Raw genomic sequence first — 57,101 nt, forward strand, 5'->3', positions numbered from 1 at the left:
CCATCGCGGATCGAATAGGGTCGCGCGCATTGCTGCCTGGAGGAGGCAGCCGATTGGGAGGTCAACATGGAATTTCGGGACGACGATCTCGATCGATTCGAGGCGGAGGGGCCGACACCCTTACCGGACACTGAAACACAGGGCCATGCCGGTCATGACGGCGCCCGCATCTGGTATGCATCCTACGGCAACGGCGCTCCGGTGATCCTCCTGCATGGCGGCCTCGGCAACAGCGGCAACTGGGGCCACCAGGTGCCGGCACTGATCGACGCGGGCTATCGCGTCATCGTCATCGACAGCCGTGGCCATGGCCGCAGCACCCGCGACGAGCGGCCCTACACCTACGAACTGATGGCTTCCGATGTGCTCGAGGTCATGGACAGGCTTGGGATCGAGAAGGCTGCGGTTGCCGGGTGGAGCGACGGCGCATGCATCGGTATGGTCCTTGGACATACCCACCCGGAGCGGATTTCCGGCGTCTTCTTCTTCGCCTGCAACATGGATCCGAGCGGCACCAAGGAATTTGTGGCGACGCCGATCATCGAACGCTGCTTTTCCCGGCACGCGAAGGACTACGCCGCCTTGTCGGCCACCCCCGAAGTGTTCGACGCCTTCGTGGAGGCAGTCGGCCTGATGCAGCGAACGGAACCCAACTACGCCATCGCCGATCTCGCCGAGATCAAGGTGCCGGTCGCCATCGTGCATAGCGAGCACGACGAGTTCATCAAGCGCGAACATGCCGACTATCTCGTGCGGCATATTCCCGGCGCGGAAATGATCCTTCTGCCTGGCGTCAGCCACTTCGCACCCGTGCAGCGGCCGGCTCAATTCAACGCCGGTTTACTCGGCTTTCTCGCTAGGATCGCAACATAGTATCTGAAAAATGCTAAAACCCAATCTCATGTCCGCGATACCCAACGCTTTTAGCGAGCAACATTTATTTTTCAAAATAGCAATTTTCTCTAGATTCAAAACTACCCAGTTTTCGCCAGGTCTTATGGGGTTAGAAAGTTGCAAAATAACGATAAAATCAAAGGTAGCTTAATTAGTGTATTGTGGAATTTTGCGAAGCGCCAAGGGATAGCCTCAACGGCCATTCTAGGCGCTGGCGTCGTCATCATCGGCAACTTCTACAATCTACCTGGAATGACTGTGGTTGGCAGCCTCCTTTCCATGTTCGCCGCACTCGCGGCAGCAATACAACAAAATGAATTTCAAGAAAAAGTTGAAGAACAAAATCTCCATATTTCTTCATCGATAACGGGGGGCCTTTCTTTTTGTCATGGCTATCCCTTCCGTGAAAACGAAGCTCTCGACACATACGAATGGACGTTTATCCACGTTGGGAAATACCCGATCCACAACGTGAGCGTGAGGATAGTTCATATTGACGACTTAATTGAAAATGGCAATCTTATAAGTAAAAATTTACTTGGGAATAACTTTAATCTTGGAACAATACTCCCAGGAAAGTCTCACGACTTTGGCATAAACTCACGAAATCCAAATTTCATCGCTTGTAATCTGTTCTTCTCAGCTAGAAATGGTGACTGGGTACAAGAATTCCGGCGCATCCGGACCAGTGATGGCTTTGCTTATGTCAACAAAGTTGATCGATGGACCGACAACCCAAATGATCTGGTAGCTCTCTACGAGGAGAGCCCCAATTTCCCTCGGCTCGAAACAGGTGAGATTGATTGGAAGGGTTTGCCACCAATTGCAAGAAAGGAGGAAACATAAGTCGACAATTTGCTACACTTCGACCTGGCGAAAATGAAATCACCCGCATGATCTTGCGCACTCAACGCAAACGACATAGATGATGATCATCATGTTAATCTTGCCTGCATACGGTAGCAAATCATAGCAGCTACTATCGCCAGTGCCGATAGATGATAGGATATCCGATGTTGACTAATCTGTTTTCGCCGCTTGCTATCGGCCCCCATGAACTGGCGCATCGCGTCGTCATGGCACCGCTGACGCGCATGCGGGCAAGTCAGCCGGGCAATATCCCCTCGGCGCTGAATGCCGAATATTACGGGCAACGCGCGACCAAAGGCGGGCTCATCATTTCCGAGGGGTCGCCGGTTTCGCTTGTCGGGCAAGGCATGCCGGCAACGCCCGGCATCCACACGCCAGAGCAGATCGAGGGCTGGCAGGCGGTCACGGATGCGGTTCACAGCAAGGGTGGCAAGATCTTCCTGCAACTCTGGCATGTCGGCCGCATTTCCCATTCCTCGCATCAGCCGGACGGCGCTCTGCCCATCGCGCCCTCCGCCATTGCTGCTAGGGGACAGGCCTTCACGGCCTCGTTCGAGCGCGTACCGTTCGAGACCCCGCAGGCGATCGACATCGATCTGATATCGCTGCTCATCGACATCTATGCGCAGGCCGCCGCCAATGCGAAGCAAGCCGGCTTTGACGGTGTCGAGATCCACGGTGCAAACGGCTATCTGATCGAGCAATTCCTGCAGGCACGCACGAACCAGCGGACCGACCAATATGGCGGGTCGATCGAAAACCGCACGCGGCTTCTGCTCGAAGTGGTTGAGGCCGTTTCCAAGATCTGGGGGTCGGAGCGGGTCGGCGTTCGCCTCTCGCCGTTCGGCATCGCCAATGACAGCGGCGAGGACGATCCCTTGCGGCTCTACGGCCATGTCATTCGCGAGCTGAACCGGCTGCATCTTGGTTATCTGCACCTGATCGAGCCTCGCGCCAGCGGTGCGGGCCAGGCCGAGGTCGACCACAAGAACGTTCCCTCGGCCGCAGAACTCTTCAGGCCGGCATGGTCGGGCAAGCTGATCGTAGCCGGCAACTTCCGGCCCGATACCGCCGAGGCAGCGCTTGCGGCAGGCCATGCCGACGCGATCGCCTTCGGCCGGCTGTTCATCGCCAATCCCGATCTGCCGGAGCGCATCCGGCGCGGCGCGGCGCTCAACCCCTATCACCGCCCGACTTTCTACGGCGGCGGCGCCGAGGGCTATACCGATTATCCGTCACTCGATGATGCCATGGAGGCAGCAGAATGAGCACGCCAAGCGCCGTTATCGTCGGAGTGGGAGCAGAACAGGGCCTCGGTGCCGCGCTCTGTCGCCTGCTCGCGACCAAGGGCTATCATGTCTTCATCGCCGGCCGGACGCCGGCGAAAATCGACAAGGTCGCCGCGACCATCAAGGCATCTGGTGGCAGCGCCGAAGCCATCGAAACGGATGCTACGGATGAAGCCGCCGTCGTGCGCCTTTTCGAACATGCTTTCACAGCTCAAGATGACATCGCCGCGCCGGATTTCGTCGTTTTCAACGCTGGCATCAACCGCCCGATCGGTTTTCGCGACCTGACGGCTGCGCAATTCGAGGAGTTCTGGCGCATCTGCTGCTTCGGCGGTTTTCTCGTCGGGCGCGAGGCGGCGCGGCATCTGGTCCCACTCGGCCGCGGCACGGTGATCTTCACCGGCGCCTCGGCCAGCCTGCGCGGCAAGGCAGGCTATGCACAGTTTGCCGCCGCCAAAGCCGGGCTGCGCATGATCAGCCAGAGCATGGCGCGGGAATTCGGGCCGCTCGGCCTGCATGTCGCCCACACCATCATCGATGGTGGCATCGATGGTGAGCGGCTGCGTTCGAGGCGTCCCGATATGGATGCCGATGGCCTGCTCAATATCGACGCTATTGCCGAATCCTATTGGCATATCCATCGCCAGCATCCTTCGGCCTGGACGCAGGAACTCGATCTGCGGCCCTACAAGGAAAATTTCTGAAGCCGCAACGCGCAGCTCTTGGGCACCTCATGGGGCGGTCCTAGCAGTTTCGCGACAGGGCTTTAGCGATGGCAAGGAACTTCGGATCTTCGTGCCGGTTGCGATGTCGGCCATCCGTATTTTCTCGCTCGGCGACTTCACTCGGGATCGTGAAGGACCAGGCCGACGGCCGGCCTCGGAGATGAAGGAAGCGTGTGAGCCACCCAAGTGTGCCGCGCTTGCCCGCATTTCCCTCACCTTCACTCGGAGGTGGGCCAACTGCGTTCGGATTTGCGGGATCGCCCCAGCGATCATGATAGAGGTCCTTGAAAAGATAGTCGGTCGTCATTGTAATTCCTCATGAGTTGAATCGATTCAATTTCGATGTACGCCGGCCGATTGAATCGGTTCAATAATACGCCGCAGGAAACTATCGTCAAGCAGAATTGAACCGATACAACTTCGTTGCTAGGATGCATCTGAAACGCATGGAGAATTTCAATTGGCCAAGGGCACGATCAGGCTCGCGGACGTCGCCAAGGCGGCGGGCGTATCGCAGGGAACCGCCTCCAATGTTTTCAGCCGGCCCGATGTGGTGCGTGAGGAAGTGCGCGAACACGTTCTCGAAACGGCCAAGCGGCTCGGCTATGCCGGCCCGAGCCTGACAGGGCGCCTGCTGCGGGCAGGAAAGGTCAACGCGATCGGCGTCGCGGCCGTGGAGCCGCTCGCTTATTTCTTCGACGATCCCTGGGCAAGGGCGCTTCTGGCCGCTGTTTCCCAGGTTTGCGATGCCAGCGGCACGGGCCTTGCGCTCGTTTCGGCCAAGGACCGGCAGAAGCTGGATTGGAACATCAAAAGCGCATTGGTTGACGGCTTCATCCTGCTCTGCGTCGAAGGCGGCGAAAAGCTGGTCGAGCTGACGCGCGAGCGGCAGTTGCCCTTCGTGGCGCTGGCCCTGAACGACGACGATCCATCGATCGCCTCGATCAGCGTCGACAATCTGGGAGGTGCCGCCATGGCTGCCCGGCATCTGGCGGAACTGGGGCACAGACGTTTTGGCATGCTTGCGACCGAACTTTCAAACGACCATGTCGGACCGGTCGGCATCGCCGAGATCGAGCGGGCGATCTATTCCACCTCACGCGATCGAGCATTCGGCTACTGGCGGGCGCTCGAGACCTTCGGCATCGTGCGCGAAGATGTGCCGGTCTACGAGACAATCAACGACAAGCCGAGCGTCGAAGCCGGCCTTGACTTCCTGTTTTCGGCTCCTGAGCCGCCGACGGCGATCCTTGCCATGTCGGACAATATCGCTCTGCTGACAATCAATTGGCTGCGGGCACGCGGCCTTTCGGTTCCTCAGGATGTCTCCGTGATCGGCTTCGATGGCGTGCCCGAAGGCGGCATGGTGGAACCGGGCCTCACGACAATGGCGCAACCCTTTGCCGAAATCGCGCAACGCGCCGTCAGGGCGGTTCTCGAGGATGCCGTACCGGCAGAGCGTGAGATGATCGATGTCACGCTGGTGGTGCGCGGCAGCACGGCAGCGCCGAAACGCTGATTTCTCGCCAAAGGAAGTCGGCAAAGGCAGCCAGGAGCGGCATCGTCAACCCGCAGTCTGCTCGCCCTCGACGCCCGCCGCCCGCATCTGCATAAGCTGGCGGGCTGCCGCGGCGGTGGCATCCTTGTCGCTGGCGACCTGCACGGTCGGCAAGGCGAACTGGATGCCATTGTCATCGAAGGCCTGCTTGATGAGGGCCAGCGCGCTGCGGCGGATGACGGAGAGGTCGTTGGGCTTGGCGGTGATCGCCAGCCTGATCTCGATGGCAAAATCGCCGAACTGCTCGACGCCCTTCATCTTCAGCGTCTGAATGATGCTGGGCTTCAGGTCCTCATCTTCGAGCAATCGCTGGCCGATGTCCTTAATGATCTTCTTCAGCTTCACCAGATCGGTATCGTAGGTGACCTTGACGATGATCTTGTCGATGGCCCAATCGCGGTTCATGTTGTTGACCGCGCCGAGCGAGCCGAAGGGGATGGTCGCCAGTGGGCCGCGCTGGTGGCGCAGCTTCACCGAGCGCAGGCTGAAGGATTCCACTACGCCCTTGTAGCGGCCGCTTTCGATATACTCGCCAATGCGGAAGGCGTCGTCCCAAAGGTAGAATATGCCGCTGATCACGTCCTTGACGATTGTCTGGGCGCCGAAACCGACGGCAACGCCGACGACGCCGGCGCCAGCGATCAGCGGCCCGATCTGGACGCCTAGACCGGAGAGCACCATCATGATTGCGATGATGCCGATGACGACAGCGAGAATGTTGCGGAAGATCGGCAGCAGCGTCTGCAGGCGGGCGCGGCTCGCCCTCATCTCTTCGGAATCGCCGACGGCGGGGAGCGATTGCATCACCTTGCCGTCTATGTAGGTCTTTGCCAGCTGCCAGACGAGATCGGCTACCAGCAGGATGACGATGCCGCCGAGAATGCCGCGCGCAATTTTGCCGATGACCGATTCACTGCCGCTCATCATCGCATGCGCCTCGACACCAAGCACCTTTCCGAGCCAGAGTGCCGCAAAAGTAATGATCAGCGCACGCACACCGCGATCGAGAAGCACGGCCGCGAGCTTGCCGGCTCCGAAAATGCCATCGGCTGCGTCGTGCAGCGCCTCGATTGCCCGCGTGGACACAGAAAGAATGCGCGGCAGCAGGACTGCATAAATGCCGATCCATAAGAGGCCGTCGAAGCCGGCGACCCATAGGCTCCACAGTGCCGCGAAGAATATCGTCAGCAACCACGAAGCCGTCTTCGTCCCGCGCTTTTCCGATGAGACGGGCCTCGACCACACGGCGGAAACAGCAATCACATAGAGGCCAATGCCGAGCGCATAGCCGATGAGATCGCGCGCGCCGGCTGAAAAGCCAAGCGAGGTCACGGCCTCCATGATGGCCCAACCACAGGCGAAATAGGTGGTGAACACCATGCATCGCCGATACCAATATATCGCCACGCTGCGCCTTTCGGCGATGCGCGCGGTGCCGCCATCCTCGTCCAGAATATCGTTCGCCCGGCGCATGGCGATCAGCTCCATCAGCAGCTTGCCAATGGCGAATGCCAACCGGATGGAAACAAGTGCGATGACGCAGGCGATGGCAAAGCTCTCAATCACCGGCGGCCAATCGAAGGCCAGAAGCGGAACGAGGGTCGCCAGACCATGGACGATGGCTGGCACGACGCCACCTAGAAACTGAAACCGTGCAGCCTGCAGCTCGGTCTCTGTGCCGGCGGCGGCCGCTTCACGCTGCGCGCGCCTTGCATTAATGAAGCGCGCGACCGCGAGTTCCGCCACCAAACCCAGGAAAAAAAGTATCACGACCTGGATGATGATGCGCAAGACGCCGACCGTTCGGCCCTCGTCCTCCAGCTTTTCGGAAGCCGTCATCACCTCAAAGGGCAAGGTCATCGCTGCCCCAGAGACGATTTCGAAGTGGCGGCGCGTATGACCGAGCATGCCAGATAGTACGGACATCTGGTCGCCGTTCGCCGAAGCTGGATCGGGAACGACAGCGGGCTGATTGTTCAATTGCGATGCGAGCCATTGCCGGACATCCGGCTCGTTCATCAACTGGATGAGCTCGCGCACCTTGTCGGGTGCCGGCGTCGCCGGTTGCGCGGCGGCAGAGCTCTGGGCGAACGAAGAAACGGGAGCGAGCAACGCGAACAGACAAAAAAGCAGCGCCCCGACCGACCGCCTGCCACCCCCGACATTCCTCATGCGCGCCGCCCTTCCCACGATCGGTCCTCTTTCCCGCAGACTATACGCCTTTTTGCTGCGGGCAAGCAGGCACTTACCGCCATGCTCCCGCGTCGCCGCGTCGGCATTGCCGCAGGGCGGTTGCCGCGCTAGGTTCTGCGGCAGGTACCGTTTGATGCTTGGGGACGCGCGTGTTCAATTTCCTGAAAAAGCTCTTCGGTAGGGGCAAGCAGGTGGAACAGGGGCCGCCGGCTCCAGCGACACCGGACGTCGTCCCCATCAGGACGCTGGATCTCAACATCCCCGACGAAGCCTTGCAGGACGAAGCCCGTTTTGCGACCTATCTGCAGGAGCGGCTGCCGTTTTTCGGCGACCTGATCAGGATCGACTACGATGCCAACGTCGGAAGTCTGACGCTGCACAGCCGCAGCGGCGATACGATGACGAAGTTCCTCAGCAACGCGTTGCTGGCGCTCAGGGAAAAGCGCGGACCGGTTCGCGCCCATGCGCTGTTGAACTACCTCAACATGGCCGAAACCATGGAGGACAACAGCGAACTCGGCAGCGTCCTGCCGGTGTTAAAGGCGCGTGATTTCATTGACGTTGCACGGCAGCAGATGATGCACGCCTTCAAGGATGACCCGGATCCGCCGCAATTCGTCTATCTCGACGAGACGGAGGGCCTGATCAAGCTCTTCGTGGTCAACGGCGAGACCAACGTCAGCTACGTGATGTCGACGACCCTGGACGACTGGGGCATCGACGCAAGGGAACTTGCCGAACTGGCGCAAGGAAACCTGCAGAAATTCGTCGACAAGACCGGCCTGCAGATCGCCAAACGCAGCCGATTTCAATATATCGAGGTGGATGGCCAGTTCGAATCCAGCGTCGCCTTTCTGCCGAATTTCTGGGCGCAGATTCAAGAGCAGTCCAACGGTGCCGCGCCGATCGCCGCGTTCCTGTCCCGCGACAAAGTGTTCTTCACCCACGAAAAGGATGTCGAGGGATTACAGCTTCTGGAGCTGATCAGCGCCGATCTTAGCGACGTGCCCTACGTTATTTCGCCGGATCAATATCGATGGGAGAATGGCCGGTGGACGCTGTTCAGGCGCGTCGCCCGGATGGAAGCGGCGAGCCACCATTAAAGCAGCTCGCGACATCGCCCGAAAATCTTAGACGAACACTTCCTTATCGACTCGGTCTTCCGCACCGAAGAACTTCAGGTAGCGCTCGACCTCCAGAGGATCGCCGGTCGCCTTCTGGGGATTGTCAGAAAGCTTGACGGCCGGGCGGCCATTGGCTTCGATGACCTTACAGACGATGGAGATGGGATTCAAACCCTTGAGTTCGGTCGGCGCGCAGCCGGCGAAATCGTTGGTCAGGTTTGTGCCCCAGCCGAAGCTCATGCGAACGCGGCCGTCGAAATGCTTGTAGGTGTCGATGATGGCGTCGACGTCGAGGCCGTCGGAGAAGATCAGCAGCTTCTGGCGGGGATCGCGACCCATCTTCTTCCACCAGTCGATGATCTTCTCGCCACCTTCGATGGGCGGAGCGCTATCGGGGCGGAAACCGGTCCAGTCGGCGACCCATTCCGGCGCATTGCGCAGGAAAGAGGCCGTGCCGAAGGCATCGGGCAATACGACGAGAAGGTTGCCGCCATAAAGGCGGTTCCAGTCGCGCAGCACCTTGTAGGGCGCCTTGCCGAGCTCTTCGTCGTTCTGCGCCAGTGCGGCGGCGACCATCGGCAACTCATGCGCATTGGTGCCGACGGCTTCAAGGTCGGAATCCATAGCGAGCAGCACATTGCTCGTACCGGTGAAGGCATGCGGCACGCCTTCCTTCAGTGCTTCGACGCACCAGCGCTGCCAGAGGAAGCTGTGTCGGCGGCGAGTGCCGAAATCCGAGATGCGCAAGCCCGGCAGCTCCCGCAGCCGCTCAACCTTTTCCCACATCTTGGCCTTAGCGCGGGCGTAGAGCACATCGAGCGTGAAGGGGCCGAGTGTTCTTAGCGCCGAGCGCGAACGAAGTTCGTTGATGATCGCGAGTGCGGGGATTTCCCACATCGTCGTTTCCTTCCACGAACCGTGGAAGTCGAGAATATACTGACCGTCACGCTTCGAGAGCTCGTACTCCGGTAGCTGGAAATTCGACAGCCAGGCGAGGAATTCCGGCTCGAATATCTGGGCGCGGCCATAGAAACTGTTACCCGCCAGCCAGATCATCTCCTTCTTGGAAAGCCGCAGCGTGCGGGCATGATCGAGCTGCTCACGCAACTCCTTCTCGTCGATCACTTCGGCAAGACGGACGCTCTTGGTGCGATTGATGAGCGAGAAGGTGGCGTCGACATCAGGGTAAAGCTTCCAGATCATCTGGAGCATGAGAAGCTTATAGAAATCCGTATCGATCAGACTGCGGACGATCGGATCGAGCTTCCAGGTATGATTATAGACGCGGGTGGCAATATCCGTCTTGGTCATGTCGTTCCTGCCCCGCCTCCTGCCCTGCGGACGTCATGCTTTTCGCCAGCGGGCAAGCCGGCATGCGTTTGTAGCGCTCTGTTATCAAAAAATGTTGAGCGAATGTCCAGTCGCTGAAAGAAAATTGATACCAGAGCCAATTGAGCGATATCGCGGGCAACGATCGACACGAAAAGCTTTGATCGCCGCCTTCGCAAACAGACTTGGAGCATTTCCACTTTTCTTCGAGTCGCGAAAACGCTCCATGTGTTTGTTTTCACGCAATGCCGGACGGAAAACCGCTTCGCACTTTTCCTGCGATTGCTCTAGTAACCCAGGTTGCGATCCACCAGATGCTGCAGCGGTTCGCCGCGCTCGAAGCGCGCGATCTGTTCCTCTACATGGCGCATCAGCGCCCTTTCATCCGACACTGCGGAATCGTGCGGCGTGATGATGACATTGTCCAGGCCCCAAAGCGGATCGTCCGCCGCAAGGGGTTCGACGGCGAAAACATCGAGCGAGGCACCGCCGAGAGTGCCGGTCTCGATCGCCAGTACGATATCGGCCGCCACCTGGCTCTTGCCGCGGCCGGCATTGATGAAGACCGGCTTGCCCAGCGCACCATCGCGGCGAAGCCTCGAAAAGAGCGAGGCATTGTAGATACCCGTCGTCTCCGGCGTCAACGGCAACAGGCCGACAAGGATATCGGTGCGCGCCAGAAACGCATCGAGCCCGCCGGCATCGAAGGTTTCCGTGCCATCAATCTGCTTTCTGGTGCGGGACCAGCCGATGACGTTGAAACCCATGACCTTCAATTTCGCAAGGACATCGCAGCCGAGAACGCCAAGCCCCATGACGCCGACCGTAATGTCGGCTGCTTCTGGACCATGCTGCGGCGCCCATACACGCTGACGCTGGCTCCTGAAGTGGCCCTGAACATCGCGCAGGTGCATCAAGCATTGCATGACGACCCATTCGCTCATACGTGTCGTGAGGCTGCGATCGACGAAGCGGACGATCGGGACATCGGGCAGGCCGGCGATGGACATCATCGAATCGACACCGGCGCCGCCCGAAAAGATAACCTTCAGATTGGGTGCGCGCTGAAAGAGATCCGCATCCGGCTTCCACAGGAGCGCGTAGTCGGCCTGCGAGAGGTCGGCATCCTTATTGGCGGGATCGGCGAGATTGATGCTGCGGCGATCGGAAAAGGCCGTTTCGAGGATTTTGGCAATTGCCGCGGGATCGAATTTGAGGTCGATAACGATAGGGTTTTTGGCCGGCATGGTTGAAGTCTTCATTGTTTGATGGCGGCGGTCGGCACCGCCTCGATGTTGAATGCTGCGGCGAGAAGCGCTTTGGTATAATCCTGTTGCGGCGCGCGGAAGATATCGGCGGAAGCACCCTGCTCCACCACCTTGCCGAAGCGCATGACGATCAGCTCATTGGCAAGCGCCTTCACCACTTTCAGATCGTGGCTGATGAAGAGATAGGCGAGATCGTGCTTCTTCTGCAGGTCGCGCAGCAAATCGACCACCTGTGCCTGTACGCTCATGTCGAGCGCCGAGGTCGGCTCGTCCAGCATGACGAAACGCGGCTTCAGCACCATGGCGCGGGCGATGGCGATGCGCTGGCGCTGGCCGCCGGAGAATTCATGCGGGAAGCGCCAGCGAGTGGACGGGTCGAGGCCGACCTCCTCCAGTGCCCAGCAGACGCGCTTGTCGCGCTCGTCGGCCGAAAGCGACCGCTCATGAACCTTCAGCCCCTCGGCGATGATCTCGCCGACCGACATGCGCGGGCTGAGCGACCCGTAGGGATCCTGGAAGACTACCTGCAGCTGGTTGCGCAGCGGCCGCATCTCGCGGAATGAATAGCCGGCTATATCCTTCCCCACGAAGGCGATACGGCCCTTTGAGGAAATAAGCCGGGCGAGCGCAAGCCCGAGCGTCGTCTTGCCCGAGCCGGATTCGCCGACGACACCGAGCGTCTGGCCGGCCCTGAGCTTCAGATCGATGCCATCGACCGCCTTCACATGATCGACGACCTTGCGCATGAAGCCGGCCTTGATTGGGAACCAGACGCGTATGTCATTGCCTTCCATGACCACGGGCTTGCCGTTATCGCTGGCCGGCGGCTCGCCACGCGGCTCGGCTGCCAGCAGGTGGCGGGTGTACTCATGCTGCGGCCGGGTGAAGACGTCTTCCACCGTGCCGGTCTCGACGATGTGGCCCTTGGTCATCACGCAGACGCGATCGGCGAACTTGCGGACGATGCCGAGGTCGTGGGTGATGAACAGCATCGACATGCCGTGTGCGCCCTTGAGCTCGCGCAGCAGTTCGAGGATCTGCGCCTGCACCGTCACGTCGAGCGCCGTCGTCGGCTCGTCGGCGATCAGCAATTCCGGGCGGTTGGCGAGCGCCATGGCGATCATCACGCGCTGGCGCTGGCCGCCGGACAGCTCGTGCGGATAGGCCTTGAGACGCTTTTCCGGCTCACGGATACCGACCTGGTTCAAGAGCTCCAACGTGCGGTTGCGGGCAACATCGCCAACCATACCCTGATGCAGGGCCAGGATTTCGCTGATCTGCTTTTCGATCGAATGGAGCGGATTGAGCGAGGTCATCGGCTCCTGGAAGATCATCGTAATGTCGTTGCCGCGCACGGCACGCAGCTCGCTATCCGATGCCTTCAGCAGATCCTTGCCCTTGAACAGGATCTCGCCGGAGGGATGGCTTGCCGCCGGATAGGGCAGCAGCTTCAGGATCGAATTGGCCGAGACCGACTTGCCCGAACCGGATTCTCCAACCAGCGCCACGACCTCGCCGCGATGGATATCGAAGGAAATGCCGTCGACGGCAATCGAGGTGTGCCCGCCCTGATGGAAGGCGACCGACAGATTGCGAACGGACAGCAGCGGAGTGGAGTTTTCGCTCATTGGAACGTCTTCCTCGGATCGAAGGCGTCGCGCACAGCCTCACCGATGAAAATCAGCAGCGACAGCATGATCGACATGGTGAAGAAGGCAGAAAGCCCCAGCCAGGGAGCCTGCAGGTTGGATTTACCTTGGGCGATCATTTCCCCCAGCGACGGTGAGCCGGGCGGCATGCCGAAGCCTAAGAAATCCAACGAGGTGAGCGTAGAGATCGAACCCGACAGGATGAAGGGAACGAAAGTCAGCGTCGCCACCATCGCGTTCGGCAGCAGGTGGCGATACATGATGGTGCGGTTGTTGACGCCGAGCGCGCGAGCGGCACGCACATATTCGAAATTGCGCGCCCGCAGGAATTCGGCACGCACGACGCCGACAAGACCCACCCAGGAAAACAGCAGCAATATGCCGAGCAAGATGAAGAAGCCGGGCGGCAGCACCGAGGCGATGATCAGCAGAATGTAGAGCACCGGCATGGACGACCAGATTTCGATGAAGCGCTGCATCAGAAGATCCGTCCAGCCGCCAAAATAGCCCTGTATCGCACCGGCGCAGACGCCGACTACGGCCGAGCAGATGGTGAGCGCCAGGCCGAACAGCACCGAGATGCGGAAGCCGTAGATCAGGCGGGCGAGCACGTCTCGCGCCTGATCATCGGTACCGAGCAAGTTGAAATTGCTCCAGTTGCAGTTCGGGTCGGAGATGCCGCCGGCATAGCCCGAGCAGCGCTTTTCCTTGCTCATTGCCCAGAAGGGCGGGGTCGGCGCCGACATTCCAGTGGGCAGGTTGGAATTGGCGGTCTGATAGGAATAGTGGATCGGCGGCCAAATCATCCAGCCATTGGCATTGATCTCGTCCTGGATATCCTGGGCGCGATAATCCGTCTGCGCGAGGAAGCCGCCGAATTTCTCTTCCGGATAGTCGACGAAGATCGGCGCAAGGATCTCGCCCTTGTAGGACATAAGGATCGGCCGGTCGTTGACGATGAACTCGGCGCCAAGGCTGAGGACGAACAGGACAAGGAATATCCAGAGCGACCAGTAGCCCCGGCGGTTCGCCCTGAAATTCTCCCAGCGACGCAGGTTGGTCGGCGAGAACAGGCCCTTGCGCGGCGGCTTTTCGACCGGCGTGGAAGCCGGAGTGCTGGCTGCGTCCATCACACGTCCCTCCGCTCGAAGTCGATGCGCGGATCGATCCAGGTGTAGATCAGGTCGGAAACGAGGCTGACGACGAGGCCGAGCAGCGAGAAGATAAACAGCGTCGCAAAGACAACCGGATAGTCGCGCTGGACGACGGAGAGATAGCTGAGGCGGCCAAGGCCATCGAGCGAGAAGATGTTCTCGATCAATAGCGAACCGGTGAAGAAGGCGTGAATGAAAGCGCCGGGAAAGCCGGCGATGACGATGAGCATGGCGTTGCGGAAGACATGACCATAAAGCACGCGCCGTTCCGAAAGCCCCTTGGCGCGGGCGGTGATGACATATTGCTTCTTGATCTCTTCGATGAAGGAATTCTTGGTGAGCAGTGTCGTGGTGGCAAAAGCCGCGAGCGACAGCGAAATCAGCGGCAGCACCAGATGCCAGAAATAATCGAGGATCTTCTGCCACCAGTTGAGATCGGCGAAATTATCCGAGACAAGGCCGCGCAGCGGAAACCAGTCGAAAAAGGAGCCGCCGGCGAACAGCACGATCAGCATGATGCCGAAGAGGAAGCTCGGAACCGCATAGCCGATGATGATGATGCCCGACGTCCAGACATCGAAGGTCGATCCGTCCTGCACCGCCTTGCGAATGCCGAGCGGAATGGAGATCGTGTAGGAAAAGAGCAGAATCCAGACGCCGAGCGAGATCGACACGGGCAGCTTCTGGCCGATGAGATCGATGACCGTCGTGTTGCGGAAGAAGCTCTCGCCGAAATCGAAGCGGATATAGTTCCACATCATCTGACCGAAGCGCTCCAGCGGCGGTTTGTCGAAGCCGAACTGCTTGTCGAGCTTGGCGATCAGCTCGGGATCGAGCCCCTGTGCACCGCGATATTTCGAGCTGCTGTCGTTGAAAGCCTGCTGGGTCGCGGTGTCGGTGCCGCCCGACAGGCGGTTGCTGGCATTGTCGCCCTGCCCGGTCAGCTGCGCGATGACCTGCTCCACCGGCCCGCCCGGCGCGAACTGCACGATAGTGAAGGAAATGGCCATGATGCCGACGATGGTCGGGATCATCAGCAGCAGGCGTCGCAGAATATAGGCGCCCATCAGCCGGTCGCCTCCTCGAAGAGGAATATGTCCTGCCTCGCCTCAATCCATCTATCGATCAATTCACATTCCCTTCCGCCGGCCCTTCCGCCGAATTGAAACCGGCGCAGTCATATCAGCTTGAAATTATCCGAATCAGCCTCGAGCATTTGGAGGCAGCGAGCCTCTTATTGCAAGAGAGGCTCACTTTCCGGCGCTTTTCGACCACCAGACCTCGGGAAAGCCGATCGAGTAGTAGGGCAGCTCAGGCAGATGCTCGAACTTGTCCCAATAGGCGATCCGAGTTGTCGTCCCGTAGAAGGTGGGCACAACGTAATGGCGGGCAAGCAGTACGCGGTCGAGCGCCCTGGTGGTGGCTTCCTTCTCCGCGACGTCCTTGGCAAGGATCACCTTCTGAATGAGTTCGTCGACGCCGGGGTCGGCAATGCCGGCATAATTGCGGGATCCTTGACGATCGACAGAGGCTGAGCCCCAGAAATCGGCCTGCTCATTGCCAGGATTGAGCGTTTCAGCCCAGACATTCCAAATCATGTCATAGTCGAAACTGCGGATGCGGTTGACATATTGCGAAGGATCGACCGTCCTGACGCTGGCATCGATGCCGATGCGCTTTAGGTTCTGGATATAGGGCAGCACCGACCGTTCGTAAGAAGGATTGCTCAGCAACAGCTCCAGCGTGAACGGCTGACCGGTCTGCGCATTCACCATCTTGTTGTTCTTGAGGACCCAGCCCGCATCCTTGAACAGAGCGATTGCCTTGCGGAAATTGTCGCGCGCTTTCTGTGGGTCGCCGCCGACGGGATTGGCGTAGGGAGCTGTGAAGACCTCGGCCGGCACCTTGTCCTTGATGCTGTTCAGAACATCGAGCTCCTGGCCCTGCGGCAGACCGGAGGAAGCGAATTTGGTGCCGAAGAAGAAGCTGTCGACACGCGTCAGTTTCCCGAAGGAGAGGGTTCGGTTCAGCTCCTCGAAATCGTAGACATAGTTCAGCGCCTCGCGGATACGCTGATCCTTGAACCGTTCGCGCCGCATGTTGGGAACGAGCGCCTGCATGATGCCAACCGAGCGCAGCGTGTTGGGAAGTTCGTCGCGCCTGATACGGCCATCTTTGGCGGCCGGAAAATCGTAGCCTGTCACCCAATGGCTCGTCGAATTGTCCTGCCAGTAGTCGATGGCACCGGCGCGAAAGGCCTCGAACGCGACATCATAGTCGGAGAAATAGACATAGCTGATCGAGCCGAAATTGTTCTCGCCGACATTGACCGGCAGGTTCTTGCCCCAATAATCGTCGCGCAACTCGTAGCGGATTGAAGCACCCGGCTGCATGGATGCGATCTTGTACGGGCCGGATCCCAAGACTGGTTCCAGCGTCGTGCGCGAGATATCACGCGGCTTGCCATCGGGACCGTTTGCTTCCCACCAATGTTTCGGCACGATGGTAATCGTGCCGAGGATCGAGGGTAGTTCCCGGTTGTTTTTCTCATCGAAGCGGAAGGTGACGTCGCGCTCGCCGGTCTTTTCCGCGCTGACGACATGCGCGAAGTAGCTGGTCGCCATGGGATTGAGTTCTTTGGTCTTCTCGAAGCTGAAGATGACGTCCTCCGGCGTCACGGGCGTCCCATCGGCCCATTTCGCCTCGGTGCGCAACCGAAAGACCGCGCTCGAAACGTCATCGGGATAGGAAACGCCTTCGGCCAGCAGGCCATAAGAGGAATTGGCCTCGTCATCGGCCTTCTTTAGCAGCGTATCGTAGATCAGCTCCGTGCCACTTGCGACATTGCCCTTCAGTAGCACCGGATTAAGGGTATCGAAGGTGCCGCTGGCCGACAGCTTCACTTCACCGCCCTTGGGCGCATCCGGCTTGACATAGTCAAAATGCTTGAAGCCTGGCTGATATTTGAGATCGCCGAGAATGGCCGTGCCGATGCGGAATTGCGGTTCTTCGGCTTTCGAGGATACCGGCATTGCCAGCAGGCAAACAAGAGAAGCGACCAAGCCTGCTTTCAACCGTGACAATGCCATTCATGATCTCCCGATAATTGTGCGGGAATCAGCATAAGGCAAATGAGGGCAAAAAACAGGACGCAATTACTCATCTCATCGCCCCTGAACCGCTCGCCAACGGCGCACTCAGATCTGAGGAGCGGCGTCCTCCAGGCGGCGGCGCAGCATCAGGCGCAGCTCGCCGATAATCCGCCGGTCCTCCGCCGCATCCGGATCGCTGGCAACGACGGCGGCGATACGCAGCAGTTCGAGCACGATACCCGACATCAGGCCGATATCGGCGGAGATCGGCGGTTGCGCCCGGCGCAGGACACCGGCAATCAGCTCCTTCAACTCGGCACGTGAACGCGCCTTGCGCTCCTTTGGAATATCGCGCCGCCCGGCAAGCGCTGCAAATTCCGGATATGTCTCCATGAAGGCCGCGAGAGCGTCGAAGATCGCCTCGCCGCACTCGGCTGCGGAAAGGCCGGTGCTACCCTCCGCCATGTCGCGAAGTCCTGCCTTCAACCGATCCAGACGATCGACGTGCAGCGCCTCGGCCAGCAGGGGTTTGGTTGGAAAGAACTGATAGAGCGAGCCGATAGAGGAATGCGCTTCGGCAGCGATCTCCGTCATGGTCGCAGCATCATAGCCCCTTCGCGCAAAGACCTTGCCGGCGGCATCCAGCAGAATGACGACCCGCTCGTGGCCGCGCTGACGCTTCGGGATCCGGTTCTTCAATTCTTCACTTGATTTTTGTGAGGCCATCCTCATATTTCCATTGTGAGGACATCCTCATGTTTTCTGGAGCCCGCCCGATGTCACTTTTCGACCCAAAGACCACCGCCCTCGTTTCCATCGACCTGCAAGGCCTCGTGCTCAGCCGGCCGCTCGCGCCCTATTCTGCCCGACAGATCATCGCCAATACCGTCGCCATCGCAAACAAGCTGAAGGCCGATGGCGGCACCACCGTTTTCGTAACGGTCGGATTCTCTTCGGACTATGCCGACGCTGTCAATCAGCCGACCGACGAAACCTTGGTGCTTCCCCCAGGTGGTTTGCCCGCTGCCGCGCTGGAAGCCCCCGCCGAGATGGCGGCGCTGACGCCTGATGTCGCCATCGTCAAACGCCAATGGAGCGCCTTTTACGGGACGGAACTCGATCTTCAGCTTCGCCGCCGCGGTATCAACACCCTGATTCTGACAGGCGTCGCCACCAATTTCGGCGTGGAATCGACGGTACGCGATGCTTACGCGGCAAATTATGCCGTCATCGTTGCCGAAGATGCAGTATCGACCTTCTCTCAGGGCATGCAGGATTTTTCCTGTACCAAGGTCATGCCGCGGCTGTCGCGCATCCGCAAGACGGCGGAGATTTTGGCGAACTGATCCATCCTTAGAGATGGCCGAGAGCGGCAAAGGCGGGTGCGCTTTTCGGCCACCCGTGCTTGCTGCGGATTAACTTGAATCAGTTTTCAGGATAATCTCACCGCAAATCACTTCGGCCCGTCTCGGTCGTCTTCAAGGATATCAATGGTTTCCCTACTGGCTCGCACCCTTCAAACTATCGGCAAGGTCTCACTTGCAACCACGATCGGCATAGGCCTCTTGGCGGGCGATGTGCTGGCGCAGCAGGCGGCCCCGTCGCCGGGCAGCGCCAAGGCAGTTTTCGGAGCCGTGACGCTGCCGACCGCCGGACCGTCGCACTCGATCGGGTTCTATGCGAAGGGGTGCCTTGCCGGAGCCGTCGCCTTGCCGGCCGACGGACCGACATGGCAGGCCATGCGCCTTTCCCGCAACCGCCGCTGGGGCCGACCCGAAATGATCGGCCTTTTGGAGCGCCTGGCGCGCGACGCGGCGAAAAATGACGGCTGGCCGGGCCTGCTCGTCGGCGACATCTCGCAGCCCCGCGGCGGGCCGATGTTCAACGGCCATGCCTCGCACCAGATCGGCCTCGATGCCGACGTCTGGCTGACACCGATGCCTCGACACAAGCTCTCCACCGCCGATCGTGAGGCCCTGCCCTTCACCTCCATGCTGGCCAAGGACAAGTTCCTGACCATCAACGACAAGGTATGGACACCGGCGCATGCCCGCCTGCTGATGCGCGCGGCAAGCTATCCCGAAGTGGAGCGGATCTTCATCAATCCGGCGATCAAGAAGAAGATGTGCGACAGCTGGACCGGCGATCGCAGCAATCTCGGCAAGCTGCGGCCGGAATATGGGCACGACTCGCATTTCCATATCCGCCTGCGCTGCCCTCCCGGCTCTGAAGGTTGCACAGGACAGGCGCCAGTCGCCGCAGGCGACGGCTGTGACAAGACACTCGCCTGGTGGCTCGGCCCGGAGCCCTGGGCAAAGCCCAAGCCCAGCACGAAGCCGCCGGTAAAGCCGCGCGAAGTCATGGTTTCGGATCTGCCCAAGGCCTGCGGGGCGGTGCTGGCGGCACCGGCCGCCGCTTCCGCTCGCGCAGCCACATCCGCCGCCAAGCCTGCCGATGCAGCCCTGGAAACCGAAGCGATGCCCGTCTCGGGCAATACGCCACCCGGCAATATCCCGCAGCAGTGAGGCCCGAACCATCCTCGCGGGGCAGCCTTTCAAAACGCGCCCCCTTGGTATAGAAGGCGAATTAATCGATTGAAACCCGTTGCGGAGCGAAGACTTTATGGCCGGCAGCAAATGCATCGCGCTGATCGCGCATGATCAGAAAAAGGATGCGATGGCGGATTTTGCACGGCGGAACCAGGCGGCACTTGCCGATTGGCATATCGTCGCGACCGGTACGACCGGCGGCCGCGTGCTCGATGCCTGCCCCGACCTGAAAGTCACACGCCTGAAAAGCGGGCCGCTCGGCGGCGACCAGCAGATCGGCGCACTCATCGCCGCCAGCGAAATCGACATGCTCATCTTCTTCATCGATCCGCTCACCCCGATGCCGCACGACGTCGACGTCAAGGCATTGACGCGGCTTGCCGTTCTCTACGACATTCCGATGGCGCTCAACGAATCCACCGCTGAGCGGCTGATCAAAACACTGAACCATTAAATCCGCCTTGCCGGCGGCAGACCACGGACCTGGCCATGCCCGAGCTCAATCACAGCGACGCCCCTCTGCCTTTTCCCATCCTGATCGGCGATATAGGCGGCACGAACGCACGCTTCTCGATCCTTGCCGATGCCGAGGCCGAACAGGAACATTTTCCCGTCGTGCAGACGGCAAATTTCGAAACGATCGACGACGCGATCCGGCAAACTCTCGAGAAGAGCAAGGTACAGCCGCGTTCCGCGATCCTTGCCATGGCCGGCCCCGTGCAAGGCGACGAGATACCGCTCACCAATTGCGACTGGGTGATCCGTCCGAAGACGATGATCGCCAATCTCGGGATAGAGGATGTGCTCGTCATCAACGACTTCGAGGCGCAGGCGCTGGCAATTGCCGAGATTGCCGACGATCACCGCGAAACCATCGGCACGGCCTCTGAAAACAAGACCGCTTCGCGCGCCGTACTCGGGCCGGGCACCGGTCTCGGCGTGGCCGGCCTGGTCCACACCCAGCATCAGTGGATACCAGTGCCGGGCGAAGGTGGGCACATCGATCTCGGACCACGCACCGAGCGCGACCTGCAGATCTGGCCGCATCTGGAACCGATCGAGGGCCGCATCTCGGCCGAGCAGGTCATCTGCGGCCGCGGGCTTCAGAACCTCTATCATGCCGTCTGCGCAGCCGATGGCATCGAGCCGAGCCTCAAAGAACCAGCCGACATCACCAACCACGCCCTTGCCGGCACCAACACGCAGGCCGAGGAAACGCTGACGCTTTTCGCCACCTATCTCGGCCGCGTCGCCGGCGATATCGCCATGATCTTTATGGCGCGCGGCGGCGTCTACCTCTCCGGCGGCATCCCTCAAAAAATCCTGCCGGCGCTGCAGAAGCCGGAGTTCCGCGCCGCCTTCGAGGACAAGGCGCCGCATACCGAAATGATGAAGACCATCCCGACCCATGTGGTCACGCATCCGCTCGCCGCGCTGTCGGGACTTGCAAGCTATGCCCGCAGACCCACAAGTTTCGGCCTGGCGACCGAAGGTCGCCGCTGGCGGCGTTGATGCCTTCAAGCGGATATGCAGCTTCGCTTGAGCGGGCTGTCAATCTGCCGGCAGGGGCACTGCTGAGATCGGCTCGCGTGCCCAATGGCGGCAGCGGGAAGAGGCCGAACGTCTTTCCGATGAGGGCTCGTTCTCCTATAATGACGGGGGCTTCAGACATAGCTCTTAACCAGCGTGGCAAGCCGTCTCTAGCCAAAGCCGCCCTAAGTCTTTATAGAGCCGCGAAAGCATATGCCATGTGCGGCTCGCTTGGTTTGAGACAGGAAGCCGATTTTTGAAATCGCCCGATACCCAAAAAAACAACGTCGACAGCGAAGCCATCACCGGCATGCTGAAGCGCATCATCGCTGAAAACGGCCGTGATCATATTCGTGGCTACATCATTGCAATCAGCTGTTTGATCCTGGTGGCATTGTCGACCGGTTATATCGGCTACATCGTCCAATCCGTCATCGATAGCGCCTTCATCGCCCGCGATATCTGGCATGCCTGGACCATTTGCTTCAGTATTTTCGTCGTTTTCGTGGTGCGCGGATTTGCCGGATATTTCCAGTCGGTCATCTTGTCCAAAATCGGCAACAATATCATTGCCCGCTATCAGAGCCGCCTCTACACGCATCTCATGACGCTGTCGGTCGGGTTCTTCAGCGAGGCCCGCTCCGCCCAACTCGCCGCCCAGATCAGCCAGAACGTGTCCGGCATCCGCGATGTCATGAACCTGACGATCACCTCGACGGCGCGCGACCTGCTGACCTTCGTCGTCCTGCTCGGCGTCATGATTTTCCAGGATCCGGTGCTGAGCATAGCCTTCGCCGTCATCGCCCCGCCGCTGTTCCTGACGCTGCGCTACATCTCCAAAAGGCTGCGCTCCGCGACGCGCGAAGCAATCGTTCTCAACAGCCATGTGCTGGGCGCTATGCAGGAGACGATCCAGGGTATTTCCATCGTCAAGGCGTTCACGATGGAAAACGAGCTGGAGAACAAGATCGACAAGCTCATTACCGCGGCCGAACACCGGCAGAACCGTATCGCCCGGCTGTCGGAGCGCAACGGTCCGCTGATGGAAACCGTCGCCGGCTTCGCGATCGCCAGCCTTTTCGCCTATGCCGCCTACCGTTCGATCTACGACAACATATCCCCGGGCGTGTTCTTCTCCTTCGCCACCTCGTTGCTGCTCGCCTACGATCCGGCACGACGCCTCGCCAAGCTGCAGGTGCAGCTTGAACGCGCCGTGGTGAATGCGCGGATGATCTACGAGTTGCTCGACATGGAGCCTCGCCAGCGCGATCTGCCGGATGCTAAGCCGCTGGTCGTTACCGACGCCCGCATCGAGTTCCGCGACGTCGGCTTTGCCTATGGCGACGAAGCCGTTCTGTCCAGTGTGAGCTTCACGGCCGAGGGCGGTCAGACAACGGCGCTCGTCGGGCCTTCCGGCGCCGGCAAATCCACCGTCATCAATCTCATTCCACGTTTCTACGATCCGAAGGCCGGCTGCATCCTGATCGATGGTCAGGACATCGCGCATGTGACCAAGCAGTCGCTGCGGCATCAGCTCGCCTATGTCTCGCAGCAGCCCTATCTCTTCGAAGGCACGATCCGCGACAATATACGTTATGGCCGTCCCGATGCGACGAATGCCGAAATCGAGAACGCGGCCCGCCTCGCCTATGCCCATGACTTCATCACGGCGCAGCCGCTGGGCTATGATACGCCGGTCGGTGAAAACGGCGTGACGCTTTCCGGTGGCCAGCGGCAGCGCCTGTCGATCGCCCGCGCACTCGTCCGCAACGCGCCGATCCTGCTGCTCGACGAGGCAACCTCGGCGCTCGACACTGAGTCGGAAGCAGCCGTGCAGAAGGCGCTGGACGAAGCCATGAGCGGCCGCACCGTCGTCGTCATCGCCCATCGCCTGTCGACGGTCGTCCGGGCGGAAAAGATTGTCGTCATGCAGAACGGCCGCGTCGTGGAAGAGGGCAACCACGAGACGCTTGCAGAGGCCGACAATGGCCTCTACGCTCGCCTCAACAACCTTCAGCGGCCGGTCGCTTCCGGCAACTCCCGCAAATAGACGATAGAGACGATATGAGCGACGATGCGATGAAGCTGGTGGTGGTTGGCGCGGCGGGCCGCATGGGACAGGCTCTGATCCGGCTCATCCACGCCACCGATGGCGTAACCCTGCATGCTGCAGTCGCGCGTCCGGGCTCCGCCTTCATCGGCAAGGATGCCGGTGAGATCGCCGGGCTCGGCCCGATCGGCATTTCCGTGACCGACGATCCGCTCGCTGCGTTTCTCCATGCCGAAGGCGTCATCGACTTCACGACGCCGGCAACAAGCGTCACCTTTGCCGGCCTCGCCGCGCAGGCGCGCATCGTCCACATCATCGGCACGACCGGATGCTCGGACGAGGACGAAGCCAAGTTCAAGGCAGCCGCGCGCCATGCCCGCATCGTCAAATCGGGCAATATGGGCCTCGGCATCAATCTTTTGAGCGTGCTCGTCGAGCAGGCGGCCCGTGCATTGCCTTCAAACGACTGGGATATCGAAGTGCTGGAGATGCATCATCGCCACAAGGTCGATGCGCCCTCGGGCACGGCACTGCTGCTCGGCCAGGCTGCGGCCAAGGGCCGTGGCGTCGACCTCAACGACAATTCCGTACGGGTCCGCGATGGCCACACCGGCCCGCGCCCGGCCGGCACGATCGGCTTTGCAACCCTGCGCGGCGGCGGCGTGGTCGGTGATCACTCGGTGATCTTCGCCAGCGAGAGCGAGCGGCTGACATTGTCGCACAATGCCGGCGACCGGTCGCTGTTTGCGCGCGGCGCGCTGCAGGCAGCGCTCTGGGCGCGCGACAAGAAGCCCGGCTTCTATTCCATGCTCGACGTCCTCGGGCTCGCCACATGCTGATCCGACCCCGGAGCGGGCCGGCACGGAACTGCCGATCCGCCCAGCCTTTTATTGTCTCGCAGTTCCCGACGGAAAGCCGCTAGGCGCTTTTCCTGGAACTGCTCTATCAAGGAGAAATATTATGAGCGGTACTCTCGTTCTCGTTCGCCACGGGCAGAGCGACTGGAATTTGAAGAATCTCTTTACCGGCTGGAAGGACCCGGATCTGACCGCGCTTGGCGTCGAAGAAGCCAAGACCGGCGGCAAGGCTCTGGCCGACTACGGCATCAAATACGATATCGCTTTCACCTCGGATCTCACACGCGCCCAGCACACGCTGAAGATCATCCTTGATGAAATCGGCCAACCCGGCCTCGAAACCATCAAGGATCAGGCGCTGAACGAGCGCGACTACGGCGATCTCTCCGGTCTGAACAAGGACGACGCCCGCGCCAAGTGGGGCGAAGAGCAGGTTCACATCTGGCGCCGCTCCTACGACGTTCCGCCGCCCGGCGGCGAGAGCCTGCGCGACACCGGCGCGCGCGTCTGGCCCTACTACCTGACGGAAATCCTGCCCCGCGTGCTTGCCGGCCAGAACGTGCTGGTCGCCGCTCACGGTAACTCGCTGCGCTCGCTTGTCATGGTTCTCGACCGCCTCAGCAAGGCGCAGATCCTCGAGCTGAACCTCGCGACCGGCGTACCGATGGTCTACAAGCTCAAGGCCGATTCCACCGTCGCCTCGAAGGAAGTCCTCGGCGACATGTCCGGCGCGCATTGAGCGCAAGCATTCGGGCCTGAGGCCCCCTCAGCCTAGCCCTCTCCCCGCTTGACGGGGAAAGGGACGATCTTCCAGAGATTGCTTCGCAGCCTCAATTCTCGACCGTAAAGCGCACCCTGTCGGCGGCGAAGCGGGAAATCGAATATTGCACCGGGACATCGTCGAGATCCGCATTGAGCGCCTGGGCGACCAGAACGATGGCGCCCGGAGATAATTGCAGATCGCTCAGGTCGCTTTCGTCGGCATGAGTCGCCGTGATCTCGGTGACGACGCGCACATAGTCCGGCACGCCTAATTCCCGAAAAGCCTTAGTGATCGATCCGGTCGTCCGGTAGATCTCGGCGATATCGCCGAAACGGTCGGCCGGGAACCAGCTGGTGGCGCGCGATACCGGGCGATGATCCGCCTGGCCGAGCGTTTCCAAGCGCACAAGTTTTGTGCCGACATCGACCTTGAGCTGCCCGGAAAGTTCCGCATTTGCCGGCTCCTCACTGGAGGCAAGCAGGACGCTACGGGTTTCGCGCACCTGATCGCCGATCCCTTGCGAGAAGCGCGTACGCTTGGAGATCGGGAAGCTCAGCCGCTCCTTGCGCTCGATCAGCGTGCCGCGCCCCTGCACCGCCCGGACTATACCCTCCTGCGCCAGCGCGCCAAGCGCGCTGCGGATCGTGTGCCGGTTGACGCCGAACTGCAGCGCCAGCGTCGTTTCCGGCGGTACCATGCCCGTCTCGTCAAAATCACCGTGGCTGATCGACGTGCGAATCCTGTCGGCGATCTGCCGCCAGAGCGCCACGCCCGTCTGCCTCTGTATCTTCTGCCCTACCATCTCGCCCACTCGCCCTGTCACACGCTTGTCACGACTCACCAATAGATATAAATCTACATTGTATGGTTGTCTATATCAATAGACATTTAGAGGAAGATGCGATGAATTCAGCACAGAGGCAGGAAGCAGCCGCACAGGAGCGCCGGGAACGCAAGCGCGTTGCCGATCTTCTGGCGCAGGCCGAGCGCGACGAGCTAGAAGCGGCGTGGGAGGCATTGCCGAGCAAGCCGGTGGTGCAGCCGGTGCGCGGCCCGGAAACGGGGCTGGTCATGGTACGCGGCCGTATCGGCGGCGGCGGCTCGCCCTTCAATCTCGGTGAGGTCACGGTGACCCGCGCCACCATCCGGCTGGTATCCGGCACGATCGGTCACGCCCATGCGCTGGGCACGGATCGCGACAAGGCTCGTCTCTCAGCCATCTTCGATGCCCTTTGGCAGCAGTCGGCCACTAAGGAGTTCGTCGAGAAGACGATCCTGCTGCCGGTCACCGAGCGCATCGCCGAATATGACCGCAAACGCGCCGAAGAGACGGCTGCGACCCGCGTCGATTTCTTCACCATGGTTCGCGGAGAAGACTGATGAGCCTCACCACCTCCACCTTCGGCAACGATGCATTGACGGGCGGCTTCGCCGACCCGGTTTTCGACGGGCAGAGCGTCTTCAAGTTGATGATGGATGCAATGGCCCGCCCCGGCACCTTGCAGACCATCTCGACCGAGGTCGCACCTCCGGCGCCGCTCGGCATCGCCGCCGGCGCGATCGGGCTTACACTTTGCGATCACGACACGCCGGTCTGGCTCTCCACCAGCCTTGGACGGTCGAGCCTGCCGGAATGGCTGAGCTTCCATACCGGGGCGCCGATTATCCAGGAACGGCTCGAAGCGGCCTTCGCTTTCATCGAGACCGGCATGGCGCTGTCCTCCTTCAACCAGTTCGGCATCGGCACTCAGGAATATCCCGATCGCTCGACGACCATCATTCTTGAGATCGAAAGCTTCGAAGGCGGCAAGGATCTGGCGCTTTCCGGCCCGGGCATCAACGGCGTCAGCATGATCGCTCCCGTAGGCCTGCCGGACAGCTTCCTTCGCATCTGGAACGACAATCGCGCCCTCTTCCCGCGCGGTGCGGACCTCGTTCTGACCGCCGGCCGGCAGTTCCTCTGCCTGCCGCGCACCACCAAGATCATCGCGACGGAGATGTGACATATGTATGTTGCCGTAAAGGGTGGCGAAGCCGCCATCGCCAATGCCCACCGGCTGCTGGCCGACCGTCGCCGCGGCGACCGTTCGCTGCCTGCTGTTGGCATCGACCAGATCGTCGAGCAGCTCGCACTCGGCGTCGATCGCGTCATGGCCGAAGCCTCGCTCTATGACCGCACGCTGGCGGCACTTGCCGTCCGCCAGGCGCGTGGCGACATGATCGAAGCGATCTTCCTGCTGCGCGCCTACCGTACGACACTGCCGCGCTTCGGCTACTCCCAGCCACTCGACACCGCAGCAATGAAGATCGAACGCCGCATCTCGGCAACCTACAAGGATTTGCCCGGCGGCCAGCTTCTCGGCCCGACTTTCGACTATACGCACCGCCTGCTCGACCCGAGCCTTTTGACCGACGAGGAGGTGGACGAACCGATGCAGCGGCCGGCCGAAGAGGGCCGCGTCATGCGCGTTTCTGAAATTCTCGACCAGGAAGGGTTGATCGAGGGCGACGGCGCCATGCCGGTCGATCATGAAATCGGCGATCTGACGCGCAAGCCGCTGGAGTTCCCGATGAGCCGCGATCTTCGCCTGCAGGCGCTCGCCCGCGGCGACGAAGGCTTCCTGCTGGCGCTCGGCTATTCGACGCAGCGTGGCTATGGCCGCACGCATCCCTTCACCGGCGAAATCCGCATCGGCGAAGTGGAAGTGGAACTCGACGTGCCGGAACTCGGCTTTGCCGTCTCGCTCGGCCGCATCCAGGTGACCGAGTGCCAGATGGTCAACCAGTTCAAGGGTTCGGCCAAGGCGCCGCCGCAGTTTACCCGCGGCTACGGCCTGGTCTTCGGCCAGAGCGAACGCAAGGCCATGGCCATGTCGCTGGTCGACCGTGCGCTGCGTGCCGACGAGTTCGGTGAAGACATTACTGCGCCGGCACAGGACGAAGAGTTCGTCATCTCCCACTCCGACAACGTGCAGGCGACCGGCTTCGTCGAACATCTGAAGCTGCCGCACTATGTCGACTTCCAGGCCGAACTCGACCTGGTGCGGCGGATGCGCCGCGATTTCGAGGCCGCTCGCGACAGCGGCATGGATCCCATGACGGAGGCAGCCGAATGACCGAACTCGCCACCTACAACTTCGCCTATCTCGACGAGCAGACCAAGCGGATGATCCGCCGCGCCATCCTGAAGGCAATCGCCATCCCCGGCTATCAGGTGCCCTTCGCCTCGCGCGAAATGCCGATGCCCTACGGCTGGGGCACCGGCGGCGTTCAGCTGACGGCGGCGATCATCGGGCCGCAGGACGTGCTGAAGGTCATCGACCAGGGTGCCGACGACACGACCAATGCCGTCTCGATCCGCGCCTTCTTCCAGAAGGTCGCCAATGTGGCGGTCACCACCCGCACGGAAGAGGCGACCATCATCCAGACGCGTCATCGCATCCCAGAAACCAAGCTCGGCCCGAACCAGGTGCTCGTCTATCAGGTGCCGACCCCAGAGCCGCTGCGCTATCTGGAGCCGCGCGAAACCGAGACCCGCAAGATGCACGCGCTTGAGGAATACGGCCTCATGCATGTGAAGCTCTACGAAGACATCGCCCGTAACGGCCGTATCGCCACGACCTATGCCTATCCGGTCAAGGTTGCGGGACGCTACGTCATGGACCCGTCGCCGACGCCGAAGTTCGACAATCCGAAAATGCATCAGTCCGATGCGCTGCAGCTCTTCGGCGCGGGACGTGAGAAGCGGATTTATGCCGTGCCGCCCTATACCGAAGTCGTCAGCCTCGACTTCGAGGACCATCCTTTCGAGGTCCAGCGCTTCGACAAGCCCTGTACTCTTTGCGGCGCCGAGCAGGTCTATCTCGACGAGGTGATCCTCGACGACAAGGGCGGGCGTATGTTCGTCTGCTCCGACACCGATTTCTGCGAGGACCGCCGTGCCCATGGTCATGTCGGCCCTATGCTGGCACCAAATGGGCTTGCAGCCGATGGATTGCCTGGTAGCAAGGAGGCTGCCGAATGACCGATACACCGCTTCTGAAAGTCAAGGACATCTCGAAATTCTACGGCAGCCGTATCGGGTGCCGTGACGTGTCCTTCGAGCTATGGCCCGGCGAAGTGCTGGCGATCGTCGGCGAATCCGGCTCCGGCAAGACGACGCTGCTTAACTGCATCTCGACCCGGCTGCTGCCGACGACGGGCAGCGTCGAGTACCATATGCGCGACGAGACCTATCGCGATCTCTTCCGCATGAACGAGGCCGAGCGTCGCTTCCTGATGCGCACCGACTGGGGCTTCGTGCATCAGAACCCGGCCGACGGCCTGCGCATGACGGTCTCGGCCGGCGCCAATGTCGGCGAACGACTGATGGCGATCGGCAACCGCCACTATGGTAATATCCGCAACACGGCCATCGACTGGCTGGAGCGGGTCGAGATCGATGCTGACCGTATCGACGACCAGCCGCGCGCCTTCTCCGGCGGCATGCGCCAGCGCCTGCAGATCGCCCGCAATCTGGTGACCGGCCCGCGCCTGGTATTCATGGACGAGCCGACCGGCGGCCTCGACGTTTCGGTACAAGCGCGTCTGCTCGACCTGGTGCGCGGCCTCGTCAACGATCTCGGCCTGTCGGCCATCATCGTCACGCACGATCTCGCCGTCGCCCGACTTCTGTCGCATCGCATGATGGTGATGAAGGATGGATACGTCATCGAACACGGCCTGACCGACCGGGTGCTCGACGATCCGCGCGAACCCTATACGCAACTGCTCGTCTCTTCGATCCTGCAGGTCTGAGGAAGTATCATGGCAACTCCACTCGTCGTTTCCGAAGTTTTCAAAAGCTTCACCATGCACCTGCGCGACGGCCTGCGCCTGCCAGTCGTCGCCGATGTCTCTTTCTCGGTCGCATCAGGCGAATGCGTCGTGCTCGGCGGTCCCTCCGGCATCGGCAAGAGCTCGCTGCTGAAAATGATCTACGGCAATTACGCCGTCGACAACGGCCAGATCCTCGTTGCGCACAAGGGCAAGATCGTCGATCTCGCCACCGCCGACCCGCGCACGGTGCTTGAAGTTCGCCGGCAAACCATGGGCTATGTCAGCCAGTTCCTGCGCACCGTGCCACGCGTCGCCGCCATCGACGTCGTTGCCGAGCCGTTGCTGGCCCGTGGCGTAAACGCTGCGGATGCCCGCGAAAAGGCGGCCGGTCTGCTCGCACAGCTGAACCTGCCGCAGGAGCTTTGGCAGCTGCCGCCCGCCACCTTCTCCGGCGGCGAGCAGCAGCGCGTCAACATCGCACGCGGCTTCATCACGGACCACGCCATCCTGCTGCTCGACGAACCCACGGCGTCGCTCGATGCCAAAAACCGGGCCGTCGTCGTCGACATGATCGAGAAGAAGAAGCAGGCGGGCGTCGCGCTTCTCGGCATCTTCCATGATGAGGAAGTCCGCGAGGCCGTCGGCAGCCGTATTCTCGACGTTTCACAGTTTTCGCCGAGGAAGGCAGCAGCATGAGCCGGAAACTGGGCGAGACGCCCTTCATCAGCCCTTCGGCCAGCGTCAACAATTCGACGCTCGGCCGCTATACTGAAGTCTCCGACCGCTGCCGCATCGACGAAGTCGAGATCGGCGACTATTCCTACATCATGCAGGATGGCGCCATCTGGTGCGCAACGATCGGCAAGTTCGTCAACATCGCGGCCGCCGTGCGCATCAACGCCACCAATCATCCGACATGGCGCGCCACGCTGCACCATTTCACCTATCGTGCCGCCGACTACTGGCCGGATGCCGATATGGAGACGGATTTCTTCACCTGGCGGCGCGACAATCGCGTCGTCATCGGTCACGACGTATGGATCGGTCATGGCGCCACCATCCTGCCGGGTGTCGCGGTTGGCAACGGTGCGGTCATCGGCGCAGGCGCCGTCGTCTCGAAGGACGTCGCGCCCTACACGATCGTCGGCGGTGTGCCGGCAAAGCTGATCCGCGAACGCTTTACGGCGGAAGTCGGGGCTCGCATGGACAAGCTTGCCTGGTGGGACTGGGACCACGACCGCCTTCGCACGGCGCTTGCCGACTTCCGCGCCCTGTCTGTGGAAGATTTTTTGGATCGCTACGCTGCCTGAGGACGCTTTCCGCCCGAGCCGGGCTTGCGCGAGACCCGCGGGCGTTTCAGCCTCAAGCGATCTGTCTAGCCCGGTTTAAGGGAGGAGTTGTTCATGGCAAAGCAGTTTTCCAGTATCGACGACAGGCTGCGCGATTTCATCGCGCGGCAGCACATCTTCTTCACGGCATCCGCCACGGCAGCCTCACGGGTCAACATCTCGCCGCGCGAAACGCTCTGCCTGCGCATCATCTCCCCGAACACGGCCATCTATCTCGACCGCACCGGCAGCGGCAACGAGACTTCGGCTCACATGAAGGCCGACGGGCGGCTGACCATCATGTTCTGCGCGATGGAAGGGCCGCCGATGATCCTTCGCCTCTACGGCCGCGGCAGGATCATCCGTCGGCCATCGCCGGAATACAGGGAATTGCTGTACACGCATTATGACGGAGACGAGCCGCTGGGCGCGCGACAGATCGTGTGGCTGGATATCGATCTCGTGCAGACGTCCTGCGGCTTCGGCGTGCCGCTCTTCAACTATGAAGGCGAAAGACCAAGCCTCGACAACTGGGCCAATGCAAAGGGGCCCGATGGCATAGAAGAGTATTGGCGTGAGAAAAACACCGTCAGTATGGACGGCTTACCTACCGGTTTATTTGACGACTGAGGACAACCGAAGGATTCAGTCCTCAAACGTGTAAAATCGGGGCGAATTGTAACAGCACTTACATAAAACTGACATTGGAGCTTCATGAAGCGGGACTAATCGGTTGCCTTGTGGTTGGCGCCGGCCCCCTTGAAACTCCCTTCGAGGCAGGGGCGTGCGCCCATTCTTAGCACCGGTAACGCTGATTTTTTGCAGCCCGGCAGCCGCGAAAGGGAAGCATTATGTTCGAACTCAGGAATGTCTCGCGCCGGTTTGGCAACAAGCTCGCTGTGGATTCCGTGACTTTGAACATACCCCAGGGCCAGATGGTCGGCATCATCGGCCGTTCCGGCGCCGGCAAGTCGACGCTGCTGCGCATGATCAACCGCCTGGCCGATCCGAGTTCCGGCTCCATCCATTTCTCCGGCGTCGAGGTTTCCAAGCTCAAGGGCCGTGCGCTGCGCAGCTGGCAGCGCGACTGCGCCATGATCTTCCAGCAGTTCAACCTGGTTCCGCGCCTCGACGTGCTCACCAACGTCATGCTTGGCCGCCTGAACCAGCGCTCCACCGTTCTGAGCCTGCTCTCCGTCTTCACCCGCGAGGAACGCATTGAAGCGATTGCCGCTCTCGAACGGCTCGGCATCGAACAGACGGCCCTGCAGATGGCCGGCACGCTTTCAGGCGGCCAGCAGCAGCGCGTCGCCATCTGCCGCGCCTTGATGCAGCAGCCGAAGATGATGCTGGCCGACGAGCCGATCGCTTCGCTCGACCCGCTGAACGCCAAGATCGTCATGGATGCGCTGCGCGACATCAATGAGCGCGAAGGCATCACCGTCATCACCAACCTGCACACGCTGGATACTGCCCGCAACTATTGCGAACGCATCATCGGCATGGCGGCCGGCCGCGTCGTCTTCGACGGCAAGGCATCCGAACTGACGGCCGCTGCCGTCAAGGAAATCTATGGAACCGACAAGGACGGCGCCGGCATCGACGAGACCATGACGTCGACCGCAATCAACTTCGCCGATCCGGCCGCGCAAGCCGCGGCAACTGAATCTGCTGGCCCGCAACCGCTGGCGCTGGCCGGTCTCTGAGAGAGACGGCCGGGATCGAGAGCCCGCGTCAAGGGCACATTTCTTCTAGACCGAAGGCATCCGGGGACACCGGTTAATCAGGAGACGAACCCAATGTTGAAGAAGACTCTTCTTGCGGCTACGGCGCTTCTCGCGCTCGTTGGCGGCGCCAACGCTGCAGACCTCAAGGAATTCCGCGTCGGCATTCTCGGCGGCGAAAACGAAGCCGACCGCCTGCGCAACTACGCCTGCCTTTCCGACCACCTGAAGAAGGAGTTCGGTTTCGAGAAGGTTTCGCTGTTCCCGGCCGCTGACTATAACGGCGTTATCCAGGGTCTGCTCGGCGGCACGCTCGACTTCGCAGAACTTGGCGCTTCCGGCTACGCAGCCGTCGCCATCAAAGACCCGAAGGCCGTTACCCCGATCCTGACCACCCAGCAGACCGACGGCGCGACCGGCTACTACTCCATCGGCCTCGCTCTGAAGTCTTCCGGCATCAAGACGATCGCCGACGCCAAGGGCAAGAAGCTCGGCTACGCCGATCCGGACTCCACCTCGGGCTACCTCGTTCCGCTGACGCAGATTCCGAAGACCACCGGCGCTCCGAACGACAAGTTCTTCGCTTCGACCCAGTTCAACGGCGGCCATGAGAACAACCTGCTCGCCGCTTACGACGGCAAGGTCGACGTTGCTGTCGACGACTCCTCGGGCATCGGCGACTTCAAGGACGGCTTCACCTCCGGCACCTTCCGCAAGGCTGTCGACAAGGGCACCGTCGACCCAAACAAGCTGGTCGAAGTATGGCGCTCGCCGCTGATCCCGAACGGCCCGCTCGTCGTTCGTAACGCTCTCGGCACCGAATGGCAGGCCAAGCTGGCCGACTTCTTCCTGAAGCTGCCGACCACGGACGCCAAGTGCTTCAACGCCATCGAAGGCGGCGACTTCAAGGGCTACGTCAAGGTTACCCCGGACTTCTACAACGCCGTTATCGATGTTCGTAAGGCTGCTATCGGCGGCTAATCCGCATTCCGATAACTGGGCGGCTGGCGACGGCCGCCCTTTTGCTATTCACAAAGGCAGGATTACATGACGATTGCCGATACGCACCCGAACATGCAGAGCGCGCCTCAGGGCGCCAAGGAGATCGGCGACGCCTGGACCAAGATGGTGGCCCGCCGCCGTCTTTACACCGGAATCGGCCTTATCATCCTGCTCGTCGCTTTCGTCAGTTCCGTCCGCTTTGCCGACGAAAGCAATGCCGGCCATTTCTTCGAGCGCTTGCCGCATCTCTTCGACTTCGTAAGCTGGCTCATTCCCAAGGACTGGGCCGACGTCTATCGCGCCCTCTTCGACCTGCCGAGCCCGAATGGCGCCAACGGCGCCGGCGGTGAGGAATTCAATTTTCCGCTCGGCCGCGTCTATGTCTGGGGCGATTTCTACATCCCCGAATATTTCGAGCTGATGATCGTCACGATCAACATCGCGCTGGTCTCGACCATTGTCGGTTTCGTCTTCGCGGTGCCGCTCGCCTTCTTTGCCGCGCGCAACCTGTCGCCGTCGCATCCGATCCGCCTGATCGCCAAGCGCATCATGGAATTGCTGCGCGCCTTCCCGGAAATCGTCATTGCCGGCCTGTTTTCCGCCATCCTGTCGATCGGCCCGATCGCGGCCATCATCGCCGTCGGCCTTCACACGATCGGCGCGCTCGGCAAGCTGTTCTACGAAGTCATCGAGAATATCGACATGAAGCCGGATGAGGGCATGCGCGCCGTCGGTGCCAGCTGGACCGAGCGCGTGCGCTTTGCCGCTCTGCCCCAAGTGCTGCCGAACTTCATGTCCTATGCCTTGCTGCGCCTCGAAATCAACGTTCGCGCCTCCACCATCATCGGCGCCGTCGGCGGCGGCGGTATCGGCGAAGAGCTGAAGCTTGCGATCTCGCGCGGCTTCGGCGCCAAGACCATGGCGCTGATGCTGCTGCTCTTCGCGACGATCATTGTCGTCGACCAGTTCTCAGCGTGGCTCCGCCGTCGTCTCGTCGGTGAACACGCCTTCCTTCTGCAGCATTGAGGTTCCCCATGTCCGTCATCGACGCCAGCCGTATGCAGGAAATCGAAGCGCGTTATCCGGAGGTCTTTCATCGGTCCTTCCGCCAGCGTTATGGCGCGCTGATGGTCTTCATCGGCGTCCTCCTCTACAGCATCTATGCCGTATGGTTCTTCGATCTGCCGAAGGTCCTCTCGGAGGCACGCTGGGAACGCGTCGGCATCTATCTCAGCCAGTGGATCAGCTATGATGTTCAGCCGGAGTTCCGCATCTCCGGCGACAAGATCAGCATCAAATATCCGCGCTTTTCGGTGCTGGGTGACAACCCCAACCCCAGCTGGGTGACGACCAATCCCGACGGCAGCATGGTCGTTTCGGTGAGCGGCACCAGCCGGACGGTGGAGATCACCAAGACGCAAGCGATCCTGACCGCGCATGGTGTAACCATTCCGATCGACATTACGGGCAATGCTCCGAAAATCGTCGGCTCGCAGCCGGTGCCGAGCTGGATGACTGTCTATGACGACAACATCCTCGCCAATATGGGCTTTGCCGGCGATGTCAGCATTTCCACCGATCGCGTGAAGATCCGCAAACGCTTCCTCGGCTGGGCCAATTTCGTCTTCGATACGCATTCGCCCTTCTTCGACAAGCCGGCGAGCGAAGTCGTCAGCCTGATCGTTTCCGGACCGCGTCTCGATCCCGACCAGTCCAATCTCTCGCTGGCCTTCGACAACATCTGGAACAATGGCGCCTGGCAGCATGGCGACGTCTGGACCAAGCTGTTCCAGACCATCGTCATGGCTTTCCTCGGTACGTTGCTCGGTTCGCTCGCCGCCTTTCCGCTCGCTTTCATGGCGGCTCGCAACATCACGCCGAACCGGCTGCTCAATCAGGTCCTGAAGCGCTCCTTCGATTTCCTGCGCTCGGTCGACATGCTGATCTGGGCACTGTTCCTCACCCGCGCCTTCGGCCCAGGCCCGCTCGCCGGCAGCGGCGCAATTTTCCTCACGGAGACGGGTACGCTCGGCAAGCTCTATTCCGAAGGCCTCGAGAACATCGACAACAAGCCGCGCGAAGGGGTGAAGTCCACGGGCTCGCCGCAGATCCTGGTGCAGCGTTACGGCATCGTGCCGCAGATCGTTCCCGTCATCGTCAGCCAAACGCTCTACCAGTGGGAATCGAATGTGCGGGGCGCAACCATCATCGGCGCCGTCGGCGCCGGCGGTATCGGCCTCAAGCTTTGGGAAGCGATGCGCACCAATGCCAACTGGGCGAACGTCGCCTACATGGTGCTGCTGATCCTCATCGTCGTCTTCCTATTCGACGCCGCCTCCAACGCCCTGCGGTCGCGCCTGATGGGCACGAGGGCCAAGTAAAAAAGAGCGAGAAAATCGCAGCGCATCATCATTTTGTCACGGGAATCCGGTAGCGCAGGCCCGACAAGACCGCATTGATCGAATCGGATTTAGCCGGATTCGACCAGCTGCGGTCTTGCTGCTCTTGCGGTTTGTCGCAAATCACCCAACAGTGTCGCGCGCAGCCGATTTTTCCAAGGAATACAGCCTTGCGCTATGCTCTCTATTTCACGCCGCCCAAAGACGATTCGCTGACTGCGCTGGCCGCCCGCTGGCTGGGCCGCGATGCTTTTTCCAATGAGATCTTTTCCGACAAGGCCATGGGTCCGCTGCCGGAAGGCCATGCCGAGCTGACAGCCGATCCGCGCCGCTACGGCTTCCATGCCACGCTGAAGGCACCCTTTGAGCTCGCCGCCTCGGTGAACGAGCGCGACCTGCTTGAGGTTGCCGCCGATTTCGCCTCGCGCACCAAGGCCTTCACGATTCCGGAGCTGGTACTCGGCCAGCTTGGCCCATTCTTCGCGCTCGTGCCCGGCTCGCTGCATCAGCCGCTGCAGGATTTTGCCTTCAGCGTCGTCAAGACCTTCGAGCCGTTCCGCGCCCCGCTTTCGGACCATGATATCGCCCGGCGCAAGCCGGAGGCGCTGACGGAGCCACAGCGCGCCCATCTGCTGCGCTGGGGCTATCCCTATGTCAGTGACGAGTTCCGCTTCCACATGACGCTGACCGGGCCTGTGCCAACGGAGCGTCAGGCCGACATGCACGAAACCCTGCGCGAACGCTTTGCCGACCATTCCGGCAAAGCTCTCGCCATTTCCAGCCTTGCCATCTTCGTCGAAGAAGAGCGTGGGGCACCCTTTACCGTCCGCTCCTGGCTGCCGCTTGCTGGCAGCTAGAGCTATCCGCTTCAAACACAGTCGCGGGAATGCTCCATCGCTCCGTTTTCAGCAATTCCAGCAAAACCGCTTCGCACTTTTGCTGGAATTGCTCCAATGATGAAAGATCCGACATGACCAAAGAAACCGTCCTTTCCAACGCCCGCATCGTCCTTGAAGACAGGATCGTCGAGGGCTCGGTGCTGATCCGTGACGGTCGTATTGCCGACATTTCCGAAGGCAAGTCCGTGATCGGCGAGGATTTCGAAGGCGATTACCTGATCCCCGGTCTGGTGGAGCTGCATACCGACCATCTGGAAGCGCATTACTCCCCGCGCCCGGGCGTTCGCTGGCACAAGACGTCGGCGATCCAGGCGCACGATGCCCAGATCGTCACGTCCGGCATCACCACCGTGTTCGACTGCCTGCGCATGGGCTCTGATGAAGACGGCGGCTTCGAGAAGGGCGAGATGCGCGAGATGGCCGATGCCATCCAGGCGGCCCAGCGCGAGGACCGTCTGCGCGCCGACCACCTGATCCACCTGCGCTGCGAGGTTTCCTCCGACAACGTCCTCGATCACTTCCAGGACTTCGAGAAAGACCCCTATGTCCGCCTGGTGTCGCTGATGGATCACGCACCGGGCCAGCGCCAGTTCCAGACCATGGACCAGTACATCTTCTACTACCAGAAGAAGCGTGGCCTGAGCGACGAGGCCTTTGCCAAGTTCGTTGCCAAGCGTCAGGAAGAATCGGCGAAGTACGCGACCCCGCACCGCGACGCGATTTCCAAGGTCTGCTCCGAGCGCGGCATCACCGTCGCCAGCCATGACGACGCAACGCTTGCCCATGTCGACGAAGCCATTCACTACGGCGTCCGTCTTGCGGAATTCCCGACCAGCATCGACGCGGCCAAGGCTTCGCATGGCGCCGGCATGAGCGTTCTGATGGGTGCGCCGAATATCGTGCGCGGCAAGTCGCACTCCGGCAATATCGCAGCGCGCGACCTGGCCGAACTCGGCGTGCTGGACGTGCTCTCTTCCGACTACGTACCGCTCAGCCTGCTGCATGCTCCCTTCATCCTTGCGGATGAAGTCGAGAGCATTTCGCTGCCGCAGGCGATCGCCATGGTCACCGCAACGCCGGCAAAAACCGTCAGCCTTGACGATCGCGGCCGCATCGCAGAGGGCCTGCGCGCCGACCTGGTTCGCGTTCGCCGCGATCATGGCGTGCCGGTCACCCGTTCCGTCTGGCGCGAAGGACGGCGGGTCGCATGAGCACGGACGCCAATCTCGAGCCGGCTAACGACAGCCTTTCGAGTGCGACTGCCGGCGTTCTCGCCGTCGTCGTCGGCCCGAGCGGCGCCGGCAAAGATACGCTGATGAACCTCGCCGCTCGGCATTTTGCCGGCCGGCCCGACGTTCACTTCGTCCGCCGTGTTATCACACGTGCGGTCGATGCCGGCAACGAAGACCATAGAAGCGTTTCCGATGTGGATTTCGATGCGATGAAGCAGGCCGGCACATTCGCCGTCTCCTGGGAAGCGCATGGCCTGAAATACGGCATCCCGGCCGAAGTCGCCGACGAACTTGCACGCGGCAATCTCGTCATTGCCAACGGCTCGCGCTCGGCGCTGCCCCATTTCCAGACCGCCTTTCCGCGACTAAAGGTCATCAACATCACCGCGCGGCGGGAAGTGCTGGCCGAACGGCTGATGGCACGTGGCCGCGAAAGCCGTGAGGATGTGCTGAAACGCCTGGAGCGCAGCACGCTTGCCGTTCAGGACGGCTACGATGTCACCGATATCGACAATAGCGGCACGCTCGAAGAAGCCGAAACCGCCATCATTTCCGCGCTGGAAGCACTGATCCGGAAATAAGAGCGCTGAAGCCGCCCAATCTCGCCCTCCTGAGCTTGTCGAAGGGGCGAGATAGCCAGCCTCAGTGCGCCTCATCCCAATTATTGGCGGCACGCGCATCGACCTTCAAAGGCACGGCCATGTCCACGGCCGGCAGGGCGGCGTTTTCCATGACCGAGACGATGACCGGCGTCGTGCGCTCGACATCGGCATCCTCGACTTCGAAAATCAGTTCGTCATGCACCTGCAAGAGCATGCGCACGCGATCGCCAAGCCCGGCGGAAGCCAGCGCCGGCTCCATCTTGATCATGGCGCGACGGATGACATCCGCGGCCGAGCCCTGGATCGGCGCGTTGATCGAGGCGCGCTCATTGAAGGCACGGACGGACGGGTTGGAGGAGCGGATTTCCGGGAAATGGATGCGGCGACCGAAGATCGTCTCGACATAGCCCTTGTCGCGCGCTGTCTGCTTGGTGCTGTCCATATAATCGCGAATGCCGGGGAAGCGCTCGAAATACTTCTTGATGTAATCGCTTGCTTCCGAGCGCTCGATGGAGAGCTGGTTGGCGAGGCCGAAGGCCGAAATACCGTAGATGATGCCGAAGTTGATCGCCTTGGCACGACGGCGCACCTCGCTCGGCATGCCCTCCACCGGCACGCCGAACATCTCGGAGGCCGTCATCGCGTGAATATCGATGCCGTCTTCGAAGGCTTGCTTCAGCTGCGGAATATTGGCGACGTGCGCCAGAACGCGCAGTTCGATCTGGCTGTAGTCGGCGGAGACGAGCTTGTGGCCCGGCGTCGAGATGAAGGCGGTGCGGATCTTGCGGCCTTCCGCCGTGCGCACCGGAATATTCTGCAGGTTCGGTTCCGACGAGGAAAGGCGCCCGGTCGTGGTCGATGCCAGTGAGTAGGAAGTGTGAACGCGCTTCGTCTGCGGATGGACGTATCCCGGCAAGGCGTCGGTATAGGTCGATTTCAGCTTGGTGAGCTGGCGCCAGTCGACGATCTTGCGCGGCAGATCGAAGCCGGCAGCGGCCAGATCTTCCAACACCTGCGCCGAGGTCGACCATTGGCCCGTCTTGGTTTTGCTGCCGCCGGCCAGCCCCATCTTGCCGAAGAGGATATCGCCGAGCTGCTTCGGAGAACCGATGTTGAAACGCTCTCCGGCGAGCGTGTAGATCTCGTCTTCCAGCCGCGCCGCGCCTTGCGCCAGTTCGCCGGAAAGGCGTGACAGGATCTGCCGGTCGATGGTGATGCCGCGCTCCTCCATATGGGCAAGCACCGGCACGAGCGGCCGCTCCAGACGCTCGTAGACGGCGGAGAGCTTCTCTGCCGCAAGCCGCGGCTTCAGCACCAGCCAGAGGCGTAGCGTCACATCAGCATCCTCGGCCGCATAGGCCGTGGCGCGGTCGATATCGACGAGATCGAAGGTGACGTTGGATTTGCCGCTGCCGGCCACGTCCTTGTAGGCGATCGGCTTGTGGCCGAGCCACCGCTCGGAGAGGCTGTCCATGCCGTGAGTGGCGTTGGAGCCGCCATCGAGTACATAGGACAGCAGCATCGTATCATCGAAAGACTTCGTCTCGATGCCGTAGCGCTTCATCAGCAGGTAGTCGTATTTCAGGTTTTGCGCGATCTTGAGGATGGATGTATCCTCAAGCAGCACCTTCAATCTCGCCAGGGCATCCCGAAGCGGAATCTGATTTTCCGCCATGCCGCCGCCGAGCAGGTCGCCGACGCCGGTCTTGTGTGCAAGCGGGACGTAGGCGGCGCGGATGGAGCTGCCCGTGGGATCATTGCGGTTATCGGCGATCGCCAGCGAGAAGCCGACGATTTCGGCCTGCATGACATCGAGCGACGTCGTCTCGGTATCGAAGGCGACGATGCCGGTTTCGCGCGCATCGGCGATCCATTGATCGAGCGTGGCGACATCGCGGATGGTCACATATTTCGAATGATCGATCGGTGCGGTGGCAAAGCTTGCAGCACGCGCATTAGCGAGGTCGGCCGGCTCGCTCAGTCCCTCGACGGCCAGGCGCGGCTTTGCCGCCGGCACTGGCACAGAGGCTCCTTCGGCAGACACTTCGCTGCCGGCGACGAGTTCGACATTTTCACCGACATCGAGATCCGGGCCATGCGCGCCGTCAGCCAGCTCGACCTTGACGACGGATGGCTCGATCGCCGCAGGATCGCAATCGCAGGCATCGGCGACGCGGCGCGTGAGCGAGGTGAATTCCATCGCCTTCAGGAAACCGATCAGCTTCGGGCCGTTCTGCGGCTCCAGCACCAACGCGTCGAGCGGCAGTTCTAACGGCACGTCAGTCCGCAGTGACACCAGCTGGCGGGAGATACGGGCAAGTTCGGCATTGGCAATGATGTTTTCACGACGCTTCTGCTGCTTGATTTCGCCCGCGCGGGCCAGCAGCGTGTCGAGATCGCCGAATTCCTCAAGCAGCTGCGCCGCCGTCTTAGGCCCGATGCCCGGAATGCCGGGGACGTTGTCGACCGAATCGCCCGTCATAGCCTGCAGGTCGATCATCTTCTCCGGCGGCACGCCCCATTTCTCGATGACGTCGGGAATGCCGATCTGCTTGTCCTTCATGCTGTCATACATATGGACCATCGGGGTGACGAGCTGCATCAGATCCTTGTCGGACGAGATGATCGTCACATCGGAACCGGCGGCCTCGGCCTGGCGGGCATAGGTGGCAATGATGTCATCGGCCTCGAAGCCGTCAGTCTCGATGCAGGGCAGATTGAAGGCGCGCGTCGCCTCGCGGATGAGGCCGAATTGCGGGATCAGCTCCTCGGGCGGTGCGGAGCGGTTTGCCTTGTATTCCGGGAAGATCTCCTTGCGGAAAGTCTTCGACGAATAGTCGAAAATCACGGCGAAATGGGTGGGCGTTACCCCGACCGAAGTGTCGCGCGCCGAGGTCAGCAGCTTCCACAGCATGTTGCAGAAGCCGGAGACGGCGCCTACAGGCAATCCATCCGACTTGCGCGTCAGCGGCGGCAGGGCGTGAAAGGCCCGGAAAATGAAACCGGAGCCGTCGACGAGGAAGAGATGATCACCTTTTTTCATGGTGACATGGATAGCGTGGCGCACCTCCAACGTCCATATAAAGTTCTGGTTTTGCAGGCTGACGAGCGCGCCGGATCTCTCACCGAAACGTTACTAATTTTTAATCAATCTAATCTGCGCATTCCCTTGAAAAACCATATTTGGAATCACAAATGTTACTCACCGGCGATTGATACGCCGAGGGTCTGACAACCGGCCTGTCCCCCGCCACGTCAGACTCGGACAAAGGCCTATCCCCTCTCCGGGCCTTTGTCCCCCTTTTTCGAGCCGCCATGGCGCCCTCCAGGCCATGGCGGCTTTTTCATGAGAAAAATACAACCTTAGAGATTGTAAATCACTCATGAAGTTGAGGATTCCCAACGGATCCCTACCCAATATTTGCTGATTGTCTTGTTTCGGAATCCTCGGCATACTTGCAATCATGGGATTTAATCGGATGGACTCCGCAGCCTACCTTGCCAGTCAATTGGCGAAGGTATTTTCTCGCTCGTTGCTGCAACGGGCGAACAAGCTCGGTTTCTCGCCCGGACAGTTTCCAATCCTGCTGGAACTATGGTCCGAAGACGGGCTGACGCAGAAGCAATTGCTGGAGCGGGTCGATATCGAGCAGGCGACGATGGCCAATACGTTGTCCCGCATGGAACGCGACGGGCTGGTGGAGCGCCGCCCGCACCCAACAGACAAGCGGGCGCAACTCATCTTCCTGACGGTGAAGGCAAGCGAGATGAAGGCCGAGGCCATCGAGGCGGCGACCGCGACTGATTCCGAGCTTCTCAAGGATTTTCGCAATTTCGAGCGCGAACTGCTGCTGGAGTATATCCGGCGCATTCTGGACAACGCCAAGCATGATTGAAGCACTATTGCATAAGTCTAAAGTGTTACGGCACCTTTGCGCGTCATAAATGACGCGCGGCGTTGTGGCGGGGAAAGCGCGCAGAGCGTTTCCGCGGCTTCACCGAAAGCGTTCCATCCTATCCGGCCGCCCGGTCCATGTCGGGAAACTGCTGGCTTGGCCCGATATCCGGCTTGCCGAAGAATATCCCCTGAAGTTGGGCACACCCCTCCTCGATGACGATGCGGCGCTGGATTTCCGTCTCCACGCCTTCCGTCACCACGGGCATATTTAGACTGTGCCCGAGACCGATGATCGCGCGGACGATAGAGCGCGCCGCCGGATCATGTTCGAGTGCGCCGGTGAAGCTGCGATCGACCTTGATCTTGTCGAAGGGGAATGCGCGCAGATTGCTGAGCGAGGAGAAGCCGGTGCCGAAATCGTCCATGACCACACGAACGCCGAGGCGGTGCAGGCGCTGCAGCGTCGCAAGGACCGCCGTGCGTTCGCGCATCAGAGCTGCTTCAGTGATTTCAAGCTCCAGCCGCCGCGGATCGAGCCCGGTTTTTCGCAGGATGCGCTCGATCTGGTCGTAGAGGGTCGGGATCATGAATTGCAGCGGCGACAGATTGACGGCGACGCTCGCGGGCTGACGCCAGCGCATCGCTTCCTGGCACGCCTGTTCCAGCACCCACTCGCCGATTGCCGCAATCGATCCGCTCTCCTCGGCGATAGGAATGAACGTCTCGGGTTCGATGATCCCCCGGTCCGGATGCCGCCAGCGCAACAGGGCTTCGTAACCGCTGACGCTATCGCTGCCGACGTCGTAGATCGGCTGGTAGTCGAGATAGAGCTGCTTGCGCAGAATGGCTTGCCGCAAGTCGTTCTCAAGTTGCCGGCGCATACGGGCGGCCTTGTCCATCTCGGCGTCGAAGAAGCAGGCATGGCCGCGGCCGGCGCGCTTGGCGCGATAGAGCGCGGTATCCGCATTCGCATAGAGCTGCTCGGCATTGGCGCCATCGCGCGGAAAGATCGCAATGCCAAGGCTGACGCCAACCGCCGTCGGATCGCGGGCAGTGTCCATCTCCGCGGCGAATTCCACCAAGATGCGCTCCGCAAGACGCGTGGCGGCCTCGGGCTGCTGGCGCATGGGCTGGATGATGGCGAATTCGTCGCCGCCAAGTCTTGCAACCGTATCGCCCTCCTCGGCCACGCGCTGGAGGATGCCGGCGACCCTGCAAAGAAGGCGGTCGCCTTCGGCGTGACCGAAGACATCGTTGATCGCCTTGAACCGATCGAGATCCAGGCAGAAGACTGCGACCTCGCCATGCTTGCGGTTTGCCATCTGCAGCGCCTGTCGCATGCGCTGGTCGAACAGCGAGCGATTGGGAAGATCTGTCAATATGTCGTGATGGGCGAGATGCTCGATCATCTGCTGGGCCCGGCGCCGCTCCGTCAGGTCGCGCACGACGAGTACGCTGCATTCGTGGCCGCGATATGTAATGGAGCGGATCACGGTTTCGACGGGAATGGCCTTGCCGTCGCGACCGGAAAGCGTTGTTTCAAGCGGAATGGCAGCTTCGGTGCAGGCCTCCAGATCGAGTGTCAGAAAGGCTTCCGGCACCGCACCGACCACCTGCTGGGCGGACCATCCGGAAATGGTGAAGAAGCGTTCGTTCGCATCAATGATCCGGCCGTCTCGGAGGACCAGCAGCCCTTCCAGCGACGCATTGGCAAAGCCACGCAGATCGGTGAGATGACGATCGATGAAAATCGCGCCGAGAGAGCTGAGAATCAGTGCCGTGGCTGCCGCCAGGACGATGCTGGCAAGGATGCTGCGGTCGATGGCGAGCGCCTCCGAGGGCACATCAGTCTCCAGCGTAAGCGCGACACCGCTCATCGCCGTGAAGTGTAGCGAACATATCGCCAACAGCAGCAAGAGCGCGCCGACAACGATGCGCCTGACGCGATGAAGCCTGCGAAAGGCGACAAAGGCCAATGAAGCAAAGCTGATACCGACGGCAACCGACGCGACAATACGTGGCAGGCTGTAGGAGAGCTTGGCCGATGTTTCTATGGCCTGCATGCCGGTGAAGTGCATGGCGCCGATGCCGAATGCCATCAACACGCCGCCACAGGCGAACGAGATCGAATTGTCCCACTCGAATGCGACGGAGATGGCGAGCCATGAGCCGAGAATTGCAAACACCATCGACAGCAACGTTGGTGACACGGCATAGGTGATGGGGATGCTGTCCTGATATGCCAGCATGGCGATGAAATGCGTCGCCCATATGCCGACACCGCTGGCAAAGGCCGCAGCGGTGATCCAGTAGCGGCGCTGATGCGAGCGGCACTCCTGCGCGCGTGCGAAAAGTAGCATGGTGGCGAGGCTGCCCATCAGGCAGGTGAATGCGGCAACAAAAATCAGCCTGATATCATGATCGTCGCGGATGCATGCAATCACTGAAAACATTTGGTGCCCCTGGAATACGCCTCTAGATTGATGTTATTTCTAATAATCTAAAGAACTTGTAAATTACATGCGCAACTATGCACATAATGACCACCTTGCCGCAACGAAGTAAGCTACGGTAAATTTTCGGTTTTGATGCCTCGAAACCCGCCGGGCTTTGGTCTATCGTCCCGCCAAACTCATGTAAGGAGTCGGATATGACCGATATATCGCCCGTTCTCGATCGTGCCGATCAGAACCTCCCCTCCAGCCTGGACAAGCTCTTCGAGTTGCTCCGCATCAAGTCCATTTCGACCGATCCGGACTACAAGGCGGAGTGCCGCAAGGCGGCGGAATGGCTGGTCGCCTACCTGAACTCGATCGGCTTTACCGCGTCCGTCCGCGACACGCCTGGCCATCCGATGGTGGTCGCGCATCACGATGCCGGCAGCGCCAACGCGCCGCATGTGCTGTTCTACGGCCACTACGACGTGCAGCCGGTCGATCCGATCGAACTCTGGGAAAGCGATCCCTTTGCGCCTGCCATCAAGGACATGGGCGATGGCCGCAAGATCCTGACCGGCCGCGGCACCTCCGACGACAAGGGCCAGCTGATGACCTTCGTCGAAGCCGTACGTGCCTACAAGGAAACCAAAGGCGCGCTTCCTGTACGCATCTCCATCCTGTTCGAAGGCGAAGAGGAATCCGGCTCTCCTTCGCTGAAGCCTTTCCTCGAAGCCAATGCCGCCGAGCTGAAAGCCGATTTCGCGCTGGTGTGCGATACCGGCATGTGGGACGGCGACACGCCGGCAATCTGCGCCGGCCTGCGCGGGCTTGTCGGCGAGGAGATTGTCATCACCGCAGCCGATCGCGACCTGCATTCGGGCGTATTCGGTGGCGCCGCGGCCAACCCGATCCACATCCTCACCGATATCCTCGCCGGCCTGCATGACGAAACCGGACGCGTGACGCTTCCCGGCTTCTATGAGGGTGTCGAGGAAACGCCATCCAACATCAAGGCCTCCTGGGAAAAGCTGGGACTGACGGACGAAGACTTCCTCGGCGAAGTCGGACTGTCGATCCCCTCGGGCGAAAAGGGCCGCTCGGTGATGGAACTCACCTGGGCGCGGCCGACGGCCGAGGTCAACGGCATCTGGGGCGGCTATACAGGCGCCGGGTTCAAGACCGTAATCGCTGCCAAGGCATCCGCGAAGGTCTCCTTCCGTCTCGTCGGCCAACAGAATCCGGCGGCAATCCGCGAGAATTTCCGCGCCTATGTGCGCTCGAAGATCCCCGCCGATTGCTCGGTGGAATTCCACGAGCACGGCGGCTCGCCGGCCATCCAGCTTTCCTACGATTCGCCGGCGCTGACCAAGGCGAAGAACGCCCTCTCCAGCGAATGGCCGAAACCCGCCATCGTCATCGGCATGGGCGGCTCGATCCCGATCGTCGGCGATTTCCAGAAGATGCTCGGCATGGAATCGCTGCTGATCGGCTTCGGTCTCTCCGACGACCGCATCCATTCGCCCAACGAGAAATACGAGCTGCGTTCCTACCACAAGGGCATCCGCTCCTGGATCCGTGTGCTCGACGCGCTCGCGGTTTGATTGACCGACCGGGGCGCGCAGGTCACTTTGCGCGCCCTCCTGCACCTACTCCGCCTCGACGGCCTTCAATACGGGCAACAGCTGATCGCTCGACCAAATCTATGAGATAGACCATGGGAATCTGGATCGACACCGACATGGGGTTCGATGACATCGCCGCCATTCTGGTGGTTGCGAACTCGAACCTCGCCATCGACGGCGTTTCGCTGGTGAGCGGCAACGCGCCGCTCGCCCATGTTCGCGACAATGCGGCAAGTGCTGCCGCGGTCTTCGGCTGGAGATTCCCCATCCATACCGGCCGCGAACTGCCTGTCCTGTGCAAGCTGGAAACCGCCCAGAGCATCCTTGGCCAGAACGGCATTCCGACAGCAGGCAGAAGCCTGCCGTCAGCCGAACCCCTTCCCTTCAGCGACGCCTTCGCTGCGCTCTGCGGCTGGCTCGGCGACGGCAACGGGCCGAAGCGCATCCTGGCGCTTGGTCCGCTGACGAATATCGCCGCCCTCGCGCTGGCGCGCCCAGACCTTGCCGCCCGTATCGACGAGCTGACCTGGATGGGCGGCGGCGTCACCGCGGGCAATCATACGGCCTCGGCCGAATTCAACGCCTTTGCCGATCCCGAAGCTTTGGCGATCGTGCTTGCGCACGGCTTGCCGCTGCGCATGGTCGATCTCGACATCTGTCGAAAGGTGCTGGCGTGGCCCGAGGATGTTGCGCATCTGCGCCAAACGGCAGGCGAAAAGGCGCAGCTGCTCGCCGATCTGCTGGAAGGCTACGTCAACATCGCCATCAGTCGCGGGCGGCCGGCCATGGCGATCTACGATCCGACGGCAGCGGCCATATTCGTTACCCCGGAGATTGCCGTGCTAAAGCACGCGCGTATCGACGCTGAACTGCACGGCCAGCACACGCGCGGCCGCACCGTCGTCGAAACGCGCGCCTCACATGGTGCATTCAACGCGCATTTCGCTACCGAGATCGATGCGGAGAAGGCGCGCACGATCATATTCGACGCGCTGTGTCAGGCAGCCGCCTGACGCCAAATTGGACATGGCGACGGAAGAGCGAACTCTATCTCAGCCCCCTTCCCTTAGCTCCTGCTGCACCAGCGTCGTCCAGAAGGCAACGCCGGAACCGATCGCGTCGTCGGCAAAATCATAAGCCGTGTTGTGATGCAGAGCGCCGTCGACAGCCGGGCCATTGCCGAGCCAAACGTAGCAGCCCGGCGCCTTCTGACCGAAGAATGCGAAATCGTCGCCAGCGGTCGACGGCGGAAAACGGGTCCGCGCCTTCTCGCCGAAAACCGCCTGGGCTGCCTTCAATGCCCGTGCGGTGGCATCCGCATCGTTGACGACAGGCGGAATGCGGCGCTCGAAGTGATAGTCGGCCGCGATCCCGTACATGGCGGCAGTGCCGTGGGCCAGACGGCCAATTTCCCGCTCCAGCTGATCGCGGACCTCGGGCGCATAGGCGCGCGCCGTGCCCCCGATCTCGACGGTATCGGGAATAACGTTTAGCGCATTGGGGTCGCCCGCCTGAAGCGCGCAGGCGCTGACGACGGCGGGCTGTAGCGGATCGACGACGCGGCCGACAATGGTTTGCAGCGAAGAAAGGAAAGTCGCGGCCGCCGTGATCGGATCCTTGCCGAGATGCGGTTTTGCCCCATGCGTACCGGTGCCGCGAAAAGTGACGCGCCAAGTATCCGACGAGGCGAGCTGCGGCCCTTCGACGACGGCCATCTCGTCGACGTCGAGACCTGGCATGTTGTGCAGGCCATAAACGGCATCGCAGGGAAACATGTCGAAGAAGCCTTCCTCCACCATGCGATGCGCACCACCGCGGCCTTCTTCGGCTGGCTGGAAGATGAAATGCACGGTTCCCGAAAAGCCGCGCTTGGCGGCCAGATGGCGGGCAGCGCCGATCAACATGGTCGTATGGCCATCATGCCCGCAGGCATGCATCTTGCCGGGAATGGTGGACTTGTAGGGGCGGCTGGCCTTTTCCGGCATGGCCAGTGCGTCCATGTCGGCGCGAAGGCCAATGCTGCGCGTGCCGTTACCGACCTGCAGCGTGCCAACGACGCCGGTCTTGCCGAGGCCGCGATGCACCTTGAGCCCCGCTTCCTCCAGCAAGGTAGCGACGATGCCGCTGGTGCGCTCCTCCTCGAAACCAAGTTCCGGATGGGCATGAAGGTTACGACGAAGCGATGTGAGGAAAGGGAGATCCTGGACGATCTCTTCGGGCAAAGACATGGGCATTCCTTCGATGTGAGGCACGATGAGGGCGTGCCTAAAGCGCGCCGCGATCTTTCAGATTCGCTTCTTGCGCTTCAGGCCTTTGATTTGGCGCATGTCGTTGTCGCAAAACCGCTGCACACTTTGCGCGACATGCTTTATCTTCCCCAAAGCACCGCCTCCTTCAACCCAAATGAAGCTCAGACATCGAGCTTGTTGAAGACATGTGCCTTTCCGATAACGGTCAGCGACACCACGCTGCCGACCTCTGGCAAGCCGACCCCGGAGCTTTTGATGTTCAAGGTCTCCGAACCATTGGCGTTGGACAGGACCACAGTCACGGTGCAGACGGCGCCGCCGAACTCGATTTCGGTTACCTTGCCGATGCAGGCCGCGTCCGCGCCCACATCGGCGATCGTCTCAAGGCGCAATTGCTCGGGCCGCAGCATGATATCGGTCCGCCCCTGCGCATTTTCGGCATCGACCGGGATACGGCCGAGTATGCACTTGGCAGATCCGCCATCGAGATCGCCCGGCAACACGATAGCATCGCCGAGGAAGAGCGCGGTTTCGCGATCCCTGGGGCTGAGATAAAGAGCCTGCGGCGTTCCGGCCTGTATGAGCGCGCCCTCGCGCAGGACAGCGACCTGATCCGCAAAGGAGAGAGCTTCTGTCTGATCGTGCGTGACGAGCACTGCGGTGATGCCGGCGATTTGCAACACACGGGCGACGGCCTTTCGCATGTTTTCGCGCAGGCCGGTATCGAGGGCGGAAAATGGCTCGTCGAGCAACATCAGCCTCGGTTTGCGACCGAGTGCACGCGCAAGGGCTACGCGCTGCTGTTGGCCGCCGGAAAGCTCGTGAGGCCGGCGCGTGAGCATGTTGCGGTCGAGTTCGACCATATCGATGAGAGCGTTGATCTGCTGATCGCGGTCGCGTGCACCGCGCTCCATGCCGAAGCCGACATTCTCGGCGACGCTGAGATGCGGAAACAAGGCGCCGTCCTGGGCGACGATGCCGATGCCGCGACGATGCGCCGGCACAATGGCCTCGCCGTCCGCCAAGGTCTCGCCGTGAAGCACGACCTGCCCTGCATCAGGGGTTTCGAAACCGGCGATGATACGCAGCAGCGTCGTCTTGCCCGAGCCGGATGGACCGACGATAGCTGTACGGCTGCCGGCGGCGACCGTGAGATCGATATTGTTCAGTGCGCGGACGGGACCGTAGCGCTTGCTGATATTCTTGATCGCCAGAAAGGTCATTGTCCGGCCGTTCGTTTGGATTGCACATAAAGGAGAAGGGTGAGCGGCAGCGACAGGACGACCATCATGAAGGCGTAGGGTGCCGCCGAAACATAGTCGATTTCGCTCGTCAGCGACCAGAATTTCGTCGCCAGCGTTTCCGTGCCGTTGGGAGAAAGCATCAGCGTTGCCGTCAGCTCGTTGGTGATGCCGAGCGCGACGAGGGCTACGCTGGCGGCAAAGCCGGGTGCGGCAAGCCGCATGGTAACCTGCCGCACGGCCTGCGACGGCGTGCGGCCGAGCGCCATGGCGGCTCGCTCGAGTTCGACCGGCGCCTGGGCGATGCTGGCGCGCAGGCCGACCATGGCGCGCGGCAGGAACAAGAGGACGTAGGCGAGCAGGAGCGTTGCAAAGGTCTGATAGAGCGGCAGGACCAGCCGGACCGTGATCGACACCAGCGCCAGTGCGACGACGACTCCCGGCAGCGAGCCGACATAATAATGGCAGGCTTCCAGAACGCGCTGCAGTCGACCCGGCGCGCGTACCGACAGCCAGGCCATGGGCGTTGCGGCGATGGTGGTGAGAAGACCGCCCGCTATCGCGAGAGCAATGGTTTGCAGCAGGGCCGAGCCGACCGTATCGATGCGCCAGATGCCGAAACCGCCGAGATAAAGCCAACGGGCCAGAGTGACGAAAGGAATGCCGAGCGTCAGCACGGATGTGACGACGGGCAGCGCGATGGCAGGGCCGACGAACCAACCCAGACGGCGGCGATCAGCCGGGCGGGCAGCGCCCGAACCGACACGGGCATAGCGCTCGTTGCCGCGCGCCAGCACCTCAATGCCGAGCAGAAGCAGGCAGCAGAAGACAAGGACACCACCGAGCATATTGGCGGCTGGGCTGTTATAGGCCGACTGGAACTGATCGACGATCGCGGTCGAGAAGGTGTCGAAGCGGATCATCACATAGAGGCCATATTCCGCCAGGAGATGCAGGCCGATCAGCAGCGAACCGCCGCAAATCGCAAGGCGAAGCTGCGGCAGGACCGCGCGGAAGAAGACACGCCAAGGGCCGAGGCCGAGCGAGGCGGCGGCATCCTCGATCGCCGGATCGAGCCGGCGCAGAGCCGCGGCGACAGGCAGATAGAGGAAGGGAAAATAGGCAAGCACCGATACGAGGACGCCGCTCCACAGCCCGCGCATGCTGGGCACGAGGCTGACCCAGGCGTAGCTGTGCACGAAGGCAGGCACCGCGAGTGGTGCCGCCGCCAGCCAAGACCAGAGGCGGGCTCCGGGAATATCGGTACGCTCTGTCAGCCAGGCCAGCGTGACCGCGAGCAGGATGCACAACGGAATGGTGCAGACTTCGAGCAGGACGGTATTGACGAGCAACTCGCCGACGCGATTGCGGAAGATCAGGGCGATGACCTCGGCCCAGCCCGTATCGATCGTGATCCAGGCGATGAAGCCGAGCGGCACCAGACTGAGGAGCGCGACGATGGACGCGAGAGCGACGACGGAACCATGCCGAACGCGACTACGAGGGGCGGCCGTCAACTGGGGCATCTGCATGGCGGCAGGTTCGCCGGCATATGTGTTCTTCTGCAGCAAATCCGAGCTGCCTTTCACGCCCTGAAATAGGAAGGCAACCGCCGCAGACGGCGGTTGCCCGATCGATCGGCCTTAGGGCCATCCCTATGCCCCTAGCAGGGCATAGGACAATGATGCAAGAGCCAAGCCCGTCCGAAGGCACCCTAAAAGCGCCGCGACGCGGGCATTCGCCTCAGATGAGTCCAGCTTCCGTCATCAGATCGGTGACCTTCTTGCTGTTCAGCTTCGAAGGCTCGACCTTGGGCGCCTGCAGGTCGGCGAGCGGCACCAGCTTCGGATTGGAAGCCTCGCCATTGCCGACGGCATATTCATAAGAGTTGCCATCACGCAGAACGGCCTGGCCACCCTTGCCGGTGATCCACTTCAGGAATGCCTGAGCTTCCTTCTGATGCTGGCTGGATGCGAGAACGCCACCGCCGGAAATGCTGACGAAAGCGCCCGGATCCTGGTTCTTGAAATAGTGCAGCGCGACGTTCTTGCTGTTTTCACCGGTCTTGGCCTGATCGCCGAACCAGTAATAATGATAGATCACAGCACCCTCGACCTCACCGGCATTGACGGCCTTCATGGCAACGCTGTTGCCTTTGTAGGGGCTGGCGTTTTGCTTCATCGCCTTCAGCCAGGCGCGGGTTGCATCCTCGCCCTTCAGTTCGAGAAGCGCGCTGACGATCGCCTGGAAATCGGCGCCGGCGGGCGATGCGCCCCAGCGGCCCTTCCACTTGGGATCGGCCAGATCGAGCAGCGACTTCGGCAGATCGGCTTCCTTCAGTTTGGTCTTGTCATAGGCGAAAACCGTGGAGCGGGCGGCAACGCCGACCCAATTGCCATCGGCAGCCTTGAAGGTTTCCGGCACCTGAGCAAGCGTATCGGCATTGACCGGAGCGAAAAGCTTGTTGGCGTCGACCAGCGCCATGCCCGGCGAATTTTCCGTCAGATAGACGTCGGCGGGAGAAGCCGCGCCTTCCTGGACGATCTGGTTGGCGAACTGCATGTCGCCGCCGTTGCGGATCGTGACCTTGATGCCCGTTTCCTTGGTGAAGCCATCTGCCCAAGCCTGCGTCAATGCCTCGTGCTGGGCGTTGTAAACGACAATGCCCTCGGATTCGGCGGCGTTCGCCATCATCGGAGCGACCACAAGACCTGCGGCAAGCGCCAGTGCGCTGGTGAGATGAGTAAAGGAAAAAGTCATAGGTCCTCTCGCTTGAAAGTCGCCGCCTGCAGCGGCAATGGAATAGCCTATATTTTTCCTGACAATTATTTTCAAGTTTACTTCGGCGCTTTGTTATCAAAAAAGTTTGAAAATGGAGTCAAGATTTCGCCGCGATCTCTGCGGCGAGGTCGAGCCACGCTTTACCGACGTGGGAGAGATAGCTGCCTCGCCGCCAAATCCACGCCATGTGCCACTGCATTTCGGGCTCGACGACGAGTGCATGGCTGACGCCGGGACGTTGCCGCTGCTCAGCGATCAGCCGCGGCAGGAAACCCACTCCGAGGCCGGCTGCGACAAGCTCGACAATGAAATTGATCTGACTGGAGCGCGCGGCGATATCGGGCGCAAAGCCGGCAGAGCGGCAGGCATCCAAAATGATACCATTGAGTGCGAAGCCGGTCTCGAACAGGAGAAAGGCATTGTCCCTGAGGGCCGCCATCGGCACTCGTTCCTGTCCGGCGAGCGGATGGGACGAAGGCAGCAGCACATGCATCGGCTCGCGACGCACGGGCTGCGATTCGAAAACCTCAGGTACCGGCAGCAGCGAGGCGCCGAGATCGACCTCATCGGCGAGAACCATCTCTTCCAGCCGCTTCGCTCCCTGCTCCGCCAGCTTGATCTCGATACCCGGATAACGGCTGCGGAAGACGACGAATACCGGCGCGAACAACGCATCGTTGCCGATCGGCGGCAGGCCGAGCCGCAGGGTGCCGCGAGCAAGGCCGCTGAGGTCGGCAAGCTCGGCCAGAAGATCGTCGCGCCCGGCAAGCATCGCCACCGCCCGGCGATAGACTACCTCGCCGGCATCCGTCATCGTCGTGCGATGGCCGATGCGATTGAGCAGCGGCAGGCCAAGCTCATCCTCAAGCTGGCGCACGGCCTTGCTGACTGCAGATTGGGTCGTGAAGACCACCTTGGCGGCTTCCGAAAAGCCGCCCTGGCGCACCACCTCGACAAACGCTTTCAAGGTTCGAAGTTCCATTCCCATTCCATACAGGACTGATTTCAATGAAATCAATTCATTTTGTTCATGCGGACGAAGGGCTTATCTTCAGGCCATCCAATCTTTCCGAGCCTTCCCATGCATATCGATCTGAAGAACCGTCCGAAATTGAGCCGTCTGGCCCAGATTGCCCTGCTTTTGGCCTTCTGGCAGGCCGGTGAAGCCATAGCGCGCCTCGCGCATCTACCCATTCCCGGCGCCATCATCGGCATGCTGCTGGTGCTGGCATTGTTTGCGAGCGGCACGATGAAGCTTGCAAGCATGCAGCGTGGCGCAGAGTGGTTTCTGGCCGAGATGCTGCTGTTCTTCGTGCCTGCGGTATTGGCCGTGCTCGATCATGGCGAGTTCATCGGGCTCACCGGACTGAAGGTGCTTGCGGTCATTGCGGTCGGCACGGTGGTCGTCATGGGTGTCACAGCGCTTGCGATCGACATCGGCTATCGCCTGATGATGCGCCATGGAGCGGTCCGCCATGTCCACCATTGAAGCGATCGCATCCGGCCTTTTCTGGCCACTTGCGACGATCGGCCTCTATTATCTTTCCAAGGCGCTTTATCGGCGTTGGCCTTCGCTGTGGCTGTCGCCGCTGGTTGCGGCGCCGGCGGTCCTGATCGTCGTCGCGCTCGTGCTGCATACGAGCTACCAGGACTATATGCATGACAGCCGCTGGCTGCTGGCGCTGCTCGGGCCGGCAACGGTCGCCTTTGCCGTGCCGATCTACGAGAAGCGCGATCTCATCAAGCGCTACTGGCCGGTGCTGTTGTTTGGCGTTGCGGTCGGCAGCACCACGGCGATGCTCTCGGCCTGGTGGCTTGCCAGCCTTCTCGGCCTCGACGAAAGCCTGCGCCTCAGCCTGATGCCGCGCTCGATCAGTACGCCTTTCGCCATGGTGGTGTCGGGCGATATCGGCGGCGTGCCCAACTTGACCGCCGTCTTCGTCGTCGTCACCGGCCTCTTCGGCGCCGTCGTCGGGCAGACGCTGCTGCGGCTCCTGCCGTTGCGATCGGGCATTGCCCGCGGGGCCTTGTTCGGCATGGGCGCTCACGGCGTCGGCGTCGCCAAGGCCCATGAGATCGGCCGCGAGGAAGGATCGATCGCCGGGCTAGTCATGGTCTTGGTGGGATTGACGAATGTGTTGGCGGCACCGCTGATCGCCTGGCTCATGCACTCATTATGAACGAAAAGGGCCGCGGCACTCTCATGCCGCGGCCCTTTCAGATCCCAAAATCCGCCTCAAGTATCGCGCGTTTCCAGCGTCTTGCTGAAGAAAATCGCGACCAGCGTGCAGATGACACCCGACAGCAGGTAGAGGCTGGTATAGACGAGCCCGAACTGGCTGGAGAGGGCAAGCGCCACAAATGGCGCGAAGCCGGCACCGATCAGCCACGACAGATCCGACACCAGGGCCGAACCGCTATAGCGATAGTGCTGGGTGAAGCGCGAAGCGCTGGCGCCAGCTGCCTGGCCGAAGGAAAGGCCGAGGAGCGTGAAGCCGAGAACCACGTAGATGTGGCGACCGGTCGCTCCGCCATCGAGCAGCCAGGGTGCGACGAAGGCAAAGCAGGCGATCAGCACCGCGCCGATGGCGAGCTGATTGCGGCGGCCGATCCGGTCGGCCAGCATGCCTGAACAGATGATGGCGAGAATGCCGCAGATCGCGCCGAGGAATTCCATCAGCAGGAACGAAGCGGGCGTCTGCTCGCTATAGAGTGTTGCCCAGCTAAGCGGGAAAACCGTAACGAGATGGAAGGTTGCAAAGCTTGCGAGCGGCACGAAGGCACCGATCAGTACGTCCCGGCCGTGCACGCGCAACAGCTCCGTCATCTTCACCGGCTCAAGCTCATGACGCTCCAGAAGCGTGCCGAACTCCTCGGTGGCGACGAGGCGCAGGCGGGCAAAAAGCGCCACGACATTGACGGCGAAGGCGCAGAAGAACGGATAACGCCAGCCCCAATCGAGGAAGTCCGCCGTGTTGAGGCTCGTGACGAAATAGGCAAACAGGGCGCTTGCCAGCATGAAGCCGATCGGGGCACCGAGCTGCGGGATCATCGCGTACCAGCCGCGGCGATTGGTCGGGGCGTTGAGCGCGAGGAGCGAGGCCAAGCCATCCCAGGCGCCGCCGAGCGCAAGGCCCTGGCCGATGCGGAAAAGCGCGAGCAGGACGATCGCATAAACGCCGACTTCGGAGTAGCCGGGCAGGAAGCTCATCGCCGCGGTAGAGCCGCCGAGCAGGAAGAGCGCGATGGTGAGTTTGACGCCGCGGCCGTACCGACGGTCGATCGCCATGAAGATGAACGAGCCGATGGGGCGGGCGATGAATGCAAGCGCGAACACCAGGAAGGATAGCAGTGTTCCATGCAGCGGGTCAGCAAAGGGGAACATCAGCTTCGGGAAGACCAGAACCGAAGCGATAGCATAAACGAAGAAATCGAAAAACTCGGACGTGCGACCAATGATCACGCCGATGGCGATATTGCCGGGTGCGACGGAGCCGCCGGCATGCATGCTGCGGGCATCGCTTTCAAGCGTTGAAGATGTTGGGTTTAGTGTTTCATGAGTCACGCTGACCATGTAGGGAGCCTCCCTCTCCGTGCACGAGTTCCTCCACGAATTCGTGCATAATCAAAATGTTTATCAAACATGCGAACATATCAAGTGTCAGACATGAAATAATTCGCAAATTAGCCATCAAAGCCGGCGTTTGCCGCCGCCGTCGGCACCGTGCGCGCATCGGGAAAAGACTGCTGGTGGCCATTTGTTCCGATCCGGGTATATTAGCCCTCATAAAAGCGAATGATCGACGGAAAACCTTCTGGATTTTGCTAGGTTTTCCCGATAGGTGGGACCGCTTTCCATACCGCATTGCACGCGCGCTTGCTGCGGTGCGACGAAACACCTCATATCGTTCATGACCGCCGTCCTTTAGTCGCGGTAGGGTCGAAACAAAAAGAGCTTTAAGACGTGCTAAGAC

The 57,101-nt window shown here is 61.1% G+C and carries 53 protein-coding genes (2 of these 53 running past the window's edge); 35 read left to right on the forward strand and 18 right to left on the reverse strand.

The annotated features are described in order from the left end of the window. From GGD46_RS23995 to GGD46_RS24015, 5 genes are all read left to right on the forward strand, one after another. Positions 1-18: the 3' end of a LysR family transcriptional regulator gene (locus GGD46_RS23995; RefSeq protein WP_184708837.1), read on the forward strand. 903 nt of this gene lie to the left of the window's left edge; only the last 18 of its 921 coding nucleotides appear in the window; its start codon lies beyond the left edge, outside the window; its stop codon occupies positions 16-18. A gap of 48 nt (positions 19-66) precedes the next feature. Next, complete coding sequence (locus GGD46_RS24000; RefSeq protein ID WP_184708698.1) at positions 67-873, forward strand: alpha/beta fold hydrolase; 807 nt, start codon at positions 67-69, stop codon at positions 871-873. A gap of 138 nt (positions 874-1,011) precedes the next feature. After that, positions 1,012-1,740 carry a hypothetical protein gene (locus GGD46_RS24005; protein ID WP_184708701.1) on the forward strand — a complete coding sequence of 243 codons (729 nt, stop codon included), beginning with the start codon at positions 1,012-1,014 and terminating at the stop codon, positions 1,738-1,740. A gap of 167 nt (positions 1,741-1,907) precedes the next feature. After that, the gene (locus tag GGD46_RS24010; protein ID WP_184708703.1) at positions 1,908-3,032 is read left to right on the forward strand and encodes an alkene reductase; all 1,125 of its coding nucleotides are present in this window, start codon (positions 1,908-1,910) and stop codon (positions 3,030-3,032) included. Continuing rightward, positions 3,029-3,757, forward strand: coding sequence for an SDR family NAD(P)-dependent oxidoreductase (locus GGD46_RS24015; protein ID WP_184708705.1), 729 nt, complete (start codon positions 3,029-3,031; stop codon positions 3,755-3,757). Before GGD46_RS24010 ends, GGD46_RS24015 begins: the two co-directional genes overlap by 4 nt. A 40-nt stretch (positions 3,758-3,797) precedes the next feature. On the opposite strand, the gene GGD46_RS24020 is transcribed toward GGD46_RS24015, so the two are convergent. Then, on the reverse strand, positions 3,798-4,085 hold the full coding sequence (locus GGD46_RS24020) for a hypothetical protein (RefSeq protein ID WP_184708707.1): 288 nt from the start codon (positions 4,083-4,085) through the stop codon (positions 3,798-3,800). A gap of 153 nt (positions 4,086-4,238) precedes the next feature. Between GGD46_RS24020 and GGD46_RS24025 the strand changes: the two genes are divergently transcribed. Then, entirely contained in the window at positions 4,239-5,297 is a 1,059-nt protein-coding gene (locus GGD46_RS24025; RefSeq protein ID WP_184708708.1) for a LacI family DNA-binding transcriptional regulator, read from the forward strand. Positions 5,298-5,342: 45 nt separating this feature from the next. On the opposite strand, the gene GGD46_RS24030 is transcribed toward GGD46_RS24025, so the two are convergent. After that, positions 5,343-7,508, reverse strand: coding sequence for a mechanosensitive ion channel family protein (locus tag GGD46_RS24030; RefSeq protein WP_184708710.1), 2,166 nt, complete (start codon positions 7,506-7,508; stop codon positions 5,343-5,345). Positions 7,509-7,678: 170 nt separating this feature from the next. Between GGD46_RS24030 and GGD46_RS24035 the strand changes: the two genes are divergently transcribed. After that, on the forward strand, positions 7,679-8,632 hold the full coding sequence (locus tag GGD46_RS24035) for a hypothetical protein (RefSeq protein WP_184708712.1): 954 nt from the start codon (positions 7,679-7,681) through the stop codon (positions 8,630-8,632). A gap of 27 nt (positions 8,633-8,659) precedes the next feature. Here GGD46_RS24035 and pncB read toward each other — a convergent pair whose 3' ends face one another. From pncB to GGD46_RS24070, 7 genes are all read right to left on the reverse strand, one after another. Then, a complete protein-coding gene (pncB, locus tag GGD46_RS24040; protein ID WP_184708713.1) occupies positions 8,660-9,964 on the reverse strand; it encodes a nicotinate phosphoribosyltransferase in 1,305 nt (434 codons plus the stop codon). Positions 9,965-10,269: 305 nt separating this feature from the next. Continuing rightward, the gene (locus GGD46_RS24045; protein WP_184708715.1) at positions 10,270-11,229 is read right to left on the reverse strand and encodes a glyoxylate/hydroxypyruvate reductase A; all 960 of its coding nucleotides are present in this window, start codon (positions 11,227-11,229) and stop codon (positions 10,270-10,272) included. Positions 11,230-11,240: 11 nt separating this feature from the next. After that, positions 11,241-12,878, reverse strand: a complete 1,638-nt coding sequence (locus GGD46_RS24050) for an ABC transporter ATP-binding protein (protein WP_184708717.1) — start codon at positions 12,876-12,878, stop codon at positions 11,241-11,243. Continuing rightward, positions 12,875-14,029, reverse strand: a complete 1,155-nt coding sequence (locus GGD46_RS24055) for an ABC transporter permease (protein ID WP_184708719.1) — start codon at positions 14,027-14,029, stop codon at positions 12,875-12,877. The genes GGD46_RS24050 and GGD46_RS24055 overlap by 4 nt, the downstream gene beginning before the upstream one ends. Continuing rightward, positions 14,029-15,120 carry a microcin C ABC transporter permease YejB gene (locus GGD46_RS24060; RefSeq protein ID WP_184708721.1) on the reverse strand — a complete coding sequence of 364 codons (1,092 nt, stop codon included), beginning with the start codon at positions 15,118-15,120 and terminating at the stop codon, positions 14,029-14,031. Before GGD46_RS24060 ends, GGD46_RS24055 begins: the two co-directional genes overlap by 1 nt. 183 nt (positions 15,121-15,303) lie before the next feature. Next, a complete protein-coding gene (locus GGD46_RS24065; RefSeq protein WP_184708723.1) occupies positions 15,304-17,142 on the reverse strand; it encodes an extracellular solute-binding protein in 1,839 nt (612 codons plus the stop codon). 108 nt (positions 17,143-17,250) lie between these two features. Then, positions 17,251-17,871, reverse strand: coding sequence for a TetR/AcrR family transcriptional regulator (locus GGD46_RS24070; RefSeq protein WP_184708725.1), 621 nt, complete (start codon positions 17,869-17,871; stop codon positions 17,251-17,253). A 50-nt stretch (positions 17,872-17,921) separates the two neighbouring features. Here GGD46_RS24070 and GGD46_RS24075 point away from each other — a divergent pair, with 50 nt between their 5' ends. The 7 genes from GGD46_RS24075 to GGD46_RS24105 all read left to right on the forward strand — a co-directional run bounded on the left by GGD46_RS24075 (position 17,922) and on the right by GGD46_RS24105 (position 24,870). Next, positions 17,922-18,491: a hydrolase gene (locus GGD46_RS24075; RefSeq protein WP_184708727.1), complete on the forward strand. Its 570-nt coding sequence runs from the start codon at positions 17,922-17,924 to the stop codon at positions 18,489-18,491. Between the two features lie 144 nt (positions 18,492-18,635). Further along, positions 18,636-19,670: a penicillin-insensitive murein endopeptidase gene (gene mepA / locus GGD46_RS24080; RefSeq protein ID WP_184708729.1), complete on the forward strand. Its 1,035-nt coding sequence runs from the start codon at positions 18,636-18,638 to the stop codon at positions 19,668-19,670. A 97-nt stretch (positions 19,671-19,767) separates the two neighbouring features. Then, positions 19,768-20,148, forward strand: coding sequence for a methylglyoxal synthase (locus GGD46_RS24085; RefSeq protein ID WP_184708731.1), 381 nt, complete (start codon positions 19,768-19,770; stop codon positions 20,146-20,148). 35 nt (positions 20,149-20,183) lie between these two features. Then, complete coding sequence (locus GGD46_RS24090) at positions 20,184-21,206, forward strand: glucokinase (RefSeq protein ID WP_184708733.1); 1,023 nt, start codon at positions 20,184-20,186, stop codon at positions 21,204-21,206. Between the two features lie 328 nt (positions 21,207-21,534). Next, positions 21,535-23,274: an ABC transporter ATP-binding protein gene (locus GGD46_RS24095; RefSeq protein ID WP_409527710.1), complete on the forward strand. Its 1,740-nt coding sequence runs from the start codon at positions 21,535-21,537 to the stop codon at positions 23,272-23,274. Positions 23,275-23,288: 14 nt separating this feature from the next. Next, positions 23,289-24,113, forward strand: a complete 825-nt coding sequence (gene dapB, locus GGD46_RS24100; protein ID WP_184708737.1) for a 4-hydroxy-tetrahydrodipicolinate reductase — start codon at positions 23,289-23,291, stop codon at positions 24,111-24,113. 121 nt (positions 24,114-24,234) lie between these two features. Next, the gene (locus GGD46_RS24105; RefSeq protein WP_184708739.1) at positions 24,235-24,870 is read left to right on the forward strand and encodes a 2,3-bisphosphoglycerate-dependent phosphoglycerate mutase; all 636 of its coding nucleotides are present in this window, start codon (positions 24,235-24,237) and stop codon (positions 24,868-24,870) included. Between the two features lie 91 nt (positions 24,871-24,961). Here the strand turns inward: GGD46_RS24105 and phnF are convergent, their stop codons facing one another. Then, positions 24,962-25,696 (reverse strand): phosphonate metabolism transcriptional regulator PhnF, encoded by a 735-nt coding sequence (gene phnF / locus GGD46_RS24110; protein WP_184708741.1) that lies wholly within the window; start codon positions 25,694-25,696, stop codon positions 24,962-24,964. Positions 25,697-25,797: 101 nt separating this feature from the next. Here phnF and phnG point away from each other — a divergent pair, with 101 nt between their 5' ends. The 15 genes from phnG to phnN all read left to right on the forward strand — a co-directional run bounded on the left by phnG (position 25,798) and on the right by phnN (position 38,877). Then, positions 25,798-26,274: a phosphonate C-P lyase system protein PhnG gene (gene phnG / locus GGD46_RS24115; protein WP_184708743.1), complete on the forward strand. Its 477-nt coding sequence runs from the start codon at positions 25,798-25,800 to the stop codon at positions 26,272-26,274. Next, on the forward strand, positions 26,274-26,897 hold the full coding sequence (gene phnH / locus GGD46_RS24120; protein ID WP_184708745.1) for a phosphonate C-P lyase system protein PhnH: 624 nt from the start codon (positions 26,274-26,276) through the stop codon (positions 26,895-26,897). The genes phnG and phnH overlap by 1 nt, the downstream gene beginning before the upstream one ends. Positions 26,898-26,900: 3 nt before the next feature. Further along, a complete protein-coding gene (locus tag GGD46_RS24125) occupies positions 26,901-28,010 on the forward strand; it encodes a carbon-phosphorus lyase complex subunit PhnI (protein WP_184708747.1) in 1,110 nt (369 codons plus the stop codon). Continuing rightward, entirely contained in the window at positions 28,007-28,918 is a 912-nt protein-coding gene (locus GGD46_RS24130) for an alpha-D-ribose 1-methylphosphonate 5-phosphate C-P-lyase PhnJ (RefSeq protein ID WP_184708749.1), read from the forward strand. The genes GGD46_RS24125 and GGD46_RS24130 overlap by 4 nt, the downstream gene beginning before the upstream one ends. After that, complete coding sequence (gene phnK / locus GGD46_RS24135; protein ID WP_184708751.1) at positions 28,915-29,691, forward strand: phosphonate C-P lyase system protein PhnK; 777 nt, start codon at positions 28,915-28,917, stop codon at positions 29,689-29,691. Before GGD46_RS24130 ends, phnK begins: the two co-directional genes overlap by 4 nt. Before the next feature lie 9 nt (positions 29,692-29,700). Beyond that, positions 29,701-30,408, forward strand: coding sequence for a phosphonate C-P lyase system protein PhnL (gene phnL, locus GGD46_RS24140; RefSeq protein ID WP_184708753.1), 708 nt, complete (start codon positions 29,701-29,703; stop codon positions 30,406-30,408). Then, positions 30,405-31,022, forward strand: coding sequence for a DapH/DapD/GlmU-related protein (locus GGD46_RS24145; RefSeq protein WP_184708755.1), 618 nt, complete (start codon positions 30,405-30,407; stop codon positions 31,020-31,022). Before phnL ends, GGD46_RS24145 begins: the two co-directional genes overlap by 4 nt. 93 nt (positions 31,023-31,115) lie before the next feature. Beyond that, a complete protein-coding gene (locus GGD46_RS24150; RefSeq protein ID WP_184708757.1) occupies positions 31,116-31,670 on the forward strand; it encodes a pyridoxamine 5'-phosphate oxidase family protein in 555 nt (184 codons plus the stop codon). Between the two features lie 221 nt (positions 31,671-31,891). Continuing rightward, positions 31,892-32,746: a phosphonate ABC transporter ATP-binding protein gene (phnC, locus tag GGD46_RS24155; protein ID WP_184708759.1), complete on the forward strand. Its 855-nt coding sequence runs from the start codon at positions 31,892-31,894 to the stop codon at positions 32,744-32,746. Between the two features lie 93 nt (positions 32,747-32,839). Further along, positions 32,840-33,745: a phosphonate ABC transporter substrate-binding protein gene (gene phnD / locus GGD46_RS24160; protein ID WP_184708761.1), complete on the forward strand. Its 906-nt coding sequence runs from the start codon at positions 32,840-32,842 to the stop codon at positions 33,743-33,745. Between the two features lie 66 nt (positions 33,746-33,811). Next, positions 33,812-34,792 carry a phosphonate ABC transporter, permease protein PhnE gene (phnE, locus tag GGD46_RS24165; protein WP_184708763.1) on the forward strand — a complete coding sequence of 327 codons (981 nt, stop codon included), beginning with the start codon at positions 33,812-33,814 and terminating at the stop codon, positions 34,790-34,792. Positions 34,793-34,800: 8 nt separating this feature from the next. Beyond that, a complete protein-coding gene (gene phnE, locus GGD46_RS24170) occupies positions 34,801-36,147 on the forward strand; it encodes a phosphonate ABC transporter, permease protein PhnE (protein ID WP_184708765.1) in 1,347 nt (448 codons plus the stop codon). Between the two features lie 188 nt (positions 36,148-36,335). Further along, entirely contained in the window at positions 36,336-37,022 is a 687-nt protein-coding gene (locus GGD46_RS24175) for a DUF1045 domain-containing protein (protein WP_184708767.1), read from the forward strand. A gap of 113 nt (positions 37,023-37,135) precedes the next feature. After that, positions 37,136-38,275, forward strand: a complete 1,140-nt coding sequence (locus GGD46_RS24180) for an alpha-D-ribose 1-methylphosphonate 5-triphosphate diphosphatase (RefSeq protein ID WP_184708769.1) — start codon at positions 37,136-37,138, stop codon at positions 38,273-38,275. After that, complete coding sequence (phnN, locus tag GGD46_RS24185; RefSeq protein WP_184708771.1) at positions 38,272-38,877, forward strand: phosphonate metabolism protein/1,5-bisphosphokinase (PRPP-forming) PhnN; 606 nt, start codon at positions 38,272-38,274, stop codon at positions 38,875-38,877. Before GGD46_RS24180 ends, phnN begins: the two co-directional genes overlap by 4 nt. Before the next feature lie 61 nt (positions 38,878-38,938). Here the strand turns inward: phnN and polA are convergent, their stop codons facing one another. Next, complete coding sequence (gene polA, locus GGD46_RS24190; protein ID WP_184708840.1) at positions 38,939-41,941, reverse strand: DNA polymerase I; 3,003 nt, start codon at positions 41,939-41,941, stop codon at positions 38,939-38,941. A gap of 436 nt (positions 41,942-42,377) precedes the next feature. On the opposite strand from polA, the gene GGD46_RS24195 reads away from it, so the two are divergent. Further along, positions 42,378-42,794: a MarR family winged helix-turn-helix transcriptional regulator gene (locus tag GGD46_RS24195; protein WP_184708773.1), complete on the forward strand. Its 417-nt coding sequence runs from the start codon at positions 42,378-42,380 to the stop codon at positions 42,792-42,794. A gap of 118 nt (positions 42,795-42,912) precedes the next feature. Here GGD46_RS24195 and GGD46_RS24200 read toward each other — a convergent pair whose 3' ends face one another. Continuing rightward, positions 42,913-45,249 carry an EAL domain-containing protein gene (locus GGD46_RS24200; protein ID WP_184708775.1) on the reverse strand — a complete coding sequence of 779 codons (2,337 nt, stop codon included), beginning with the start codon at positions 45,247-45,249 and terminating at the stop codon, positions 42,913-42,915. A gap of 197 nt (positions 45,250-45,446) precedes the next feature. On the opposite strand from GGD46_RS24200, the gene GGD46_RS24205 reads away from it, so the two are divergent. Both GGD46_RS24205 and GGD46_RS24210 read left to right on the forward strand, forming a co-directional pair. Continuing rightward, a complete protein-coding gene (locus GGD46_RS24205) occupies positions 45,447-46,835 on the forward strand; it encodes a dipeptidase (RefSeq protein WP_184708777.1) in 1,389 nt (462 codons plus the stop codon). Positions 46,836-46,948: 113 nt separating this feature from the next. Beyond that, complete coding sequence (locus tag GGD46_RS24210; protein WP_184708778.1) at positions 46,949-47,869, forward strand: nucleoside hydrolase; 921 nt, start codon at positions 46,949-46,951, stop codon at positions 47,867-47,869. A gap of 39 nt (positions 47,870-47,908) precedes the next feature. On the opposite strand, the gene GGD46_RS24215 is transcribed toward GGD46_RS24210, so the two are convergent. From GGD46_RS24215 to GGD46_RS24235, 5 genes are all read right to left on the reverse strand, one after another. After that, positions 47,909-49,084: a M20 aminoacylase family protein gene (locus GGD46_RS24215; protein WP_184708780.1), complete on the reverse strand. Its 1,176-nt coding sequence runs from the start codon at positions 49,082-49,084 to the stop codon at positions 47,909-47,911. Between the two features lie 182 nt (positions 49,085-49,266). Continuing rightward, positions 49,267-50,328, reverse strand: coding sequence for an ABC transporter ATP-binding protein (locus GGD46_RS24220; RefSeq protein ID WP_184708782.1), 1,062 nt, complete (start codon positions 50,326-50,328; stop codon positions 49,267-49,269). Beyond that, entirely contained in the window at positions 50,325-51,878 is a 1,554-nt protein-coding gene (locus GGD46_RS24225; protein WP_210325703.1) for an iron ABC transporter permease, read from the reverse strand. The genes GGD46_RS24220 and GGD46_RS24225 overlap by 4 nt, the downstream gene beginning before the upstream one ends. 211 nt (positions 51,879-52,089) lie before the next feature. Continuing rightward, positions 52,090-53,106, reverse strand: a complete 1,017-nt coding sequence (locus GGD46_RS24230) for an iron ABC transporter substrate-binding protein (RefSeq protein ID WP_184708784.1) — start codon at positions 53,104-53,106, stop codon at positions 52,090-52,092. Between the two features lie 118 nt (positions 53,107-53,224). Next, the gene (locus GGD46_RS24235; RefSeq protein WP_184708786.1) at positions 53,225-54,109 is read right to left on the reverse strand and encodes a LysR family transcriptional regulator; all 885 of its coding nucleotides are present in this window, start codon (positions 54,107-54,109) and stop codon (positions 53,225-53,227) included. Between the two features lie 99 nt (positions 54,110-54,208). Here GGD46_RS24235 and GGD46_RS24240 point away from each other — a divergent pair, with 99 nt between their 5' ends. Together GGD46_RS24240 and GGD46_RS24245 are read left to right on the forward strand one after the other, a co-directional pair. After that, entirely contained in the window at positions 54,209-54,616 is a 408-nt protein-coding gene (locus tag GGD46_RS24240) for a CidA/LrgA family protein (protein ID WP_184708788.1), read from the forward strand. Further along, the gene (locus GGD46_RS24245) at positions 54,603-55,307 is read left to right on the forward strand and encodes an LrgB family protein (protein ID WP_184708790.1); all 705 of its coding nucleotides are present in this window, start codon (positions 54,603-54,605) and stop codon (positions 55,305-55,307) included. The genes GGD46_RS24240 and GGD46_RS24245 overlap by 14 nt, the downstream gene beginning before the upstream one ends. Before the next feature lie 56 nt (positions 55,308-55,363). On the opposite strand, the gene GGD46_RS24250 is transcribed toward GGD46_RS24245, so the two are convergent. Next, positions 55,364-56,701, reverse strand: coding sequence for an MFS transporter (locus tag GGD46_RS24250; protein ID WP_184708792.1), 1,338 nt, complete (start codon positions 56,699-56,701; stop codon positions 55,364-55,366). A gap of 390 nt (positions 56,702-57,091) precedes the next feature. Here GGD46_RS24250 and cyoA point away from each other — a divergent pair, with 390 nt between their 5' ends. Continuing rightward, positions 57,092-57,101 carry the beginning of a ubiquinol oxidase subunit II gene (gene cyoA, locus GGD46_RS24255; protein ID WP_184708794.1) on the forward strand. The gene runs 1,109 nt beyond the window's last position, so the window shows 10 of its 1,119 coding nt (coding positions 1-10); its start codon is at positions 57,092-57,094; its stop codon lies beyond the right edge, outside the window.

Source organism: Martinezella lusitana, from assembly GCF_014207095.1.
Taxonomy (GTDB): Bacteria; Pseudomonadota; Alphaproteobacteria; order Rhizobiales; family Rhizobiaceae; genus Rhizobium; species Rhizobium lusitanum_B.

What these genes read in the sequence shown, in the direction of transcription:
- phnL (WP_184708753.1), top strand. Translation starts at nt 29,701, where the DNA reads ATGGCAACTCCACTCGTCGTTTCCGAAGTTTTCAAAAGCTTCACCATG.
- GGD46_RS24235 (WP_184708786.1), bottom strand. Translation starts at nt 54,109, where the DNA reads ATGGAACTTCGAACCTTGAAAGCGTTTGTCGAGGTGGTGCGCCAGGGC.
- GGD46_RS24015 (WP_184708705.1), top strand. Translation starts at nt 3,029, where the DNA reads ATGAGCACGCCAAGCGCCGTTATCGTCGGAGTGGGAGCAGAACAGGGC.
- phnG (WP_184708743.1), top strand. Translation starts at nt 25,798, where the DNA reads ATGAATTCAGCACAGAGGCAGGAAGCAGCCGCACAGGAGCGCCGGGAA.
- GGD46_RS24085 (WP_184708731.1), top strand. Translation starts at nt 19,768, where the DNA reads ATGGCCGGCAGCAAATGCATCGCGCTGATCGCGCATGATCAGAAAAAG.
- GGD46_RS24065 (WP_184708723.1), bottom strand. Translation starts at nt 17,142, where the DNA reads ATGGCATTGTCACGGTTGAAAGCAGGCTTGGTCGCTTCTCTTGTTTGC.
- GGD46_RS24010 (WP_184708703.1), top strand. Translation starts at nt 1,908, where the DNA reads ATGTTGACTAATCTGTTTTCGCCGCTTGCTATCGGCCCCCATGAACTG.
- phnF (WP_184708741.1), bottom strand. Translation starts at nt 25,696, where the DNA reads ATGGTAGGGCAGAAGATACAGAGGCAGACGGGCGTGGCGCTCTGGCGG.
- GGD46_RS24245 (WP_184708790.1), top strand. Translation starts at nt 54,603, where the DNA reads ATGTCCACCATTGAAGCGATCGCATCCGGCCTTTTCTGGCCACTTGCG.
- GGD46_RS24050 (WP_184708717.1), bottom strand. Translation starts at nt 12,878, where the DNA reads ATGAGCGAAAACTCCACTCCGCTGCTGTCCGTTCGCAATCTGTCGGTC.
- GGD46_RS24250 (WP_184708792.1), bottom strand. Translation starts at nt 56,701, where the DNA reads ATGGTCAGCGTGACTCATGAAACACTAAACCCAACATCTTCAACGCTT.
- GGD46_RS24130 (WP_184708749.1), top strand. Translation starts at nt 28,007, where the DNA reads ATGACCGAACTCGCCACCTACAACTTCGCCTATCTCGACGAGCAGACC.
- polA (WP_184708840.1), bottom strand. Translation starts at nt 41,941, where the DNA reads ATGAAAAAAGGTGATCATCTCTTCCTCGTCGACGGCTCCGGTTTCATT.
- GGD46_RS24055 (WP_184708719.1), bottom strand. Translation starts at nt 14,029, where the DNA reads ATGGACGCAGCCAGCACTCCGGCTTCCACGCCGGTCGAAAAGCCGCCG.
- GGD46_RS24075 (WP_184708727.1), top strand. Translation starts at nt 17,922, where the DNA reads ATGTCACTTTTCGACCCAAAGACCACCGCCCTCGTTTCCATCGACCTG.
- phnD (WP_184708761.1), top strand. Translation starts at nt 32,840, where the DNA reads ATGTTGAAGAAGACTCTTCTTGCGGCTACGGCGCTTCTCGCGCTCGTT.
- GGD46_RS24150 (WP_184708757.1), top strand. Translation starts at nt 31,116, where the DNA reads ATGGCAAAGCAGTTTTCCAGTATCGACGACAGGCTGCGCGATTTCATC.
- GGD46_RS24070 (WP_184708725.1), bottom strand. Translation starts at nt 17,871, where the DNA reads ATGGCCTCACAAAAATCAAGTGAAGAATTGAAGAACCGGATCCCGAAG.
- phnC (WP_184708759.1), top strand. Translation starts at nt 31,892, where the DNA reads ATGTTCGAACTCAGGAATGTCTCGCGCCGGTTTGGCAACAAGCTCGCT.
- GGD46_RS24030 (WP_184708710.1), bottom strand. Translation starts at nt 7,508, where the DNA reads ATGAGGAATGTCGGGGGTGGCAGGCGGTCGGTCGGGGCGCTGCTTTTT.
- GGD46_RS24205 (WP_184708777.1), top strand. Translation starts at nt 45,447, where the DNA reads ATGACCGATATATCGCCCGTTCTCGATCGTGCCGATCAGAACCTCCCC.
- phnN (WP_184708771.1), top strand. Translation starts at nt 38,272, where the DNA reads ATGAGCACGGACGCCAATCTCGAGCCGGCTAACGACAGCCTTTCGAGT.
- GGD46_RS24145 (WP_184708755.1), top strand. Translation starts at nt 30,405, where the DNA reads ATGAGCCGGAAACTGGGCGAGACGCCCTTCATCAGCCCTTCGGCCAGC.
- GGD46_RS24215 (WP_184708780.1), bottom strand. Translation starts at nt 49,084, where the DNA reads ATGTCTTTGCCCGAAGAGATCGTCCAGGATCTCCCTTTCCTCACATCG.
- GGD46_RS24240 (WP_184708788.1), top strand. Translation starts at nt 54,209, where the DNA reads ATGCATATCGATCTGAAGAACCGTCCGAAATTGAGCCGTCTGGCCCAG.
- GGD46_RS24200 (WP_184708775.1), bottom strand. Translation starts at nt 45,249, where the DNA reads ATGTTTTCAGTGATTGCATGCATCCGCGACGATCATGATATCAGGCTG.
- GGD46_RS24020 (WP_184708707.1), bottom strand. Translation starts at nt 4,085, where the DNA reads ATGACGACCGACTATCTTTTCAAGGACCTCTATCATGATCGCTGGGGC.
- pncB (WP_184708713.1), bottom strand. Translation starts at nt 9,964, where the DNA reads ATGACCAAGACGGATATTGCCACCCGCGTCTATAATCATACCTGGAAG.
- GGD46_RS24105 (WP_184708739.1), top strand. Translation starts at nt 24,235, where the DNA reads ATGAGCGGTACTCTCGTTCTCGTTCGCCACGGGCAGAGCGACTGGAAT.
- GGD46_RS24045 (WP_184708715.1), bottom strand. Translation starts at nt 11,229, where the DNA reads ATGCCGGCCAAAAACCCTATCGTTATCGACCTCAAATTCGATCCCGCG.
- GGD46_RS24195 (WP_184708773.1), top strand. Translation starts at nt 42,378, where the DNA reads ATGGACTCCGCAGCCTACCTTGCCAGTCAATTGGCGAAGGTATTTTCT.
- dapB (WP_184708737.1), top strand. Translation starts at nt 23,289, where the DNA reads ATGAGCGACGATGCGATGAAGCTGGTGGTGGTTGGCGCGGCGGGCCGC.
- GGD46_RS24220 (WP_184708782.1), bottom strand. Translation starts at nt 50,328, where the DNA reads ATGACCTTTCTGGCGATCAAGAATATCAGCAAGCGCTACGGTCCCGTC.
- mepA (WP_184708729.1), top strand. Translation starts at nt 18,636, where the DNA reads ATGGTTTCCCTACTGGCTCGCACCCTTCAAACTATCGGCAAGGTCTCA.
- phnE (WP_184708763.1), top strand. Translation starts at nt 33,812, where the DNA reads ATGACGATTGCCGATACGCACCCGAACATGCAGAGCGCGCCTCAGGGC.
- GGD46_RS24225 (WP_210325703.1), bottom strand. Translation starts at nt 51,878, where the DNA reads ATGCAGATGCCCCAGTTGACGGCCGCCCCTCGTAGTCGCGTTCGGCAT.
- phnK (WP_184708751.1), top strand. Translation starts at nt 28,915, where the DNA reads ATGACCGATACACCGCTTCTGAAAGTCAAGGACATCTCGAAATTCTAC.
- GGD46_RS24000 (WP_184708698.1), top strand. Translation starts at nt 67, where the DNA reads ATGGAATTTCGGGACGACGATCTCGATCGATTCGAGGCGGAGGGGCCG.
- GGD46_RS24230 (WP_184708784.1), bottom strand. Translation starts at nt 53,106, where the DNA reads ATGACTTTTTCCTTTACTCATCTCACCAGCGCACTGGCGCTTGCCGCA.
- GGD46_RS24125 (WP_184708747.1), top strand. Translation starts at nt 26,901, where the DNA reads ATGTATGTTGCCGTAAAGGGTGGCGAAGCCGCCATCGCCAATGCCCAC.
- GGD46_RS24090 (WP_184708733.1), top strand. Translation starts at nt 20,184, where the DNA reads ATGCCCGAGCTCAATCACAGCGACGCCCCTCTGCCTTTTCCCATCCTG.
- GGD46_RS24095 (WP_409527710.1), top strand. Translation starts at nt 21,535, where the DNA reads ATGCTGAAGCGCATCATCGCTGAAAACGGCCGTGATCATATTCGTGGC.
- phnE (WP_184708765.1), top strand. Translation starts at nt 34,801, where the DNA reads ATGTCCGTCATCGACGCCAGCCGTATGCAGGAAATCGAAGCGCGTTAT.
- GGD46_RS24210 (WP_184708778.1), top strand. Translation starts at nt 46,949, where the DNA reads ATGGGAATCTGGATCGACACCGACATGGGGTTCGATGACATCGCCGCC.
- GGD46_RS24180 (WP_184708769.1), top strand. Translation starts at nt 37,136, where the DNA reads ATGACCAAAGAAACCGTCCTTTCCAACGCCCGCATCGTCCTTGAAGAC.
- phnH (WP_184708745.1), top strand. Translation starts at nt 26,274, where the DNA reads ATGAGCCTCACCACCTCCACCTTCGGCAACGATGCATTGACGGGCGGC.
- GGD46_RS24060 (WP_184708721.1), bottom strand. Translation starts at nt 15,120, where the DNA reads ATGGGCGCCTATATTCTGCGACGCCTGCTGCTGATGATCCCGACCATC.